Origin of the sequence: Bradyrhizobium sp. AUGA SZCCT0177 (genome assembly GCF_018130125.1) — a bacterium.
Classification (GTDB): domain Bacteria; phylum Pseudomonadota; class Alphaproteobacteria; order Rhizobiales; family Xanthobacteraceae; genus Bradyrhizobium.
The window spans coordinates 171,481-227,381 of sequence record NZ_JAFCMA010000006.1 but is presented as its reverse complement, the minus strand read 5'-3'; the positions used below and the strand labels follow the sequence as shown (position 1 = coordinate 227,381).

The window sequence follows — 55,901 nt, the reverse complement described above, 5'->3', positions numbered from 1 at the left end:
AAGTCAACCTGCTGGCAGGGGTTACCCGCAAGCTGACGCCGAATTTCCTGATCGGCGTGCTCGGCGGCTACGAGACCTTCGATTATCGATCCGACGCGCTGCAGGGACGGTTGAAAGGCGATGGTTGGACGGTTGGTTCGTACCTGGGATGGATGCTTGCGCCGAACATTCGCTTCGATGCAGCGTTCGCCTATTCCGGCATCGGCTATGACGGCAGCGCGGGCACTGCCTCCGGTCAATTTGGCGGACAACGTTGGCTGCTCTCCAGTGGACTAACTGGCACTTACCAAAGTTGGGGCCTGCAGATCGAGCCCTCCGCGCGGATCTATGCGTTGTGGGAGCACGAGAATGCCTACAGAGATACGCTTGGTATCCTGCTGAGTGATCGCAACTTCGCAGTCGGCCGCGCCAGTGGAGGCGTGAAGCTGTCCTATCCCGTGGCCTGGATATCGACAGCCACGCTGGTCCCTTATGTAGGGGTCTACAGCGATTACTATTTCAATTCGGACAATGTGACACTGGTTGCGGCTGTCCCCGCAATTCCTGTCATCAATGTGTTCGATGGCTGGTCGGCCCGCGCAATCGGCGGGTTAGCTGCAAAGTTCAACAACGGAGCACAGGTTGCGATCGGCGGTGAGCGTAGCGGCATCGGAGGCAGTTTCGGCCTCTGGACCTATCGCGCACGCGCCTCCGTATCGTTCGGAGCGCAATAACGCTGACCGATACACACTGCACGATCAGCGGTCGTGCAGATAACCGAGAAGCTCACCGCCCCGGCCATGACGGTTTGCGCTTCTCGCCAAACGCCTTGAGGCCTTCCTTGGCGTCTTCCGTCATGGCCAGCAAGGCAATCTGGCTTTCGGTGTAGGCGATGCTTTCGTCGAACGACATCGAGGCGATGGCGCGCATGGCATATTTGCCGCGCCGGATCGCTGTCGGCGATTTGTCGACGATACGGCTGATCAGCCATTCGACCTTGGTGTCGAGCTCGGCTGGCGGCACCACGTAATTCAGCAGCCCGGCGGCCTGAGCCGCCTTCGCATCGAACGGCTCGCCCGTCAGCGCCCATTCATTGACGAGGCGCGGTGGCGCCATCGATTGCAACAGGCTCATCACCTGCATCGGAAATACGCCGACCTTTACTTCGGGCAGCCCGAAAATCACGTGATCGGCGGCCACCGCCATATCCGTCATGCACAACAAGCCCATGCCGCCGGCCATGCAGACGCCTCCTACCCGTGCGATCGCAGGCTTGGTGGCATTCTGCGACAGCCGCAACAGATCGGCGTAGTCGACATTCGGCTTGGAAAAATCCATCGAGAAGGCAGCGCCGCTGTTCTGCAGGTCGGCGCCGGCGCAAAACGCCTTGTCACCCGCCCCCGTCAGCACGATGACGCGCACTTCCTTGTCGTCATGGGCGTCGCGATAACCCTTCGCAATACCGGCGACCGCGTCGGCATTGATGGCGTTGCGCTTGTCCGGCCGGTTGATGGTAATCCAGAATGCCTGTCCGCGCTTCTCGCGTATTACGCTGCTGTTGTCGGTCATTGTTCCGCTCGCCCTGTTTGCCATGGATTGGCGAACATTTGCGGCAGGATGACGCCGGACTGCAAGCAGGATTTAAGCCGAGGGCATGGCCTTCTTCACCCAGACCTTGTTGTCATGGAACGCCGCACCGCCCACGGGGGCGACCGCCTCGGCTCCGGTCAGCATGTTGATACCGCGACCGCCGATATGGGCCTTGTTCGGCTGGATGGATTCCGCGATCAATACGCCGCGTCGCAGCCCGTCGAACAGCTTTACCGTCAAATTCGTCTCACCTCTCACGTTGCCGAGTGAGACGACATCCCCATCGGCGAGCCCGAGCGTCGCGGCATCATCGGGGTGCATCATCACCGAGGGCTCGCCCTCGCGCGCAATCGAAGATGGCGTTTCGTTGAAGCTGGTGTTGAGGAAGCTGCGCGCGGGACTGGTGGCGAGCCGGAACGGATGGGTCTCATCCGCTTCCTCGATAATCGTCCAATGGTCCGGCAGCGACGGCATCTGCGCCCAAGGTCCCAAAGCGTTGCCGAAGGGCGGGTTCGCCCAATCAGCCTTGAAGTGAAACTTCTTGTCCGCATGCGCAAAACCGTCGAGGTAATGCGAGGTGCGGAAATCCGGCTGGAGGTCGCGCCACAGATCCGCCTCCAGAGCCGCAATATCGCCATGGCCGCTCTTCTGCAGCGTCGCGTCGATCAGTTCGCGCGGCGACATCGTAAAACCGGGATGCACGGCGTTAAGCCGGCGACCGAGGCCCTGCAACACCTCGTGGTTCGAGCGGCACTCGCCGGGCGGGTCGATCAGCTTGGCGCCCACCGAAATATGCTGATGTCCGCCACCGTAATAGAGGTCGTCGTGCTCCATGAACATGGTCGCCGGCAGCACGATGTCAGCCATGACAGCCGTCTCGGTCATGAACTGCTCATGCACCACCATGAACAGGTCTTCGCGCGCAAAACCCTTGCGCACCAGCGCCTGCTCCGGCGCCACCGTCATCGGGTTGGTGTTCTGGATCAGCATTGCCTTGACCGGCGGTCCGCCCTTCAAGGCTTCCGCGTCACCGGTCAGGATACGTCCAATCTGGGACTGGTCGAGCCAGCGGGTGGTGCGATCGAGTGCATCGTGGCCTTCGATGATGGATTCATCGAACTTCCAGATCGCAAAATTGTTGAAGAACGCGCCACCGCCCTCGTGTTGCCAGGCGCCGGTCACCGCCGGGATACACAGCGCCGCATGCATCTGCGCCGCGCCGTTACGGCTCCGGGTGAAGCCATAGCCGAGGCGAAAGAACGAACGCTTGGTCTGACCGACCAGGCGGGCGAACGCCTCGATCTCCTCGACCGGCACGCCCGAGATGGACGATGCCCATTCCGGGGTACGGGTCGCAAGGTGCGCTTCCAGTTCATTCGGGCAATCGGTGTAGCGATCCATGTATTCGCGGTCGGCGTAACCTTCCCGGAACAACACGTGCATGACGCCGCAGGCGAACGCACCGTCAGTGCCGGGCTTAAGCAGGATCTTGATATCGGCCTGCTTCATGGTGTCGTTGTTGTAGACATCGATCGCTGCGATCTTGGCGCCGCGCTCCTTGCGGGCGCGCATCGCATGCGTCATCACGTTGACCTGCGTGTTCACGGGATTGGTGCCCCAGATCACGACGAGGTCGGACACGCCCATCTCGCGCGGATCGACGCCGGCGATCTTGCCGGTGCCGATGGCAAATCCGATGCGCGCGACGTTCGCGCAAATCGTCGAGTAGAAACGGGAATATTTCTTCACATTGGCAAGACGGTTGATGCCGTCGCGCATCACCAGACCCATGGTGCCGGCGTAATAATACGGCCATACCGATTGTGCACCGAACTCCTTCTCGGCCTGATCGAAACGCGCGGCCATTTCGTCGAGCGCCTCATCCCACGATATCCGCGCAAACTGACCGGAGCCCTTGGGTCCGGTGCGGCGCATCGGATGCAACAACCGGTCGGGGTGATGAATGCGCTCGGCATAGCGGGCGACCTTGGCGCAGACGACGCCGGCGGTGTAGGTCTGCTGCTTGGAACCGCGCACCCGGCCGATGCTGCGGCCGTCGATCACTTCGATATCGAGTGCGCAGGCCGACGGGCAATCATGCGGACAGGTGGAGTGGCGGATATCGACCTTGGCATGCTGGTTCATGCCCCGATAGGTAACATCAAAATCCGCCGCCGCCGAGTGACTTTCTCGACGGGTACACCGGCGAAAACGGCAGCCAAGCCATGCATTAAGCGTACGATCGGCTGCCCATTGGCGTAGATCGCCTGCCCATCAATCTAGCGCGCGCCACAGTGCACGGTCTTTCGCGCAGGTGTTACTGTGCGGGACAGGCCGCGCCTGACTTCACCCAGGCCTCGACCAGCGCGCCGGCCTGCTTTTGCGTACCGGGCGCGGGGCTGCGGCCAACGCCCGGGGCCCAGGCCCAGCCGACGAGCGTATCTTCGCCGATGTGATGGATCAGATCCTCGGGCTTGCGACCGCCGTTGCGCGCGGGATCCTTGAGCTGCGTGCAAATTTCGGCAACCGTCTTGCCCTCCCATGCCATTTCGCGCGGCGCGAGATGCCATTCCGGGTGACCCGGCATGCGGCCGGGCTCAAAGTTCGCATTCTGATGGCAGATCGAGCAGCGCATCGCCGGAAGGCCGTGGCCATCGATGCCGCGCGCGACTGGTGGCTGATGCAGCCGGCTCTTATCACCTTGCCGCGGACGGTCAGTCGCCGGGTGGCAATTGGTGCAACGCGGATGGGTGAGCACCTTGCCGAGTTCAGTGAACATCGCCGCCGATCGTGCGTCCGTATCGGCGATTGATGCAAAGCTCTCAGGGCTGGCAAGGTTCTGGGGTGTAGTTTCGGAAACCGCGTAGCCCGCAAGCATGCTCGTCGCCACGGTGGCGATCGAGACGAGAAGCTGAAACCGCAGTTTCGATTTCATGTCGCCTGGTCCTCGCGCCCGGTCATTGGTTCGCCACAAGATAGCGCTTGGAATCCGCGAGGATCACGTCACGTACCGCTTCGTGATATTTGATATAGCCGGTGCAGCGGCAGATGTGTCCGTCGAGCGCTTCCGCGATGGTTTTTTCGAGTTCCGCGCGTGCGACCGGCGCCTTCGCCAGACGCTCCAGCAGCACCTGTCCCTCGTTCAGGAAACCGGCGGTGCAATAGCCGCACTGGAACGAGAAATGCTCAATGAATGCCTTCTGCAGCGTCGTAAGCTCACCGTTCTTCGCATGTCCCTCGACCGTGCGGATGACCTTGCCGTCGAAACTCACCGCAGAGACGACGCAGGTCGGGCTGGTGAAACTCGTTCCATCGGGATTGTCGATGATGACGGCGCAGCTCAGGCACTGCGCGGCACCGCAGCCGAATTTAGTACCGGTCATGCCGAGGTATTCGCGCAGGAAATCGTTCATCGAGAGATCATCGCGAACATCCGTCGGCCCGTGTGCACGGCCATTGATCGTGATGCTCAATCTGGTCACGCTAATACTCCCTTGAGCAGGCTGGCGGTCACCGGCAGGGATTGGAAGCGGCGGCCGGTGGCGTCGAAGATAGCGTTCAGGATCGCCGGTACGACCGGAACCATCACGACTTCCGCCATGCCTTTCGGCGGCTCGTCCGGCGTTAGCGGCGGCAGCACCTCGATTTCGAGATCGCGAAGCGGCAGGTCCGATCCGCGCGCGACAAGATACTGCCCGAGATTCCATTGGCCGTTGCCGGGACCGCCCTCGTAAGGCGGCAGGTTCTCCAGCAGGGCATAGCCGACGCCCATCGCAAACCCGCCTTGCGCCTGGCCCAGCACCACTTCGGGCACCAATGCCCGGCCGCACTCAAGCACGCTATACGCTTTGGCGATCCGCAGCGCACCGGTCGCGCGCTCAATTTCGACGCGGACCAGCGTTCCGCACATCGAGGTATAGGTGTTGCCGCTCTGGTTGTTGACGGCAGGCGGGAATCTGACGCTGACCCGATCAATCCGGGCGAACTTGCCGTTACCCTTCCGCACCGCCAGCGCATCGATCTCGGCGCGATATTGTTCGCCGTTAAACGGAAAACGCGCACGCGACCACTCCCAGCGGGAGAAGCTGTGCGCCACGGCGCCGGTCACCAGATTGCGTGCATGCGCCTTCGCGGCCAGTGCCGGCAAGGGCAGCGCGGCAAGGCCGGGAAGCACCAGTTGACCGTCTTTCCATTGCGCCTTCGCCCAATCCTTTCCGCGTGGGTCGTTCGGGGCGATGTTCCACAATTCAAGCGCCGCCGGCCACAGGCCGAAGCGGAAGATTGCACGCGCCGCCTCGGCCGCCGAATGGGTTCCAACATGCGCACCGACCGAGGCGCTGGTCGCCGTACTGATCGCGGGCACCCAGCGCGGGTCTTTCTCTGCCCGGTCCTGCGTCTTCTGATCCATCGTGTAGGGATCGCCCGACGTGACCAGCCCGAGGACGTCATAGCTATCGACGCGTGCCACCGAAACTTCGTCGGCGACGCCGCCGAGATAGATCGCCACCCGGTTGGCCAGCGCGGTGCCAATGCCGTTACCCATCTCGACATGGTCGCAATAGATCGTGATCTTGCCCTCGGCCGAGAGTTCGACACGCCCCAGCGAACAATCGGCGCCGGCGCCGTAGTCCTTGGTCACGCAGGCGAGCCCGGTGCCAACGAGAGTGCCAGGCCGCGCGGCTGATTTTTGCTGCGCGCGCTGCTGCCAGATCGGATGCTTCTCGAGCTTGTCGAGCATTTCCGTGGTGCGGACCGAGACGCTGTAGCGATTGCCGCACATGGTCCGGCCGTCGGGCTTGAGCGCGTTGCGGCGCCGGAATTCAATCGGATCGAGCGGTAAGGCAGCTGCGACTTCGTCGATCAGCACTTCCAGCGCGGTCATACTCTGCAGCGTGCCGTAACCGCGCATCGACCCGGCCGTGACGCCGCGGGAATGCACCACAACCGTGGTCACATCGACTTTGGGAATGTCGTAGATGCCGATCGCTGCAGTCGCGGCAACGGTTGCCACGTTGACAGAAAAGTTCGCAAGGCCACCGCCATCGAGCACATGGTCGGCGGCGAAGGCCGTGATCTTGCCCGTGCTCCGGTCGACCCCGATCCGGGACCGCATCTTGAATGGATGGCGCTTGATGCCGGCCTGAAACTGCTGATAGCGGTCATGCGCCAGCCGGACCGGACGGCCGGGAAAGAACATCGCCGCCAGCGCCACATAGAGGACGAACGGGGTGTGGTCGCGGCCGCCGAACCCGCCGCCGACATAGGTGAACTGGGCATTGATGCGTGCCGGCTTGAATGGAGCGCTCGCCTTGCCGAGCATATGCTCAATCGATTCAGCCGCCTCGTAGGGAGACTGCACGCCAAGGACGAGTTCCAGGCTTTCGCTTTTGTTGTTGTACCAGGCGATGCCGGCTTCCGGCTCGAGAAACATCGGATCGACGGATTGGGTTTCGAACTCGCGATCCAGCATCAGCAGATTGGAATTCTTCGCTGCGAGCTCGCTTCGAATTTGTTCGCCATAGACCGCGGCCTTGGAGTAAGGCGCCGGCGTGTCCTTTGCGAGCGGCGACCACACCGGGAGTGGCGAGATCTGGGAGCGTCCCGGGCTGACCCAGCCCGCCTGGACCGGGGAATAGACATCGGGCGCATCGGGCGTTGGGCCGGCCACCCGCGTGAAGCGATAGGCACCGTAGCTCGGTATCGTGACCGGGCCGGTCTCTTCGCCGAACTTGACGAAGGTCCCGTCTCGCAACGTCAGCCGCGCCCGGTCGAAGGCGTCAAACGTCTCGAAGATCAACAGCGCGACCGGCTGCCCCATATAGATCGGCGTCTTGCCGACCGGACAGAACAGGTCGCCGGTGTAGAATGCTGGAACGCGCGTGCCGATCTTGTCGAGGTCATCAGCGGTCACGACCATCGACGGCTTGAGCGCGCCGCTCAGCCGCGCGAGATCCATTCCGACATAGACATGCGTGGCGTCTGGCGCGCGAACCAGGATCGCGTGCGAGGTGCTTTGCGGCCAGCCCGGCAGGTCGGACGCGCGGAAATCGGACGCGTAGAGTTTCGCGCCGGTGACTTTGGCGACGCCGTCGATGCGGCCAGCACCATTGGCCGCTGGATTCCAGCCCTCGCGTCCCGGGAGAGAGGCACGTGGGGGCAACCCGGCCGCTTCCGCCGATCCCAGGCGTGACAGGCTGAGCGCGATGCCGCTCGCCGACACCCACTTCACAAACTCGCGCCGCGAAGGCCGCATGTTCCTACCTGTTGGTCAACGCTGTCATCCGCATATCGAAGCAGCGATAGTCGGCGCAATCGAAGGGCCTGACGACGGATGCGAGATCGATTCGTCGCAAAACAATAGAGGATGGCAGTCGGTTCTCAAACCGGCTGCGCGCGTCCTCCGAAGCTACTTCAGATCGGCGATCGATGCCGGGCCCGGCCCTGTTGTCACCAATGTCGGCCATTGCTTCGAGCCGAACGGAACGACAGGCGGCAGGAACGGCGTCATGCCGCGCTTGCCGGTTTCCGCAACGATCGCGACACGCGCGTCGCCCCCCATCAGCTCGTAGTCCATCAGATGATAGTTGCCAAAGAACAGCGAGCCGACCGAGCGATCCGCAATGATGCGGGTCAACGATTCCAACATATCCGCCGGTGTCGTCGTGAACGAAACCGTCTCGATCAGCAGCAAGCGGCTGTTGATCGCGTCAGGGCCGAAGAATTGCGCGAGAACGCTGAACAGCACGTTGTTCTGGCGCGCCACATAAATCGTGTTGCTCGCGGCATAGGTCTTGTCCCAGTCGGCGCCGAGTTGCTTCTTCCAGTCCGCCAGCACGGTCATCCAGTGCCCGACTTGTGTCTGCGCCGCCCAAGCCACGTTCTTCGCCAGATACGGCGCCTGCTTCTTGCCGAAGGCTTCGAGCGTGGCGAACGGCACGACGCCCTTGGCGACGCACTCGTCCATGAACGCGAGGTTGTTCTGCAGGATGGTCCGATTGTTGTCGCGCCAACCGGGCTCCATCGGCGTGGCGTCGAGGCCATCGAGCGCCGATTGCATGCGGCTGCGATAGGCCAGCATCGCCCCGCGCCAGGATTTGTCATCGGGATTGTCGACATAGGGGCCGACGACCTGGGCCAGCGCCATCGTGCTGTGGCCGACCGACTTGAGGAGTTGATAGACGATCGGCACCTGCGGCGCATCCATTGGCGGCATTCCCGGCCGGTACAGGATCATCCGACCACCGGCACCCGAGAACAGGGCGAGAATCACCGGATGCTTGTCCAGGATGTTCTTTTGGAAGATCTTTGCTGCGTTGCCATAAAGCTCGAACATGCCGGTGTTGAGCGCCAGCATATCCCTGGTCGCGATATCCGAGGCGTTTGCAGCTGATTTACCCGAGATCGGCGCCATATAGGCCGGAAGGGTCTGGGCATGGGTGACGGCGCTACTGCCGGCGAGCAGGAGGGCAGCAACACCCATGCAGGGTAAGAATTTCATGTCACACTCCTCGCGACGGGGTGTCCCGGCTCGGTAATCAGCTTCCCACTCTCAATGATTCTATTTGCGTTGGCCACGGCCAGCGTTGCGTCGATGATGCAGATGGTTGCGGCTTGATTGATGCAATACGTCAAATAGGACGAGGCACTTCCGGAAGGGGCTGAGGATCAATGGGTCAAACAAGCCAGCAGCGCGACGAATGTCGCATCTGAAGGTACTGGCGATCACCGCGCGGATCGTTAGACTTCCCTGAAGCCAAATTGGGCCGGCAACAGGCCAAGCAGCACAAGACTGGGTTCGGGAGGTTGAAATGATCCGCTTGAGATTGGCGCTTGCCCTGGCGGCAACGCTTTTCGCGGCACAGACCGTTCTTGGGACAACAGGCCTGGCGCAGGACTATCCCTCGAGGCCGGTCCGGGTGATCGTCCCGTTCGGCGCCGGTGGCCCTGCCGACGTCACCGCCCGCCAGATCGGCAGCATCCTGCAGGAAAGCTTCGGCCAGCCCTTCGTGATCGAGAACCGCACCGGCGCCGGCGGCGTCATCGGCACGCTCGAGGCTGCCAAGTCACCGCCTGATGGTTACACGTTGCTGATGATGTCGAACACCCAGACCGCCAATGAGTCCCTGGTGCCGCAGCGCAAATATGAGCTGATGCGAGATCTCGCGCCGATCGCTCCGGTCAACTATTCCGACCTCGTGATCGTGATCCACCCAAGCGTTCAGGCAAGGACGCTGCAGGAATTCATCGCGCTGGCCAAATCGCAGCCCGGCAAACTGAATTATGCGTCGTCCGGCCAGGGCACGCCGTATCACATGGCCGGCGAACTGTTCAAGACCATGGCCGGCGTTGATCTTGTGCATGTGCCCTACCGCAACAGCGGCGAGGCGCGTAGCGGCGTGATTGGCGGCCAGGTGCAGATGATGATCGACGCGGTTCCGACGATGGCGCCCAATGTCGCGGAGAACCAAGTGCGCGCGCTGGCGACCACCGGCAAGACGCGCTCCACCGTGCTGCCCAACGCGCCGACGACGATCGAGGCCGGCGTTGTCGGCTATGAGGCGACCATCTGGCTGGGATTGATGGCGCCGGCGGGAACGCCAAAGGCGGTCATCGACAAAATCAATGCCGCCGTGAACGCCGCGGTGAAACGGCCGGATGTCGTCAAGCTCTGGACCCAGCAGGGCGCGGTTCCCATGGCGATGACCCCGGAAGAGTTCGACAAATTCCTGCGCGGCGATATTGTGAAATGGGCCGAGGTCGTCAAGAAGTTCGACAAGCCCCAGTAAAGTAGCGCCAGCCAAGGCCCACCCGCGATGCCGAGCGTTCGATTTCGCCTTAATGGCGTGGAGACCGACGTCGACGCCGATCCCGATCGGCCTCTGCTGGATATTTTGCGCGGGCGGTTCGGCATGACCGGTCCGCATTTCGGCTGCGGCGCGGGTGAATGCGGCGCCTGCAACGTCATGATCGACGATCGCGCCGTGGCGGCCTGCGATACACCGCTGTGGTCGATAGCGGACAAGGACATCACGACCATCGAGGGCTTGGGGACTGCTGAGCGACCGCATCCATTGCAACGCGCCTTCATCGCCGAGCAGGCGCTGCAATGCGGTTATTGCGTCTCCGGAATTCTCATGAGCGCGGCCGCGCTGCTGAAACGAAATCCCAAGCCCGGCAGCCGAGAAGTGAAAGAAGCGCTCGACGGTAACCTTTGCCGTTGCGGCTCACATAACCGCATGGTGCGGGCAGTGCTGCGCGCAGCGGGCGAGATGGCGGCGGAATGAACCAGCCAGCGCCGTCCCCGTCCCCGCCCAAATTGCCGGTGAATCTCGCGGCAAACCCGAAACTGTCATCCTGGTTGAAATTTTCGCCGCAGGGACAGGTGACGGTCTCGCCGGGCAAGGTCGAGATCGGGCAAGGTATTGTAACGGCTCTGGCCCAGATCGCCGCCGACGAACTCGACATCGATATTGCGCGCGTGCAGATGATCCGCGCGTCGACGGCTGTCAGCCCCAACGAGGGCGTGACTTCAGGCAGCCTCTCCGTGCAACAATCGGGACGCGCGATGCGGCATGCCTGCGCCGAGGTACGCCAGATCTTTCTTCAACTGGCATCGGAACGGCTGGGTGTCGACATCGCTTCGCTCGGTGTCGAGGACGGCACCATTTCAGGGCCGGGCAATGTCACGACGAGCTATTGGGAGCTTGCGGAAGAAGTCTCGCTCGATCGCGACGCGACGCCTGATGTGAAGCCGAAACCGGCCACACGCCGCGCGCTCGCCGGAAACTCGGTGCAGCGGATCGACATCCCCGACAAGGTCTTCGCGCGGGCGCGCTTCATTCACGATTGGACATTGCCGGAAATGCTGCACGGCCGCGTGTTGCGGCCGCAGAACGCGCGCGCGAACCTCGCCGGGCTGAAAGACGGCAATGTCCGGACGATAGCAGGCTTCGTCGCGGTGGTGCGCGATGGCAGTTTCGCGGGCGTCGTTTGCGAAACCGAGCATGGCGCGGAAGCAGCGCTGCAAGCCCTGCGCAAGGGGGCGGTCTGGGCCGACGGCGCCCCCCTTCCCGACGAACGCGATTTAGCTGCATTCCTGAAGGCCGAACCCTCGGAAACAACGGTCGTCGACAAGCGCATAGCATCGTCGCCCGGTGCCAAGAAGCGGACCCTTCAACGGCAATATACCCGCCCCTATATCGCCCACGCCTCGATCGCGCCTTCCTGCGCCATGGCACAGTGGAATGGCGACCGCGTCCACGTCTGGACCCACAGTCAGGGCGTCTATCTCCTGCGCACCGATCTGGCGCTGGTTCTCAAACTGCCGGCCGAAAACATCATAGTGGAACATATGGAGGGCGCCGGCTGCTATGGACATAACGCGGCTGACGACGTTGCGCTCGACGCGGTATTGCTCGCCAAGGCCGCCGGCGGCCGGCCGGTGCGGGTGCAATGGTCGCGCGAAGGCGAGATGTCGGATGCCCCGTTTGGCGCCGCCATGACGATCGAGATTGAGGCCGATCTCGACGCAGAGGGCGAAATCACCGACTGGCGCCATTCCATATGGAGCAACGGCCATGTGGCACGGCCGGGGCGCGCGGCGCAACCGGCGCTGCTGGCGGGATTCGAACTGGAAAATCCGTTTCCGCGGATGATCTCGACCAATCCACCGCAGGCCAATGGCGGCGGCGGCGATCGCAACGCCGTACCTCTCTATGACTTCCCATCCTGGCAGATCGAAAGCCATCGCCTGACGACGATGCCGATCCGCACCTCCGCGCTGCGGACACTCGGCGCTCAAGGCAATGTATTCGCGATCGAATCCTTCCTTGATGAGATCGCCGCCGAGCGCGGCGAAGACCCGGTCGCATTCCGGCTGCGTCACTTGACCGATGAGCGGGCAAAGGACGTGATCCGCGCTGCTGCAAAGCGCGCCCGGTGGAAGCCGGAGAAGCAGCCCGGCATTGGCTACGGCATCGCTTTTGCCCGCTACAAGAACACCGGCGCCTATTGTGCCGTAGTCGCCGAGATTGAGGGCGCCGACGATATCCGCGTCCGAAAATTGACCCTGGTGGTCGACGTCGGTGAGGCCATCAATCCTGATGGCGTCATCAACCAGATCGAAGGCGGCGCGATCCAGGCCACGAGTTGGGTGTTGAAGGAACGCGTCCGCTTCGACCGGCAACGCATCACCAGCACCAATTGGACGGAATATCCGATCCTTCGCTTCAGCGAGGTGCCGGAGGTCGAAGTCGAACTGATCCAGCGGTCGGAGATGGACCCCGTCGGTGCCGGCGAAGCTGCCCATGGCCCGGTTTCGGCGGCCATTGCCAACGCCGTGTTCGACGCGCTCGGCGTGCGCGTGCGCCATCTTCCAATCACGCGCGAAAGTATCATCGCTGCCATGGAGCAGGCCCCGTGAGCAACCTGAACATCCTGAGCGGCGGCGCAGCACAGGGACTGGTCGGCAGCCTGGCTTCGAAATTCAAGGCGCAGACCGGTTTCGATATCGCGGGAGAGTTTGGCGCGGTTGGCGCCATGGCCGACAAATTGCGCAAGGGCATACCGGCCGACATCGTCATTTTGACCGCAGCGATCGTGGCCAAGCTTGCCGAGGAGAAGCTGGTGGTCGCCTCGTCGATCGCAAATGTCGGCTTGGTCGAGACCGCCCTGGCTGTTCGCGCCGGCGATCCCCGGGTTACGGTCAAGGATACCGTCGGCTTGCGCGAATGCTTGCTTGCATCGGACGCGATCTACGTGCCGGACACGGTAGCCTCGACCGCCGGCATTCACGTTGCGAAGGTTCTGGCGCAACTCGGCATCACCGATAAAGTCGCCGCACGACTCAACATCTTCCCGAACGGCGCGACTGCTATGCGCGAAATGGCGGCATCCGATGCGCGACGTCCGATCGGCTGCACGCAATCGACCGAGATCATCAACACCAAGGGCGTCAGCCTGTCCGGGACGCTGCCACCCGGTTGCGAACTCGCGACTATGTACACAGCTGGCGTCGCCACCAGGGCTGCCCACGCTCCCCAGGCGCAGGAATTGATCGGCTTGTTGATCGGCGCAGGGCAACAAGAACAGCGCGAACGCTCAGGGTTTATCAGCATTCCGAAATAGCCGCATCTTCCAAAGGGTTCTATCGTGAAAATCATCGACCTGAGCCGAGAGCTCTATCATCGTACCCCGAGCTATCCGGGTCACCCACCTGTCATCCATGGCGTCTGGAAGACCCACGAAGAATCCCTTGCCGAGTCCGGTAACGTGCACGGACTTGCATCGATGTTCATCTCAATGGTCGATCACGCCGGCACCCACATCGATGCGCCCCGGCATTTCGGCAAGAGCGGTATATCGATCGACCAGTATCCGCTGGAGAAATGCATTGTGCCGGGTATCTGCCTCGACCTGCGCCACATTCTGCCGCGCGCCGAGATTACGCCCTCCGATCTCGATGTGGCGGTGAAGAAGGGCGACCTGCCGATCCCGAGAGGCGGCACCGTACTGCTCTGCACCGGCCACCACGAACGCACGTTCCCACGCAAGGAATATTCGAACGACAATCCCGGCGTGAATGTCGCCGCGACTGAATGGCTCGCACAACAGGGCGTCGTGCATTTTGGCATCGACTCGATGCGGCCTGGTCCCGAAGGCGACGTGAACGCGCTCGTTCACAAGGCCTGTCTCGACCTCGACATCACCCACATCGAGAGCCTGTGCAATCTGGAAGCGCTGCTCGGTAAAGGCCGGTTCACCTTCATCGGCCTGCCGATGAAGTGGCGCGGGGGCACCGCCTCCCCGATCCGCGCTGTGGCCGTGTTCGACCTGTGAGAATAATATCGCGAAATGCGCCGGAGAATTAGCCGGCCGCACGCCGCTATTCGCCTTCGTCGCCAGATCCGGCTTCGGCCAAAGCCTGCAGCGGCTCGGCCTTCAGTACAACGATCGCGCCGTGCTCGAGCCGCACCCAGTCGCGCGCCGCCCACGCCCGCAACTGCTTATTGATGCTTTCTCGCGTCATACCGACCATCTCGCTGATTTCCTGCTGGGTAATCGCAATAGTTCGGCCCTGCGGTTCAAGCTTGTGTTTCTCGGTTAAGCGAAGCAACGCGCTGGCCAACCGTCCCGGCAAATTTTGAAGGATAACCTGTTCGACCTGATCGCTAGTCCAGCGAATCCGCGTGCACAACAGTTCGATGAACTTCATCGCAAGGCCCGGCTGGCTGCGCACGAAAGGAATGAACTCGCGCCGGTCGATCGTGAAGAGCTCGCAAGCGGTGTTCGCAGTCGCGTCTGCCGAGCGAACAGAACCGTCAAGCAGCGCGATTTCGCCAAAAATCTCCTCCGCCCCGATCAGGTTCAGGATTGCGTTGCGGCCATCGGGCGACGAAATACTGATCTTCACCGTGCCGGAGATCACGGCAAACAGGCTGTTGCCGGGATCTCCCTTGGCGAAGATCGTCGCTCCCCGCTTCAGCGTGACGTGTTTGGCGTAACGGCAGAGTTGATCGAAGGCTTCGGGCTCAAGGTCGACAAAATAGGGATGCTTGCGCAAAACCGACAGTTTGCTGCTCGAAAATCCCTGAGCTTCACCCGTCCTTTGTTGAGGCACGCCAGTCAAACTCCAGAAACTGTTCGGGATGTAGCTCTTCCGTAATCAACGCCGGTTGGCTTTTCAACCGGAAAGCATCCTACTGCGTCGATTTAGCGGCCAAAACTCAAAGGCGGCCCAGGCATTAACGCTCCGATAACCCTGGAACCCGCGATCGGATGGTACGGGCATCGAGCTATCCCGTCACGCGGAAATAGCCAGACGCCATTGAGGCACCAATTTCGGCCTGTAACGGACTTCGCCGGCGCAACGCAGCGCCGACCGCTTCGCTCCGGCGGCTTATTCGTTCGCGATACCCATTTCCTTGATCACGCGCGCGTATTTGGCAAGCTGATCACGCGTCATGACACGCAATTCTTCCGACGAACTGCCGCGCACCGCAAATCCCAGTTCCTCCAGCTTGCGGCGTACTTCGGGATCACCGACCGCCTTCAGCGCCTCGGCGTTCAACCGAGCGATGATCGCCTTCGGCGTGCCGGCAGGAGCAAGAATCGCAAACCATGAGTTGAAGAAGAATCCTGGCAAGCCGGATTCAGAGACGGTCGGCACGTCGGGGAATTGCGCCAATCTTTTCTCGGTAGTCACTCCGATCAGTTTGAGTTGGCCGCCGCGCACCAGGGCAGCAACCGTACCGAGCCCCTGGAAGCCGACTGGAATCTGGCCTGCGGCGACATCGGTTGCAGCTTGCGTTGCGCCCTTATAGGGCACGTGGGTCAGCGATATGCCGGCCGCGGAAGCAAACATCGCCATGGCCAAATGCTGCGGGCTGCCCGGGCCACCCGAGCCATAATCGATCTTGCCAGGTGCTGCTTTCGCAGCTGCGATCAGATCCGCCGCGCTCTTGAAGCTGGCCCGATTGCTGGCGACCAGCCCCCACTCCACGGTTGCAACCAGCGATACCGGTTCGAAGTCCTTCAATATGTCCCAGCGCATCTTGGACTGCAGGTTGGGCACCATGGTCATGATGCTGTCGTTGAAGCCCCCGATCGTGTAGCCGTCCGGTTCAGCCCGCGCGACCTGCTCCGCCCCGATCATCCCTGAGGCGCCAGGCTGGTTCAGGATCACGAATTGCTGGCCCATATTGTCGGCCATTTTCTGCGTCACGATCCGCGCCGCAACATCGACGGCACTCGCTGCAGCCAGCGGCACAATCATCTTGATAGGCCGGTCCGGATAGGACGTCTGTGCGATCGCATTAGAGCTCAGGAGCAGCGCGAGCGCCGGAATCAACGAATGGAGAAGGCGCATTTCATGATTCTCCTCAAGCGGTCAGCATTTGGGATATGGGCCACATCTTCCGGAGAATGATTGCTCCTCCACATCCGCCTTGGCAATCTGGTCGGCAACGAAATGAAGCATGAGCCAGTGCGTCAATCGACATGCGGGGCAAGAAGGATGGCCGGGCAACGAGGGAAGCTATCGATGGCGGAGCGACAATTTTGGGAAACGCCGCCGAAGGGTAGACTTAAGAGCCTCCTAAAGCAATTTCCCATCTGGCCCGAAAAACGGATGCGGACCGTCAAACGTTCCAATCGGCACCTGATGGGTGACGATGCTGCCGAAGTCCTCGCCCGGAAACCAGGTGTGGAGGTGGAAGGCCGGCGGCTCCACCTTGAACGAGGGCTCGCGGAGTTCAGCAAGGTCAAGATCGACCGCGTGGTTCGGCGCCGGGCAGATCGTAGTCGGCACGCCCGCGAACATCGTCAGAGCCGCACGGTGAACATGACCGGCCGAGATGAGTTGCACGCGCGGATGACGCCGAACGATGGGGGCGAGTTCGCTGGCGTTGAGGAGATTCTGGCGATCCATGTGCCAGATTCCGGCTTTGAACGGCGGATGATGCAGGAACAGCAGCGCTGGCCGATCCGGCGAAGCAGCCAGTGTCGTGTCAAGCCAGCGCAGCGTGGGCTCTTCGAGTTCGCCATGGGGCTTTTGGTGTACGCTTGAGTCCAGCAGCAGCAGATCCAGCCCGCCGATCTCAATCTTCTGATTGAGCGGCCCAGACGCCAAGGCATATGAAGCAGAGGGAAACGCATCGCGCATCAGCTGACGCGAATCGTGATTGCCGGGAATGCCGGCGAACGGGAGTTTCAATGGCGTCAGTAGCCGCTTGAGGTACTGATATTCCTCAGCCGTCGGCGTATCTGCCAGATCACCTGATATCACTACAAAATCAGGCACCGGCTGAAATTCGTTCAACGCCGCGACGCAACGTTCAAGCGCCCGGGCAGTATCGACCCGGCCATAGGCGAGCGTGCCCGGCGGCTTGATATGCAGGTCGGAAATCTGGGCGATACGAACCGGTTTTGGCGACACTGGCGTTCTCAACTTTCGGACGGCAGCAAACGAACGGCTTCCGGCGAAATCAACAGCCCGACCCGTTCGCCGGCCTTGGCTTGTACCGTATTCGGCGCATCAACAGTAAATAGCCTATTGGATACACCACTTATGACCAGGCGTTGCCGATCGCCAATAAAGCTGATGCTGTCGATGACGCCGGAAAGCGGGGCACTCCCCGTCTCCACTACGCGGATCGTTTCGGGACGAATCATGGCGACCACGGTCGGAAAATTCGCGTCGATCCCGATCGCCTGCCGCCCGCCCGGTAAAACGAGATAACCGTTCTCGATCGGGGACTCGATAATATTAGCGGCACCTATGAATTCCGCCACGAAGCGACTTTGCGGCGTGAAGTAGATCTCCCGCGGCGTACCGATCTGGGCAATCGTTCCCTTCTGCATGACAACAACACGATCGCCGAGTTCCATCGCTTCGGCTTGGTCGTGCGTTACATAAATTGTGGTGATGCCAAGCGCGCGCAGCAGGCGGTTGAGTTCACCGCGTAGCCGATCGCGCAGCGCCGCGTCGAGCGCCGTCAAGGGTTCATCAAGCAGCAGGATCCCCGGCCGGATCGCGACTGCTCGCGCCAGCGCCACGCGTTGGCGCTGCCCTCCGGAAAGCTGGTCGATGCGGCGATTCTCCAGCCCGGCAATATTGGTCAGCGCGACCAGTTCGGCGACGCGCGCCGCACGCTCCTTGGCCGGCACACCGCGGATCTTCAAGCCGTAGCCGATGTTGTCAGATACGCTCATGTTGGGAAACAACGCATAGGACTGGAACACCATACCGACGTTGCGCCGTTCGATTGGCACCGACGTCATATCGTTGCCGTCGAACAATACCTTGCCACCGGCATCAGGCAATTCGAGGCCCGCGATGATGCGGAGCATCGTGGTCTTGCCGCAGCCGGACGGACCTAGCAACACCAGCGTCTCACCGCGCGCAATATCGAGCGTCGCGGGCTCCAGCGCGCGCGTTCCATCGATAAACGTCTTGCCGCAGGCCTCAATACGCACCGAGGCGCCATGTCCTGCTGACGCGTTCATCTCTTCTGTTCCTTCTCGGCAAAGAATTGCATGGCCACCAGCAGCGGGATGATCATTACGAAGAATATCAACGTATAGGCCGAAGCCACCTCGAGCCGCATCGAGGCGTAGCTGTCCGCAAGTCCGATGGGCAGCGTCTTGGTCAGGGGCGTATGAAGCATCCAGGTCAGGTTGAATTCGCCAAGCGAAAGCGTCACCACCATCAGGCTGCCGGCAAGTATCCCGGGCACGGCATTCGGCACGATCACGTCGCGGAAGCGCCGCCATGGTGATGCGCCGAGCGACGCCGCACCTTCGTCGAGCGTCTTGATATCGACCGTTGCAAACACCGCCATCACCGATCGCACCATAAAGGGCATGGTGAAAATAACATGCCCCACCAGGATGAAGAGCCAAGAACGGCGGAAGTCGCTGAAGCCTTGGTAGGTGAGCAGCAATGCCAGGGCAATTGCCAGACCTGGTATCGCCAGCGGCAGCGTGATGATCTCCTCGACGATGCGCGACAGCCTCCCTCCCCGCACGTGCAAGGCGTAGGCTGCGGGAACACCAATGGCCAGCGTCACGGCGAGGGTAGCAAAGGCGATCACGAATGACAGCAGGATAGTGCCGGCATAGAGCTGCCAGACCTGGACGACCCATTGCAGGGTTACGCCGGACTGGATACCGCGAAAATAGTTCACGGTAACGCCGGCGGAAATCGACAGGATTGCGGGCACCACCAGGAATGCGGCGACGATCAATGTAAAAATGAGCTGGCCGGTGAAGATCAGACGATCACGCATGGCTCATCCAGCCGCCGCAACTGCGCTGCCGCTGAAGGAGCGGGCGAGCGCCAGGATGAACCAGGTAATGATGCCGAGCCCGACCGACAGCGCGGCCGAAGTCGAAAAATTCGCAGCCAGCGTGAACTCGGTATAGATCAGCATCGGCAACACATCGATGTTGGTCGCCAGCGTAAACGCCGTACCAAACGCCCCCATCGCCGTCGCAAAGGCAATCGCACCGGAGGCGACGAAGGCCGGCGCCAACGCCGGCAACACCACATCGCGCTGCACCGCCCATGGACTGGCCCCCAGCGAACGGGCTGCCTCTTCCAAACCAACATCGAGCTTCTGCACCGCAGCCATGATGGTGAGAATGACGCGCGGGATCGAGAAATAGAGATAACCGAGGAACAGCCCGTAGATCGAGTAGGCAAAGACCAGCTTCTCGCCCAACACGCGGTTGGAAAGATCACCGATCAGCCCCTGGCGGCCGGCGAGCAGGATGATCAGGAAGCCGATAACCACGCCGGGAAACGCCAGCGGAAAGGTCAGCATCGCAATCAGTACGGCGCGGCCGGGGAAGCGATGCCGCTGCAGGAACATTCCAGCAATCGTCGCCACTATCAGCGTCACAATGGTGGTCGCGGCTGCCAGCGCCACCGTATTGATCAAGGTTGCGCGGTAACGCGGCTCGGTCAGGATCGCCAGATAGCCCGCGGCGCCCTGTGGGCCTTCCGCCCCGGTCACGACCAGCCGCGCCATCGGGAGCAGAAAAAACGCTGCCGTCACCACCGCAAGCGGCAGCAGGCACAACCAGACAAAGGATCTATGCGACATCAGCAGAAGGCGCCCCGGAGCTTCAGTTCTGACGAATCAGAACCGCAGCTCTACTTCGTCGACGCGTTTTCTTCACGCGAACCGGTACCACTTCGCTCGAAAACGCTCTAACCGGACGCCATATTGCCTCAGCGAACCTCGGCGAGATAGCGGTCGACGAAGCCTTTTTGCATGTTTTCCATCTGACCCCAGTCGACATTTTTCGCGCGCGTGTAGTCGCTGTCGGGCAGGAACTTCTTCTTCACGGCCTCAGGCAGCTCGATCGGCCGCGCGGGACGCAGATAGGCGTTGGTCCAGATCGCCTGCCCCTTGTCGGACAGAAGATAGTCGAGAACCTTCTTGGCCTTGTCCTTGTGCGCCGCATTCTTGACGAGGCCAACGACGTAAGGAAACACCACAGAACCTTCGCAAGGGATCACAAACTCGAAATTACCTTTCTCCGAGTATTTTGCGCGATAGGCGTTGAAATCGTAATCCAGCAGGATCGGCATCTCGCCCGAAACCACACGGGCATAGGAAGTCTGCTTGGGGACGATCGGGTCGTTCTTCTTCAAGTCCTTGAAGAAGCTGATTGCGGGATCAAAATTGGCCGCCGAGCCGCCAAGCGCCAGGTTGATCGCGACTGCACCGACGTACCCGACCGCGGCTGAAGACGGGTCGAGATAGCCGACCATACCCTTATAGTCGGGCTTGAGGAGATCTTTCCAGCAGGCCGGCACCGGCTTGCCGCCAAGCGCATCCTTGTTCACGAACAGGCCAAGCGTGCCCGAGTGAATCGTGGTCCAGTAACCGTCGGCGTCCTTCAAGCCGGCAGGGACTTGCTCCCAGTTGGCGGGCTTGTAGGGCTCAAGGGCATCCTGCGCCTTGGCCTTCATACCGAAGGTGACGCCGAAATAGCCGATATCGCCGACGGGATTGCTTTTCTCGGCCAATATCTGCGCCAGAGCCTGACCGGAGTTCTTGTTGTCGTGCGGAATATCGTAATTGAGATCGGCCTTGATCGCCTTGAGCATCGAGGCCCAGTCCGCCCATTCCGGGGGGCAATTATAGCAAATGACGTCGGCCGCTTTGGCAGATTGCCCGGGCGCGATCAGCGCTAGCGCCAGCAAGACAAGAACAAAACGGACGGTCTTCATGGATAACTCCGGTTTCGAGCGGCCGAAAAGGATATCAGCACCAACCGGCGACCAAGTATAGGCTGCGCATGAAGGTTTTGCGACAGTCTATTGCTATGCAGCAAACGGCTGCAGCCGCGCTGTAGCCGTCCGGGAATTTCGTCAGCCGACGATTTCAGCTAGGCTTCGACATGAGAGGAGACGCTTCATGTACCAGCCCGCCGGCGTCAAGACTTCCCCCGACCTACCCATCCCTAACCAAATGAGGGCCTGGGTACTGGACGACCCGGACCACCTCTCCTTGCGCGAGAAACCGGTCCCCGTTCCCACGCGCGCGGAAGTGCTGGTCCGGATCGATGCGGTTGCGATCTGCGCAACCGACCTTGAGATCATTCATACAGGCTCGCCGGCGAGCATTCAGGGTGGCCTGCCCTTCAACAAGAATTTCACGCCGGGCCACGAATACATGGGCACTGTCGCAGCGCTCGGACCTGACGTCGACGAATTCACGATTGGAGAAAGGATCAGCGTGGAGATCCACGCTGGTTGCGGCCAGTGCAAGCGCTGCCGCCAGGGCATGTACACCTCGTGCCTGAATTACGGAAAGCCCGAGAAGGGACATCGCGCCAACGGTTTCACCACCGATGGCGGTTTTGCCGAATACGCCGTCAACCACATCAACACGCTGGCACGCGTACCAGATACGATGAGTGACGCGGAGGCGACGCTGGTCGTCACCGCCGGCACCTCAATGTATGGCTTGACCGAATTGGGAGGGTTGGTCGCGGGCGAGAGCGTCGTGGTGATCGGCCCGGGGCCGATCGGACTGCTCGCGGTCGCCGTTGCCAAAGCGCTCGGCGCGAGCCCGGTGATCTTGACTGGAACGCGCAACAAACGGCTCGCAATCGGTCAGGAACTAGGCGCCGATCGCGTCATCAATATCAACGACGAGGACCCAGTCGAAGTCGTTAAGCAACTTACCGGTATCGGCGCCGACTACGTCGTTGAATGCGCCGGAAGCGAAACTACAATCAATCAAGCCATTCACATGACCAATCGCGGTGGAAAAATTTGCCTTGCCGCGTTCCCACATGATCCCGTCACGATGGATCTCGCACATCTCGTAAAGAACAACATCTATGCCTACGGCATTCGCGGCGAGGGCCGCAGCGCGACCCGCCGTGCCATGGCACTCATGGCGGAAAAGCGCTTCGATGCGACGAAAATCCATACACATACGTTTCCACTCGGCGATCTGCCAACCGCGCTAAGATACGCGCGTGAGCGTGTTGACGATGCCATCAAGGTGGTCGTCACCAATCGGCAGGCGAGTTCGATCGCGAACGTTGCAGCCGAGTGAACACTGGCTTTCGCTGGCACCGTCGTTCAGATTCTCCCCAGCGCAGTCAGGATCATCTGAGGCGTCAGCGGAATCTCCGTGATTATTGCCCCAAACGGCCTGAGCGCGTCATTGACCGCATTGGTCACGGCGGCGGCCGCCCCGGCCGTACCGGCCTCGCCCGCGCCCTTGGCGCCCAATTCCGATTCCATCGTGGGCGACACCACATGGCCGATATCAATATCCGGCATTTCGCCGGACATCGGGACCAGATAGTCGGCCATGTTAGCGTTGGTGAGCTGGCCTCGTTCGTCATAAACGCATTTTTCGAACAGCGCGGCGCCAAGGCCCTGCACCACCCCGCCCCTGATCTGCTCGTCAACCAGCTGCGGATTGATGATCGTGCCACAGTCCTCGACCACCCAGTGCTTCAACAATTTAACGAAGCCGGTGTCGGTATCGACCTCCAGCCATGAGGCCTGGACACCGTTAGTAAAGGCGAAGGGATATTCTCGCGGGACAAAATGCCGTGTCGCCATCAGCTCCGCCTGAATACCCGGTGGCAGCGTATCGGGACGGAAATAAACGATCCTCGCCAATTCACTCAATTCAATGCGCGGCGCGCCATCGCTGACGTTCACAACGCTATTGCTGACGATGTCGAGATCGCCGGGTGACGATTGCAGGATGGCAGCGGCGACATCGAGGATGTTCTTGCGCAGGACCTTGGTGGCCTGAAGTGCGGCCTCACCGCCGATGCCGGCCCCGCGCGAAGCCCACGTGCCGCCGCCATAGGGCGTGTTGTCGGTGTCCCCCAGAATGACGCGAACGCGATCCATCGAGACGCCGAGGACGCTGCCGACGATCTGGGCGGTGAGCGATTCCGATCCCTGCCCCTGCTCGGTGATGCTGGTTTGGCAGACTACGGCTCCCTGGGCATCAAGCCGCACCGCAACGCCATCCTGCGACGATATCTTGGCGCCGCCGACGCCATAGAATGCCGCGCTGGGATTGGTGACTTCGATAAAGCTGGCGATGCCGATACCGCGATGAATGTTTCTGGCTCGCAACATTGCCTGTTCCGCGCGCAGCGCGTCATAGTCCATCATCTTGATAAGTTTCGCCAACGCGGCATGATGCGACAATTGCTCGAAACGCAAACCCGAAGGCGAAGCACAGGGGTAAGCGTCGTCGGCAATCAGATTGCGACGGCGAATTTCGACGGGATCCATGCCGATCTTCATCGCCGCCAGATCGACCAGACCCTCAGTTACTGAACAGGCGATCGGATGCCCGACCGCACGATACTGACACATGACGTTCTTGTTCTGGAACACGACGCGGGCGCGGGCGCGGTAGTTCTTGGTCACATAGGGCCCACCGACCAGGTTGACGACCTGATTGGCCTCGATGGCGCTGGTTCGCGGATACATTGAATACGGCCCGATACCCGTGAGATCGTCAATCTCGAACGCGGTGATGATACCATCGCGTTTGACTCCGATCTTTCCCTTGCAGCGATGGTCGCGCGCATGGATATCGGTGTTAAAACTCTCGACCCGGTCGGCGACGAATTTGACCGGCCGCCGCAGCAGTTTCGACAGTGCGTAAGTCGCCATTTCGTCGGCGTAGACGTGGACCTTGATACCGAAGGAGCCGCCGACGTCCTTGCAGACCACGCGGACCTGGGACTCCTGAAGACCGAGATGCAGCGCCGCAATATTCTGCACCATATGCGGCGCCTGCGTGCCCTGATAGATCGTGAGTCGCCCTTCGGCAGAGTTCCAGTCGGCAACTACCGAACGAGGCTCCAGCGTCACGCCGGTGTGCCGCCCAAAAATGAATTCTGCTTCCACCACCTCGTCGGAGGCAGCAAAGGCCGCGTCGACGGCGCCTGCGTCATGATTACGCTCGAAGGCCAGATTGTCGCCGAGCGCGGGATGGATCACGGACGTTGTGGGATCGAGCGCAGTTTGCATGTCCGTCACGGCGTCGAGTTCCTCATACGCGACGGAGATATGTTCTGCCGCGTCCTCGGCAGCGGCGCGGCTAGTTGCGATGATTGCCGCGACGGCTTCGCCCTGCCAGCACACCCGATCAACCGCGATCGCGCTTTGCGGCGCAGATTTGAGACCCTTCAAGTGCGAGAGCACCCCAACCCACGGCGTGATAACCACAGCAATTTCCTGGCCGGTGACGACGGCAATTACACCCGGCATGCGTTCTGCCGCCGCTGCGTCGATACCTGTGATTTTTGCATGCGCGTGCGGCGAGCGCAGGAACACAACATGCGCCATGTGCGGCAGTTCGATGTCGCTGACATATAACCCGCGTCCCTGCATCAGCCGGTCGAGGTTCGGCCGCGGCACGGTCTTGCCGATATAGGAGTTCGGCCGGTCGAGCACCGAAAACGCGTCACGATTCGCAGGTTTGCGTGTCATGTCGCGCGTCCTGCGCGCAACCGCGCTGTCGTCTCAATCGCATCAATAATCGCTTGATAGCCGGTACAACGGCAATAGTTGCCGGAAAGATGCTCACGAATCTTTTTCCGATCCGGCTCCGGAGTCTGCTGCAGCAAATCCTGCGCCGCCATCAACATTCCCGGTGTGCAGAAGCCGCATTGCAAGGCGTTACGATCGCGGAACGCGGCCTGCAGATCCGCGATTTCACCTCTGTCGGACAAACCCTCTATCGTTTCGACCGAGCCTTCTTGGGCTTGTACCGCCAGTATCAGGCAGGAGCGCACGATCTCGCCATTGAAGCGCACCGTGCAGGCACCGCAAACCCCGTGCTCACACCCGACATGCGTACCGGTCAACTTCATATGCTCACGCAGGAAGTCGGCCAGGTTCAGCCGCGGCAACACATGGGTGTCGATACGCTCGCCATTGACTTCGAGGAAAATGGGCACAGGGGTCATCGCGCGGGTACCCCCGACTGCAAGTCGGCACGGGAAAGCAGCGTGGACACGCAACGCTGAAGTAATACTTTCGCGAGGTGCCGCCGCATGGCCGGAGTAGCCTGCTGATCCTCCTGCGGATCCAGCTCTTCGCCCAGTACCGCGGAGGCGTTGGCCAGGACTTCCGGCGTGACGGCGACGTTAACAAGTTTTCCGGCAGCCCCGGCGAGCAAAGGCCGGTCGCCCACGGCAAAGAAACCGAGGCGGAGATCAGTGAACTGCCCGTCTACGATGGTCGACTGCGCCGCCAAGCCGACAATGGCATAGTCGCCATGACGGCGGGCAAATTCATGGAAGAAGTGCGCAGAATCTTTCCGCGCGACAGGCAGTTCGACGGCAACCAGCAGTTCCTGTGGCGAAAGTGCCGTCTCGTAAATGCCGGTGAAGAATTCTTGAGCAGGGATTCGCCGCTCGCCGCGTGGCCCGCAAACGATGACGGTTGCGCCCAGCGCCACCATGCAAGCCGGCAATTCGGAAGCCGGATCCGCGTGCGCAAGGCTGCCGCCGAGCGTGCCGCGGTTGCGGATCGCCGGATGCGCGACATGGGAGGTAGCGTCCCTCAACAGAGGAGCATGGGTCGCGATTTCGGGAGATCTCAGGACGTCCACGTGACGCGTCAGCGCACGAACGGTTAAGACGTCGCCTTTCACAACTATCCCGCGAAGCTCAGCCAATTCACCGATATCGACAATGAATTCGGGGGAGATCAGGCGCAGATTCATTGCCGGCATCAGGCTTTGGCCGCCGGATAACACCTTGGCCTTGTCCCCGTACGCGACCAACAGTTCCAGCGCACTTGGGACGCTGGTCGGGCGGGCATAAGCGAAAGCCGAGGCTTTCATTTCGGCGTAACCTCCCCCTGCCGGATATCGGCATTTTCTTTGGATTAGACGGCGACAATTTTTAAAGGTCAAGTTTGTTTATCGAGTGATTATTTCGGTGCCCGCGACTTTGGGACTTGTTATCATTTTGCGACCGACGCACGTTTCCTACCAAACAAAAAGCCTGCCCTTGGGGGATCAGACCATGAAGCTCGGCTTCTTCACGATGCCCATCCATCCTGTCGGCAAGGATTGGCGGCTGTCCCTCAAAGAGGATCGCGAAGCCTTCCTGCTGGCCGACGAGCTCGGGTACAGCGAAGCTTATGTCGGCGAGCACGTCACCGACAAAGCCGAGAACATCACATCCTGCATCGCATTCATCGCCTGGCTTGCCGCGGCGACCAAGCAAATCAAGCTTGGAACCGGCACCATCAACATGCCGAACACTCATCCGGCGGCGCTTGCAGCCTCGATCGCGATGCTCGATCACATGCTCGACGGCCGCCTGATCTTCGGTATCAGCCCCGGTGGGTTGCTGTCCGACGCTGAAGTTTTCGGTAATCTCGACGCAGATCGCAACGCGATGTTCCTGGAGGCGATCAATCAGGTCCTTGATATCTGGGCAAGCGGGCCTCCGTATAACCTCCAAGGCAAGTACTGGAATGTATCGGTACAGAAGACCCTGATTGAGGACATTGGTCAGGGGTTCATCGCGCGCCCGCTACAACGGCCGCATCCACCGATCGTAGTGACGGCAGTGGCGCCGTTCTCGAAAGGCGTGACCGAAGCCGCTGCGCGCGGCTGGGATCCGATTTCGGCGAACTTCCTGATGCCGGCTTGGGTCAAAAGCCATTGGCCTAAATACGTTGAAGGCTGCGAACGTGTCGGCCGCCCCGCAGAGTCGGCGAACTGGCGGGTCGCCAAAAGCGTGTTTGTAGCCAAGGACGCTGCAACGGCAAAAGCCTATGCCACCGATCCGAACGGTCCATATGTCTATTATTATCGCTCGCTATTCACCAAGTTGAAGCGTGGCGGCCGCATCGAGTTGTTCAAAACGCGCCGCGATCAGCCCGACGAGGAAGTGACGCTCGAGTCGATCTGCGACAAACTCATCATTCACGGCACGCCAGATAGCGTGGCCGACCAACTGCTGGCTTTTCAGGAGGAGACCGGGCCCTTTGGCACGCTCCTTTATGCCGGCAAGGACTGGAAGGATCGTGAGCTTGGACGCCAGTCGATGATCCTGATGGCCGAAAAAGTCATGCCGCGCGTTAGCGCAGACATGTCCGGCAAGGCGTCCGGATAGATCAATTCATCCAAGGAATCTGCCGTGGCTCTTAGTGATCGTATTCCCTATCAGGCCCAAATCGATCGACCAAAGTTGACGCTTCCCGGCGGCAAGAAGCTCGCAGTGTGGGTGATCCTCAACGTAGAGGAATGGCGGATCGAGAACGCGATGCCGCGGACGGTGCTCAGCCCGCCGATGGGCCAGCCGCAGCTGCCTGACGTGCCGAACTGGTCCTGGCATGAATACGGCATGCGGGCCGGCTTCTGGCGGCAGTTCAAGGCGCTGACCGACCGCAAGATGCCGGTAACGCTGGCCCTGAATGCCAATGTCTGCAATTCCTATCCGCGCGTTGCGTCCGCCGCGCTCGAGGCCGGCTTCGAGTTTATGGGCCACGGATTCCTGCAGGGGCCGATGCACAAGCTCGACAATCAAGCCGATGCGATCAAGCGCTCCGTCGAAACAATCGCAAAATTTACCGGCAAAGCACCGCGATCATGGGAGAGCCCGGGCCTCACCGAGACCGGGGAAACTCTCGATCTGCTGCGCCTCAACGGCATCGAATATCTGGCGGATTGGGTAATCGACGACCTGCCGCAGGATATCGCCACGCCCCACGGCACCATCACGACGATCCCCTATTCGGTCGAAACCAACGATATCGTCGTCCATGCGCTGCAACATCAGCCCTCCGAGCAATTCCTGAAGCGTGGCATGGATCAGTTCGACCGGCTCTATCTCGAAGGCGAATCGAACGCGCGGATCATGGCGATCTCGATACATCCCTATATTACGGGGGTCCCGCATCGCATCAAATATCTGGAGGCGCTGCTGGACTACGTCATCAGCCATGACGGCGTGGCACTGATGACCGCAAGCGAAATCGGCGACTGGTATCGCGCGGAAACAGCCGGAAAATAACAGCTACCTATCCCACCACCTTGATTGGCGCACGACGAATATCCGCCGAGGTTTCGTTAACCCGCTCGAAGCCGGCCAGGAAGACATCCAGCGCATCGCTAATCATCCGGTCCTTGTCTTCGAGCACCGGCGAATCGTAAATGTATTTGCGAACTCCGTAGTAAAAAATTCCGCCGTGAAGGAACCAGGCGAGCTCAAGTTCTGTCGCACTCGGCTTGTTTTGCACCGCAAGTCCCGCTTCATGACGGCACTCCCGGATGATCCGGGTCAGCATCTTTTCCTTGACCATGCCGACATACCAGCGATTGATGTCGAGGCCCTTCAAGCCCGAATAGAGATAGATGCGAAGCCACTTCCGGGTGAAGATCGCGTCGGTATAGGTACGGTAGAACTCCAGCAGCCGGTCACGAAGCGGCCGCGAGCGATCGGTCAGCAGTTTCTCCCAGCCGGTCTCGAGCGGATCGAGATAGACCGTGCGATAAACTTCCTTGATCAAGTCGCCCTTGCTTGGAAAGTAGCGATAGAGCAGCGGCTGCGTTACGCCAAGCCGCCGCGCCAATGCTCGCGTTCCACCGCCAAATCCCTCTTCCGAGAAAAATTCTGTCGCCTTCGCAACAAATTCCCGGCGACGATCGTCGGGCGAGAGGCGCCTTTGCTTGGCGCCAGCACGTTTGGCCTCTTCTTTCCTGCTCATCAGGATTTGCCGTCATCGCCGGCAAGGAATCGGCCGAATCCGCCGCGTGCAAACAACAGTGGCTGCTGCCCATTATAAGTATAGGCCTCGACGGCTCCCAGGAAAATGATGTGGTCACCGCCGTAGTATCGATTGGCGGCACGGCACTGAAAATTTGCGACGCTGTCAGCAAGCACCGGGGCGTTGCCGAGCCCCGGCGTCCAGCTCACGCCGGCGAATTTGTCGCCGGAGGATTTTGCGAATTGCGAGGCCAGCGTCTGCTGAGAAGCACCGAGAACATTGACTGCGAAATGGCTGGCGTTCTGGAAGATGGTCAAGCCCTGCGAGAACATGCCGAGGCTCCACAGGACCAGCGGCGGATTCAGCGAGACTGAGGCAAAGGAGTTGCAGGTCACGCCATACGGCTTTCCGTCAGCCGCCATCGCTGTAACGATAGTGACGCCGGTAGCGAACGTACCGAGCGCATTACGAAAATCCCGGGGATCGATCGCCGAGTTGTCGCTGGCGAACTCGTTCGCGGGATCGGCCGGATGTTTGGGTGCGTCGGACATCCTCGCCTCAGAGCGTCAGGTTTTCGGACGGCAGGCCAAGCGCTACACGTCCATAATTGGTTCCCGCCGCATCGAAATTGAACGCGAGGTGCGAATTCACCGCGTGGGCATCGCGAAACTGCCGCTGCAACGCACCCGACGTAAACAGACTGCGCGCGCCGCTTGCAGCAAACAGCAGCGACACGGCCTCAGTGCAGAGGTTGACAGAGAACGCGCCGTCACGCCGCAATCGCGTCTTGTCTGCTATATCCGGAACGTGACCACGTCGAGCGTCCACCATCGCTTCGATGCAGTTTGTGCGCATGACCAGCCGCGCCGCGTCGATCTTGGCGGAGGCCTCCGCGATCTTGATCTGGGTCGTCTGCATATCGCTGAGCTTGGCCCGATTGTAGGTCGAGGCGCGATGACGTGCGAATTCGACATAATCATTCAAACAGGCCTGTGCATTACCCAGACCGACGCCTGATAATACATAGGGGAACAACGAGAATACCGGCAGCGCATAGAGGGCGTTTGGATTGACGGCACTCCCCGGGGTTGGCCCGCCGGTAAGATCGCTGACGGCGATCGTCATCTGCTCGGCGATGAAGGCGTCCGTGACCCTGACATCGTTCGATCCGGTACCGCACAGGCCGGTCGCGTTCCAGGTATCGTTGATCTTGTAGTCGCTCTTGTTGAGCAGGAAGAGCCGGTATTCGATACCGTCGGCGTCATCGTCGGACGAAACCACGCTGGCGAGCATGTTCCAATCGCAGGATTCGACGCCTGAGGAAAACGGCCAGTGGCCATTGAGCACATATCCGCCATCGACTTTTCTGGCTCGGCCAGCTGGAAAGATGAATGACGAGGCGATCAACGCATTGGCGTCCTTGTCCCAGACGGCGTCCTGCGCATGCCGGTCAAACATGCCTAGCATCCAGTGATGGCTTGCAAGATTGGCAAAATTCCACGCTACGGAAGCATCCGCCTGCCCCAGCGCATCGGCGCAATCGACCAGCGCAACATAGTCGAGTTCGGCGCCGCCGACGCGTTTGGGCTGTATGATCCGGAACAGGCCGGCATCGTGTAAATCTCGCTCGGTCTCCGGTGGCAGGCGCCGCAGTTCTTCGGTCCTGGCAGCACGCTCCCGCAATTTCGGGATCAGCGCTCTGGCGCGGGCAACCATAGCGGCATAGCTGTCCGTACCCGGTCCCGCGAGCGAACTTGCATCTGGCCTGCGGCCGTCCCCTGGCATTGGCGTTTCCTTGCCCAATCCGTCGTTGCGAACTTGAAGCGGTTGGGCCTGGCCAGTCTACCGCCTCACCGCCAATGATCAAGGCGCGCGGAACATGCCTCTTCCGCCAAATTGGGCTGGTGCCATGTGATCTTTTGCGTCGCGCCAGACGGATTCGTTGGCTATGCACCCATGCTAAAACGAAAAAGAGCCCGGCGGCCGTCAGGCCACCGGGCGAGGAGTACTTCGAAAGAATGCTGGACGCTGGCTATCCAATGAGCTTGCGCCAATAAAGCGTATTTGGCCAAGCCCATGGGACTGGCGGCTGAAACAGCCGGTAACCCTTGCTGCGCAGCCAGTTGACGTGAAACGCCAGCACTTGCCCCACGGATTCGTAATAATCCAGGATCGTGAAGGCATCCGCCGTCGCGCCGGAGCCACCGATATCGATGAAGGCGCGGAGCGGCAACAGCGGATCGGCCGAGACCTTGCCGATGCGCCCGTCGCTTCGCGCCTGCGACAGCATCCCGGCGAAGTACGCGCCTTCGAACGCGCCGATGTAGTCGCCCTCCCAGATGTGGTCATAGCGATCCGGATAGAGCGACAAATCGAGTTGCCGCTCCTCCTCCAGCACGGAGGGAAACCAGGGATTGTCACGCCAACTCGCCTTGATCACGCACGCACCCGGCGGCTGGCGCGTCCGCAGGAAATCGTCGATCGCGTCGGACTTCCGGCGCGGATTCCAGCTCGCCCACAGCTCCGAGCGTTCGGCGCGGATCGTCGGACGCAGCAGCGACAGGCTGCGCGCGCTCAGATTCTGCGCCTCGTCGATCCAGGCAATACGAAACCCTTCCAGTGATTTTATCGAGTCGGCAGTGTGATCCTGCATACCCCGGAAGATGATGATTCCATCTCCGGGCGTTTCGATCTTGTCGCTGTAGAGCTTGAAGCCGCTGCCGACGCCGAGCGCGGCGATCTTGCTCTCGATCAACCGCTTGCTCGACTGCGCCAATGTCCGTTGCGCCTCGCGAATGCAGACCGCAAGCGTGCCGCGTTCGGCCTGGCAGGTCTCGACCAGCAGCTCGCCAAAAAAATGCGACTTTCCGGATCCCCGGCCGCCGAAAGCTCCGCGGTACCTGCTGGGCCGAAGCAACGGTTCAAATACTTTCGCTGTCGGGATTTTCAGGATTGACGATGTGCCGTTCGATGCGTTGGGGAGGCCCGCCCGGGACTTCATTGCCGCTCTCCTGTGGTTGCGCGGCCTTGCCCCAGCCGCGATCGAGGACGGCGTTGGCCGCCGAGACGCGCGCCGCAGGCGTCGCATCCTTGCTTTGCATGATTTTGACGAGGACGTTGATGGCCGTCTTGGTCTGGCTCCGTGCCAGTGAGCGGATGTCTGCCAAGGGTTTCCTCACTGCGCCTCGTCATGATCCGCCGTGACGTATTCGCACGGCGTAAGGTCGGTCGGGTCCGCCGCAGGCTCGTGCACCGCGGAGCGGAACGCGATCGTCGGGAAATCGGTCTGTTCATGATCATGCCCGGGGCGCGGGATGAACTGGATGATTTCGGCACTCATGAGGGATCCTCCCATACCGCGATTGCAATCAGGCCGATCAGCGCGAGCGATATCAGATACGCCGTCATCGGCCTCTCTCTGGAAATAAATGCGCGGCATGATCGCTGGCGTGCAATCATTTCGGGCGCGAACCGTATCCCTGATGCAGGGGCCGCTTGCGGTCGTGACCTTGGCCACGCCGCACGCCGGCACGTTCGCGCGTGCCGGCTAAGGATGATCTCAAAGGTTCGGACGACGGCGCGCCCGCGACGCCTCAGGCGACGGGCGTTGGGAGTTGGGGCGTCGTGACAAGCGGCCGCCGTCCGATTGGAATTTTTTAAACAAAAAGCCCGCGGCAGATTTCTCCGCCCGGGCTCTGCATGATTTTCGCGATGATGATATTCAGCCGGTGATTTGCCCGACGTGTCAAATTCTTTTTCAGGTCGTCAATCAATCGCAGAAAATCGGGGAACATCGATGCGACAGGACTCGCCTGACAATAAGGCGCGAGCCGACGGGAATTTTGATCTTCAAGACTACCGCTGCTGGGCGGCGAGCAAGAGCTTGAGCAGCCCGCCGGGCGGCGGCGCATCCGGATTGTCGGGATCGAAGCCCGTAAGTGCCGCGATCCGGCCCGCAAGACCGCCCATCGGAATTGGACTGTCCGAGGGAGCGAGCGATGCTCCCGGTGCGCCACGCTCGAATATGGGAGCCTGCGGTTCGTTGGCGCTCAGCTGGTTCAGATGTTGAATGTACTCCAACAACGTGGAGGCCGTTGGACCCTGGGATTGCCCCGGCCTGGACGAAGAGTTGCCGCCACCGGCTGCGCGGGACAAGGCATCGTTTCCGCTGACGAAGGCGTTTCGGCGTTGCGGCGCCGCCGCCTGCATCGGATGCAGCGGATCGAGGCCCGCCAGAGCCGCGGCCCAGTCGACGCGGCCGCTAGAGGCGTTCAGTTGATCGGGAAGAACGAACTGCGCGGCCGGAGCGCCGGTGTCGAAAACGGACGCTAGCGGTGGATTGCCATCCCGCCGGCTGACATACCGCATCGGCTTGGTGCCGATGCCAGGCGCTTCGGAAAAGTCTGTCGATCCCCGGGACGGCGGTGGTGTCATCCACAACGGCATCGGCTTGTCGTTGAATATTCCGGGTGGCTTGCCGGGTTCAGCCGGCGGCAGGGGTAAGTTCGGATTGCGCGGCGTGACGCCGGCAGGAGAAGAGGTCCAGTTTCCGAAGCGGTTATCGAGTGAATTCTGAAGGTGGGGAGAAAGACCCTCGTTGGACGGAACGAACGGAACGGGTGGTGCACCGACATCGAACGTAGATACCTCCGGCTTACCCGCGACGCGTCGACCCAAATACGGTACAGGCTTGCGGTCAGCGTCCCTCGGTATTTCCCCGACGCCCCTCACCCACGCGGGCAGATTTGGATTGGTGCTTTCCGCAGTAGAGCTTCCGAACCGGCGATCGAACGACTCTTGGCGATCGCCCGCAGGGCTAGCATTCGCCGGGACGAACGGCGTAACCGGACCGCGCAAAGGTGCTGCCGCCTTGTCGAGGGGATTTTCCAAGCGCCGATCGAAACCTGGAACCTTCACCGGGTGCGTTTGGCCGCTTACGGGATCGACGGCAAAAAAACGATCGAAAATCTCAGGAAACACCGTTCCCGGACCTAAAAATCCCGCCCTCTTCAAGGCTCCCGCCGCAAACGAGTTGCTGTTCTGCGATAAGGGACGATACTCGTACCCTATCGAATTCACCTCATCGCCAAGCTCGTCATCCGCTCCCACTGCGAACGCAGATTGTCAGCCTCAGCGATAAGCGTAGATGGCAGGTTTGACGCAAAGCGGATAGCATCTCGCTTCTCCGCTCTGAGACGCTTAAACGGCGAATCTGTATTGTTTGCACCATTGGACCGGCCTTCCTCTTGAACGAATGCTAAAAACTTAGCGACGTTACGATCGAACTTCTGCTCCGGCACCCCCTCAAGCGTGTGATGTTTTCCTTCGGAATCGATGTAGTTCAACACGATATGATGCCCGAGCACCGCCCCTTGATAAGGCAACGCGCTCGCATTGGTGAAGGTCATAAAAATTCGTTCAGCCAATCTTTGACTCCTTTACTTCTTCACCCAGCCAACAAACGGAGGGTCCGATTTCTTCTTCAGGGGGTAATACGAAAATCCAACAGTTACATCGTCGCTTGAGAACAGAACAATAAATTGCTTCGCTTGCGGATTGTAATTGATCGACTGGAGAAATCGCGATCGCCAAGTTACAAGCAACAAGGCATCCGTGTCGCAATCCACAAACGACGGATGTCGATTATTGAGATCCACGAACGGCATGATCCAATTCTTTTCCTTTGCAAGAAGTTGATCCACCTCTGCGACATAGGAAGATACTTTTTCGATGCAGGAGGCGGGATCGGCGCGCGCAATCGGTGCTTGCACGACGCACAGCAACATTGCCGCCCAGACTGCAAAACTGCTGTTCGGCCGCATCACAGTGCTCACCGCCCGCTGCATAAACGTACCAAACTCTTTCGTCATATCAGGCCTCCACGCCCCAGATGCACGGCCAATTAGAAATCGCGTAGGCAGACTATGGATTATCCTGTTCTTTTCGTGCGCCTTCTCATTAGTTCACGTTGATGATTTCAGGATATTTTGTGCAGGCCGGTTGCTTGACACGTCCGACCTTACCCCTGGTGGTCGGAAATCTCGCTTCACCATGATCGTTTCGGGGCGCGGGACGAACCGGGCGACGCCGGTCGGCACTCATGAGGCTACCTCCCATACCGTGATTGCAATCAGGCCGATCAGCGCGAGCGAGATCAGATACGCGATCATCGGCTTCTCTCTGGAAATAGAATGCGCGGCATGATCGCCGGTGTGTGATCATTTCGGGCGCGAACCGTATCCCTGGTGCAGGGGCCGCTTGCGCCGTGACCTTGGCCACGCCGCACACCGGCGCGTTCGCGCGTGCCGGCTAATGATGATCTCAAAGGTTCGGACGACGGCGCGCCTGCGACGCCTCAGGCGACGGGCGTTGGGAGTTGTGGCGTCGTGACAAGCGGCCGCCGTCCGATTGGAAAATTTCAAACAAAAAGCCCGCGGCGGATTGCTCCGCCCGGGCTCTGCATGATTGTCGCGATGGTGAAAATCTGCCGGTGATTTGCCCGACGTGTCGAATGTTTTTCGGACCGTCGACAAATTACCGAAAATGCGATGCAACAGGTTGGATAATTTGAAACTTCCCCGCGGATAGCATCGCTGCAAATGAAAAAGCCCGCGGCCGATTTACCGGCGCGAGCTTTACGATATCGGCGATGATGAAGATGTGCCGCTGATTTGCCCGACGCGTCAAGCGCAAAAAATTGGTTCGGTGCATCGACATTCAAATGGAAATATTGGGCGCAGGGCACCAGCCAACGCTCAATCAGATCGCAAGGAGGCCGTTGATGTATTTCGTCGCTACCGTGCTCGCGATCCTGTCGGGCCTGTTCTATGCGGCAAGCCATAACGAGATCGGCTCGCTCGGCGTCACGATGTGCCAGTACGGCAGTTCGTTTTGTGCCAACCCGCTTCTCGTCCTGGTGGGAGCGGGGCTTGCTGCGGTATGGGGCGCTTTCGTCAGCGTACGCTGACGCGCCGGTCACGAGCCTGATTTCGCGATGATGATTTTCTGCCCCTGATTTGCCCGACGTGTCAAACGCGAAATCAGGATCGTCGCATCAAGCTCTCGCCGCTACTTGCAAGCTGCCCGAACGACTGTTCATCAACGGGATCGGCTATCGGTACCTCTTGAGCGAAGCGGCCGCAGCCCCTGCAACTCAGCATCGAGCCATTCGTGTTTCACGCCATTCTGCACGGGAAGCATGCAGATCACGGGCCATTTTCCGTAATCTCCCGGATTGATCGCAGCGGCAAAGAATTGTCCCTCATGATATTGACCCAGCATGGGGCAGATCGTGATTTACAAGGGCGTGGAATACAGCGTCGCGGCCACCGGCGAACCGGATGTCTGGCAATGGCGATTTCAGATCGGCGAGCAGACCGTGGCCGGCAAGACCAGGACGCGGCTGATTCACATGGCGGAGCGTCGCGTTCACATGAGAATTGACGCTGCTCTCAGGGTTTCGCACGGCGAGGACCAACCTGCCGACTAGTTATACCCGGACCGCACGGGGTTTGCCGGCTGCACGGGCTTCGGCCCCGGCGCATCGGGTTCAAGTTGCGGTTTCGGTTCGGTCGGCATCACCTTTGCGCCGGCCGCCCGGGCGGCATCGCCCGTGGTGCTGTAATGTGCCTCCGCGGCCGTTTGCACCTTGGGCTTATTCCTTGGGCCGTAATCAGCGATTAACATGCTGAACCCGCCAACACACGCGACTGCAATCGCGACCGCCAAAGGTGCTCCGCCACGGCGTGTCGCATGGCTTTCCTTCGAATGATTGTTCGTCATTTTAGAAACCCGGATTGGTTGCTGTGTTGGAATCAAATCCCGGGGCCGACGATTGTTCCGCCTTCAGACCGCCCTGTCGCGGAACCGTGGCGGAACAAATCGCCTACTCGCGCATTTCCAGCATGCTGAACAGATTTCAAAGTTTAAAAATCTTAAAGTGAGTGTCGACAGTGAGCATCGAGACACCTCCACCGCTACAGCCCAACATGGCCGAACGCGCGATCGACACCGCGACCGATGTATCGCGCACGATCACGGATATGTCTGCAGCGCTTCAGTCCGCGGTCGATCGTCTAGCCGAGGCGATCGCAACGGCACGGCAACCCGGCAAGCCGCTATCCACCGTCAGCGCAATTACCCGGGAAGCGCCCCTCGCGAGTCTGTTCGTTGCGTTCCTGTTCGGAGTCGCACTAGCGCGCCGGCGGTAGCGGCTGCCGTTCAGAACTTGCCTTTGGTCGCGTCCTTGGCGGCCGACATGACACCACCGCTGATCTGTCTCATATGCTCGCCGGCATTGGTGAACTGGCTTCGCAGGAATTCGGACTGAATCCGCATCGCTTCCTGGAGGTCGGTCGCATGAACCAGCTTTCGGGCGTGCTCGAATGCTGCCTTCATGTTCTGCTCGGTGAACGATAGCGCCTGCTTCGAAATCTCCGTCCCTGGCCCCGGCATCGACGTCATCGACTTGCCGGCGGCATCGAAGAACATGCCGAACGCCTTTTCTGCCTGATCGATGGTTTTTTCGGCCAGATCGCGCAGCTCGGCCGGAACTTCGAGTTTCGGTTCAATCATGATCGCCTCTCCAATGTCGTCTCTGGGAGGTTAGCATAGTTCAGGGCCGCGTCTGCGCCGTATTGGCCGGCGCCGCACTTCCTGGGATGTCGTCCAGGCGCCTCCGCAAAGGAATTAATTCCTTCGCCGGCCCGTAGCGATACGGGCTAGCGTACCCGATTCCAATCATGTCAACAGTGTGGCATAGTGATTCGGGGGCTCGAGTTCGACGGTTCGTGGCGTTTGCGTCGCTCTCGGGAACATGGGGAACAAATGCTGCAAACATTCCGGCCAACGCCAACCTGCACGCGCTTTCAAACCAGCATAGAAATGCCCTGCATCAAATGCGGCGCGCAAATGAGGCTGGCCATGATCGAGCCACGCGATCAAAGTTACGATGTGCTGACCTATCGATGCGCCCCATGCGACTCGGGCGAGAGCTTTTTGAAGGCCCGCTAAAGCGTTTTCGAGCGAAGTGGCTACCGGTTCGCGTGAAGAAAACGCGACAAAATAAGAATCTAGAGCTTCGGTTCTGATTCAATCAGAACCGAAGCTCTAGATCGGGTCACAGCACGGCTGCCCCTGCCTCCGTCAGCACCGGTCCCTCGTCTCGGATCTCAATCAGACCGAGTTCGGTCAGCACGTGCAGATCCTCGTCGCTGACAGGCGACATTTTCAGCCGGCGGGCCTGAATGTCCCGCAGCGTCCAACGAAGGGCAATAGCCTTTTCGAGGCTGAGTTCAGCGAAAGGATTGTCCACCATTCCCTTCGACTATTGGTAGATTTCGATCAGATTTTGTCTGCATCGCGGCAGCTTCTTGCGCGCACCGACTCAGCTCATGCCGACAATCAGCGCCGACCTCTTTGAAAATGGCGTTCAAGACCTGACGAGAGGTAACGCCGTGTGCTCAGTACCGGTAGGGTTCAATATCCAGCAGCGGGAATGCACTGAACACGCTCGGCAGGTTGGTCGGCATCGCCGCTTGTAGATATGATTTGTTGAGCTCCGCAAGACTGGTGACGCCGAGCAACCCGAGGCACCGGATCACTTCATCCTCCAGCAATTCCAGCATCCGGGTGATGCCGGCCTCGCCCGCGGCGGCGAGCGCCCAGCATTGCAGGCGGCCGATGCCGACGAGATCGGCACCCGAGGCGATCGCCTTCACAATGTCTGTGCCGCGGCAGAACGAGCCGTCGACCATGATCTTGGCGCGGCCGGCAACGGCGTCTACGATTTCGGGCAGCACATGCATCGAGCCGCGCCCGTGGTCGAGTTGGCGTCCGCCGTGGTTCGACACATAGATCCAGTCCACCCCATGATCGAGCGCAATGACTGCATCTTCCGCGGTCGCGATACCCTTGAGCACCAGGGGAATCTTATACTTGTCCTTGATCAGCTTCACGGTCCGCCATTCCAGCCCCTTCTGGAAGTCGCCGCCGGTAGCGCGAATCCGGCTTTCGCGGACATAGCGTTTGGCGATATCGCGTTCGCGCCGGCTGTAATGGGCGGTGTCGACCGTCAGGCAAAACGCGGCATAGCCGTTTTCGATCGTGCGGCTGACGGTATCTTCGACAAAGGCATCGTCGCCGCGAACGTAAAGCTGAAAGATGCGCAGCGCATCGGGCGCTGCTTTTGCCGTAGCCTCAAGCCCGGGCTCGGAGACCGAACTGAGCATATGGGCCGCGCCGAACGTCCCGGCTCCCCGTGCTACCGCAGCACCTGAATCGGGATCGAAAATCTCCAGCGCGCCGACGGGCGCGATCATCACCGGCAGGCGCAATTTACGGCCGAAGACCTCGGTCGACGCGTCGACCCGGGCTACATTCCGCAGGACCCGCGGCCGGAATGCGATCTCGTCCAGCGCCATGCGGTTGCGGCGCATGGTCGTCTCGGTCTCTGAGGCCCCGACGATATAGTCCCAGGCGTTCTGGTTCAGCCGGGCCCGCGCCTTGCGCACGAATTCATGGAGATTCTGGAATTCTTCGCCGCTGGCGCCGAGTTCGACATTCCTCGCCGGTCGGATGGGGGTCCCATCATTCATGCTGTTTCTCTCCCGTTTTGGCGGCACATTAGCCGCAGACAAATGGGAAAAGCTACCGCTTTGAACGGGTTAATCCGGTGCTGGAACGAAGGGCTGCTATTCGCTGGCGAGGTACATCGGCTTGGAATGGAAAATTCCCGCGCCCGAGACCTGGGAGGCAATCAGGAATGCCGCCATCACGGCCGGTACACTGATGAATCGCAAGAATTGATCAATTGAAAGCATGCTCGTCGTCCCCAAGGTGCTTGTGAGGCGCGTTCAATCCGCCCCTCGCGTCGTCTGCTGATCGCCCGTGAAAAGCTGGTCGGTATAGGCCGCCCCGGAAACCGTGAGCAGCGCAAGAATCGAAATGACGACCAGCATTTTCATGTCGTCACGGTCGATTTGGATTGTGGCCAAAAACGTCAGAGCTTGGCGCATTTTGGGGACTAACACAGGGGAACTTCGTGGCCGCTGGGCCCCCGGCGGCGGCGCTCAACCGCCCGAAAAACGGTTCCTGTATTCGGTGGGCGATACGCCGAGGTGCCGCAGGAACGCGCGGCGCATGCGTTCGTCATCGCCGAACCCGGCGCGTTTGGCGACCTCGATCACGCCGCCGACCTGCCTGCTTTCCAGCAACAGACGTGCGGTTTCCACCCGCAGCGCTTCGACACCGCTCGCCGGCGTCATTCCGGTGCGGTTGGCATAGGTGCGAGCAAAAGTCCGAGGCGTCATCCCGGCCTTCGCGGCGAGTGTTTCGACCCTGAGATCGCTTGCGATATTCTCGATGATCCAGGCGTGCAACGCGCTGAACCGCCCTTCGACGTCGGAGGCTTGCGCCGCGAGCACGGTAGAGAATTGGCTCTGGCCGCCGGGCCGCTTGAGAAACACCACCAGCCTTCGCGCAACGTCGAGCGCGGTGGTGTGGCCGAAATCCTCTTCGATCATGGCGAGCGCCAGATCGATGCCGGCGCTGACGCCAGCCGATGACCAGACCCGCCCGTCCTTGACGAAGATAGCGTTCGGCTCGACGCGGATGTTGGGGAAGCTGTCCTGCAGCCTCGGGCAATAGCGCCAATGGGTCGCGGCGCGCTTTCCGTCCAGCGCGCCGGTCCAGGCCAGCGCAAAAGCCCCGAGACACACCGATGCCACCCGACGTGCCTTGGGTAGCGTCTGCGAAATCCATTGCATCAGCCGGGTGTCTTTGCGGATATCCCAAATACCGGGCCCGCCCGGGATCACCAGCGTATCGACTTGATGCGGCCGGACGCTATCGATCGCGGCGGTATCCACCATCATCCCGACGTCTGTCGGCACCAACCCGCCCGAGGCTGACAGATAGGACAAGGAATAGCCCGGACCAGACAACTCGATCGCCGCCAACTCCGCGAACACCTGCGCCGGACCGGAGATATCCAGCAGGGTCACGCCCGGAAAGGCGACGATCGCGATACGCCGCGTCGACGGCGTTTCACGCGGTCCGGAGCGTCGGGGTTTGGCAGATTTCGAGGGCATATTGTCCTTTAAGCCATTCGAGGCTCGCCTGTATAGCTCAGGGCGTAACTGGAGTTCGGCGATGACGCGAAATCTGGGCAGCCGGTATCAGGCGATCAAATCGCCCTGGACAGACTACGCAGTCTACAGCTTTCCGGATGCATCAAGCGTTGCAGCCCCCGACCGCCAACCGCTGATGGACGCGATGAACGGCATCATCGCCGTCAACTGGAAAGCCAGCGAGCCGCATTGGACGGCGGACGCCTCCCCGTTCGACAGCAAGTTCAGCCTCATTCTGGTTTTTAGCAGCTCAGGACTGGTCGCGTTTTCGGTCTATCGCGTGCTGAGGATCTCCAGTGGACTTGCAATCTATCGCAGTGGAACCGAAGTGCTCCCCGCCCATCAGGGCCGCGGGCTCTACGGATTTTTCACCTCGGAAGTTCTGAGGCGCTCAGGTGCCGCCGAGAAGGGTGACAGCGTGCTCTATGGATGGCGGACGCGAAATCCCATCGTATGGGCCGCCAATGCCAAGATCTGCGAGAAGGTTGCCCCCTCGCTGCTTGGGGACACGCAGGATCCCGCATTGCAAGCGGCCTGCATTGAGATGTGCTCCTCGCTGTACCCCGGCAAACTGCTGGAACTACCCGGCATGATCATGCGGGGCGCCTACGGCCACATTAAGCACCACCGGCAGGACTATCATGGCGCGGCGTCGCTGGTCGACGCCGCGATGTCCCGTGTGATTCCCGATACGGCCGATGCCCTGTTCTCGGTTGGATACGCGAGGGTATGATGTCGATGCCCGGACAACAGGCCATGATCGCACCGGTCTCGCGGTTCACCGATCGCGCCTATCTGGCCTGGGCAGCGGTGGCCATCGCCTACGCCATCGCGTTCCTGCAGCGCGTGTCGCCGCAATCGGTCAGCCTGAACCTCATGCACGACTTCAGCACCGACGCCGCCGGCGTCGCGATGCTCGCCTCCAGCTACTTCTGGGGCTACACGCTGATGCAGATTCCGGCGGGTCTTCTGGTCGACCGTTACGGCGTCAAGCGCGTGGTGCTGTTCAGTATGGTGGCATCCTCGCTCGGGAGTGCTGCGTTTGCGCTGGCGCCGAATATGCTCGACGTTTTTGCGGCGCGCCTTGTCATCGCTTGCGGCGACGCGCTGGTATTCACGGCGCTGTTGAAGCTCGTGGCGCAGAGCTTCAGCGACGAGCGGTTCGGCGTGATGTCAGGCATCTCGCAAGTATCCGGCTACGTCGGCGGGGTCATCGCGACGACGCCGCTCGCGGCCGCGGTAACCGGCTTCGGCTGGCGCGCGTGTTTCCTGTTCATCGCCGCCGTCGGATTGGCCAACCTTGCCTTCGCCAAGGTCGTGCTGAAGCCTGATCCGGTATCGCGCAGCAACAAGACGTTGAAGAGCGTCGTTGTGGCCGCCGGACAATCGCTGACCCAGCTCGCCAACTGGGGCTGCGCCATGACTTTTGCCTCTCACTTCGCCGTCGTGACGACACTGTCAGGCGTCTGGGGTATTCCGATGGTGGCTCATTTCTTCAATATCTCGCCGACGGCGGCCGCCACCCCCCTGCTCGCCTTCATGATCGGTAACGCGGTCGGCTCGATCTTTCTGGGTCACATGGCTGACCGCGCAGCAGCCGCGCTCGACACCGCGCTGATCCGCATCTGCGTGCTGCGGATGGTGCTGATTGCAATGCTGCTGCCGCCGATCGCACAGGCGTTCGGCCTGATCTACGTTACCATCGTGTTTACGGCGCTCGGACTTGTCGCCGGCGGGACGGTACCCCTGGTGCTGAAATGCACCAAGAAACTATACACCTCCGACCTTATCGGCGTCGGCGCGTCCGTGAACACGACGGCCGCGGGAATTTTCGCCGGCGCGGCACAGCCCGTCATCGGGTTCGCCATGATTGCCGCCAGTCCGCTTGCTGCCAGCGGCGGCATGCAAGGCGCTGCCGCGATCGGCGACGCCGGGTACAGCATGCTTATCGGAATTCTGCTGCTCATGTCGCTGCCGGGTATCGCCGGGCCGTTATTGATGAGGACCAAATTGATAGTTCGCTAGACGCATTGAACGTAGAGGGGCCGTTATGGAGCGTTTGTTTTTGAGAAAAGAGGAAGTCGCATCGAAGTATGCGGTGAGCAGTTGGCAAAGTGTCATGTTCTCCGAATTCGAAGCCCAGATGAGCAGCGAAGCGAGACCTTTTCCCTGTGTTTTCGGCGTGACCGGCCATCGGCAGGACCAGTTGCGCTATCTGTTCCTCGATCCCTACGACGTCGAGATTCTAGGCGTCCAACTCGCACGATACGTCTCCGAGTCCAGATCCTACGGTCCCAACACTTCGTTGATCGTATTCACCCGGCCTCGTCCGGTGCAGACGCTTGACGCCTATTACCGCAAGATGTGGCTGACGCTCGACCAGTTGGCACGGCTCGACAAGAGTCCATGGCCGGCAGAGATCCCCGAACAGATCGATCATCCAATGTGGGAGTTCTCATTCGCCGGAGAGCCAATTTTTGTGGTGTGCACGACGCCGGCACACGTGATGCGGCAAAGCCGCCGGTCGAGCGCCTTCATGCTCACCTTCCAGCCACGATGGGTGTTCGAGAAGATCCTCGGTAGCGAAAAGGCCGCCAACGCCGCGTTCGCCGAAGTACGCAAGCGGCTCATTCCCTACGACAATGCAAGCCCCTCACCGCATCTCGGCCGTTACGGTGCGGCCGACGGGCGCGAGTACCAGCAGTACTTCCTGCATGACGATAACGAATCCGGAGGAGGCTGTCCCTTCGCCAAGCTCGCGCAGAGCAAACCGCCTCAAATCGAAGACAAGGAGCAAGCGGCATGACCCAAATCATTGCAAGTCAGAAAACCGAGTTCGCTATCGATCCCGTCATCCTGAACCTGCTCCCCGAGCAAGGCAGCATCGAATTGCAGCATGACGCCGCGGGCAAGGTGCATCGCTTTCACACCCATCCGGTAGATGAAATCCTCGTGATCATTAGCGGCCGGCTGAATTTCATGTGGGATGGCGGCCAGCGCATCGTCGGCGCCGGCGATACCATCCACCTGCCCGCCGGCACGCTCCACCAATCCGAAGCGCTGGAGGGCGGCGCAGTCTACGCGATCGCGACCCGTCCACCCGCCCATCAAGCGAACAATTGAAGCAAGGCGCGCGTGCAATGGGGGTCAAGACAATGAGGGATCGTTAGACGAAGAGTCCGTCGCCACTCGTTCGACCAGCTCGATGATTTCGGAACGCTGACCGGACGGAAGTTTCACGAAAGCCTTCAACAGTCGCAGGCTTTCGATCGTTTCGCTCGATGGAGCTCCGAGTTTCTTCTGCAGCTCTGCAACATAAGTGGGATTTTTCATCTCGCACCTTAGAAGAGGAACAGGAATGGCATATCCAGGTAAACGTGAGGGCTTGGCCCAGAAAGTAGATACTGCTGCGCAAGAAGCCGAACGGCTCGGCCTGACGACGGCGACCCTGATACTTCGCATGGCTCGCCTGGAAATCGATCGCGCGGAGCCCGAACAGGTTGCAACTATGCCAAAAAACAACCTACGCAGCAAGCCGAACTGAACGGCCGAAACGGCCCGATTCGGTGCGGCGAGAGGGTCGGCGGGAAATGTGCGGGGCCGGGACCGGTCCGAATGGATCAGACCCGGCGCCGGTGACACGATTGGAAACGAAAGACAGCCGATCAGCCGGTATTGCTCGTCTTTCCGAAAGCCCCCGCCTCGGCCAAACCAGCGATACGGCGGTCATCGTATCCAAGCGTCTTGCGCAGCACTTCCTTGGTGTGCTCGCCGAGCAGCGGCGCAGCGACGGGATCGATCGTCGGCGTGAGGCTCATATTGAGCGGCGTTTCGATGTTGGGCACTGAACCAGCGGTCGGATGCGGGATGTGGCTGAGGCGATCGCGGTCGCGCACTTCCGGCGCGTTGAAGCCCTCCTCGACGGTGCGCAGATAGCCGACCGGTATGTTCGCCTTTTTCATCTTCGCCATCCAGTTCTCGAGCCGGTCGCTGGCAAAGACGCCGGCAATGATGGCGCGCAGCTTTTCCTTGTTGGCCGTTCGGTTTTTCCGGTGAGCGAACTCAGGGTCGGTCACGAGGTCGGGCCGTTCCAGCACCTCCGTCACAAGGCGGCGGTACAGCCGGTCGTTGGCACAGGCCATATAGAGCGGCCCGTCGGCGGCCTGATACACGCCGACCGTCGGCGAGCCGTTAGGTGAATTACCGAAACGACCGGGGTTCTCGCCGCTGATCAGGTAGGCCATGCCATAAAAGCCGGTCATCGCTACCGCGGTGTCGATCAACGCCACCTCAACCTGCTGGCCACGGCCGAGCCGGTCGCGCGCAATCAGAGCCAGCAAGATCGCGTTGCACGCCGACATTCCCGTCGCCATGTCCACGATCGGCGGGCCGGTTCGTACCGGCTGAGCATCCGGAAAGCCGTTCAGCGACATGAAGCCGCTTTCGGCCTGTGTGATCGGGTCGAACCCGGGGCGCAAGGCGAGCTCTCCCTTGCGGCCATAGGCCGAGATTGAGCAATAGACCAGTCGCGGATTGGTTGGAACGACCGACGCATAGTCGAGGCCGAATTTCTTCATCACGCCGCCAGAGAAATTTTCCACCACGACGTCCGCTTTCGCGATCAGTTCGCGCGCGACTACCAGCGCCGCCGGGTTGGTGAAATCCAGCGCAATACCGCGCTTGTTGCGGTTGAGACTGAGGAAGGCCGCACTCTCGCCGCCGATTTCCGCATGTTCATAATGACGCGTATCGTCGCCGCCATCCGGATTTTCGATCTTGATCACCTCGGCGCCAAAGTCGGCCAGCGTTTGCGTACAGGCGGGCCCTGCAACAACACGGGTGAAATCGACGACCAGCAGACCATCGAGGGCGGTCGGTTCGCCCTTGGCGCGCGGCGTGCGCTCCGGCAATTGCGGTCTGGCAGTCATGTCGGGCATTTCCTCGTGTTATTTTGCCTGGCGGAACGGATCGCGGCCGCCGCGAACGGTGCTTCATGGCCTTTTACCGGAAGCCCGCAGCCAACGCCAAACCCCGAATTTGCAGGGCGGGACCTGCCTCTGACATAGCTCTCTCCCAAACGAACGGCCCCCCGATCGGGTTTACCCCGACCGGGCAGCGCAATACTTCGCTTAGTCGCGTCGAAAGCAGTGTCGCAGCGGGTATCGCGAATACTTTTCCCCGGGAAGCGCTTCGCCCGATCCATCCGGCAACCCGCTAACCTGCACTTCGACTGGTGAGGCAGTGTCCGCATGCTTCATCACTTATGTCTCCGTACAAACAACAGAGAGTCTGGATCAGATCAGTTTGCTCCACGGAAACAACATCGATACCCGCTGCTCGTAACGACGATATTCGTCGCCAAACATGCCTATGAGGTCGCCCTCTTCGAGCAATATCCCGACGAAGATGTAGGCGGTGGTCACCGCCGCGAACAACAGATGTCCGACGCTCATGGTCGGCGCCGCCCAAAACGCGATGATGAAGCCGAGATAGATCGGATGCCGCACGAAATTGTAGAGCAGCGGCGGCGGGAAGATCGATGGCGGCATCTGCCGACCGGTCAGGTGGTTGGTGACCTGGTGCAATCCGAACAAATGATTGGTGAGGAATGTGCTGGTGAACACGATCACCCAGCCGACAAATGACAATATGGCGATCGTTGCGGCCATTTCGGGCTCTTCGATATGCCAGACGACGGTCGGAATCGGCCGCCATTGCCAGAACAGCAGCAGCAACGTCAGGCTGGCAAACAGCACATAGGTGCTGCGCTCGAACGGTTTCGGAATAAACTGCGTCCACCATTGTTTAAGGCCCCTACGCGCCATCACGCCGTGTTGAATGGCAAACAGCGACAGCAACGCGAGATTGACGGCGATCGCTTCAAAACGGGCGAATTCGCGCCGGTATCGATGGCCTTCGGCACGACCAGGTCCGATACGAACCCGATCGCATACAAAATCGTGAAGAGAAATGTGAAATAGGCCACAGCGTCGAACAGAAATGCAGTGAATTTGAGCATTCGATTTGTCGGCATGACTGAGCCAATGGCTCGGGCTTCGGACATGAAATTAACTCCGTGGAGGGCAATGGGATCGCGACTTCGGTTTTTGCAGGATGACTGAAACGCGCCGACAAGACTTTGCCTGACGCTTGATCTCTCCATGAGACGGACTTGATTGTTTGTTGAGAAAGGATGCGACAACGCACGTGAAATTTGACTTCGACAAGTACGCTCTGGACACCAATCTTCGCGAGTTGCGCCGCGACGGCGAACTGGTTGCGATGCAGCCGCAAGTATTCGACTTGCTGGTTCATCTGTTGAAGCGTCGCGATCACGTCGTCAGCCGGAACGACCTCATCGCGCTGGTTTGGGGCGGTCGGACCGTGTCGGACTCAACGCTCGACAGCCGCATCAACGCCGCCCGAAACGCCATCGGCGACTGTGGCAAGGAGCAACGGCTGATCCGGACAATTCCGCGAAAGGGTCTTCGTTTCGTTGGAACCGTGAACGAGCAGGTGAATGGCGTTCATCCGCCCCCCGAGCCAGCCGAGGCCGCTGCTGAACCCCGGCCATTGCCATTACCGGATCGACCGGCGATTGCCGTATTGCCGTTCGACAACATGAGCGGCGACCAGGAACAGGAATACTTCTCTGACGGGATCAGCGAAGACATCATCACCGCGTTGTCGAAATTGCGCTGGTTCTTCGTCATCGCCCGCAATTCGTCGTTTTCCTACAAGGGCAAGGCGGTGCATCTGAAGCAGGTCGCCGCCGAACTGGGGGTGCGCTACGTCCTCGAAGGCAGCGTGCGCAAGAGCGGCGATCGCGTGCGCATCACCGCGCAACTCAACGACACTGCGACCGGCAGCCACGTCTGGGCAGAGCATTACGACCGCGATCTGGTCGACGTATTCGCCGTGCAGGATGAGATCACCGATGCCATCGTCTCGGCGATCGAGCCGCAGATCTATGCCGCCGAGAACTTCCGCAGCCGGCGCAAACCACCGAACAGCGTGGACGCGTGGGACCTTGTTATGCGGGCGCTGTCGCATCATTGGCGCGTGACGCGGACGGACAGCGCCGCCGCTCAGACGCTCCTGGAACAGGCGATTGCGATCGATCCGAATTACGGCCAGGCGCTGGCCCTGATCGCCACCAACCACATGTTCGGCGTGCATCTGGGCTGGGCGGACATTACGACCGTAGCCCCCATCGCCGAGCGCGCGGCGCTTGCTGCCATTGCTGCCGACAGCGAGGATGCGTGGGCGCACACCGCGCTCGCCAGCGTCTATTTCTCCACCCGCCGCCTCGACCAAGCGCTGGCCGAATTCGAGCTGGCGTTACAGCTCAACCCGAACTTCTCGCTGGCTCAAGGATACTACGCGCTGGCGCTGTCCTATTGCGGGCGATGGCAGGACTCCTATGCGGCCGCGCAACGCGCCATCCGCCAGAGCCCGCGCGATCCCTCGTCCGCGATCTATTACGGCGTCGCCGCCTATGCCCAGTTCGTCGGCAGGAACTATTGCGAGGCGATTTCGCTCGCGCGCGAAGCGACCCGCCAGCGCGGCGATCTTAGCGGCGCCTACCGCGTGCTGACGGTAGCCGCCGGCATGGCCGGGAAGATCGACGTCGCCAAAGCTGCGCTCGAGGAGCTGCGGCGGACCCAGCCCAATATCTCGCTGGCCTGGATCGCGACGCAGTTACCCTGGAAACTCGACGCCGATCGGGAGCATTATCTAGAGGGGTTCCGCCGCGCTGGGCTGGAATAATGCTTCATCGCGGGGGCGTTTTGACGGGATTGGCGTTCGCGAACCCATAGATCAGTGCTAGTCGGTCGAGGCATTCGCAGAACCGACGTGCGAAATAGTCCTTCCAGCGCTGGGTGAGCAATCCCCGCCGTTGCCCGACCTGCGCCATAGTCAAGCCGTGGACAAGGACGTCATGCACCAGCGCCGAACCGTCGGCACCGAGTTCGCGCTCGGCGCGATTGAGCCTCAGCACGGCCTTGCGCTGCCCCTCGGTGATCGGCTCGCGCATCTGACCGCCATCCACGTACTCCCTGGTCGGATCGACAGCGCGCGGGCCGCGCTCGGCTCTCTCCCAATCGCTCTGAAAGGCCCGCCCGCCCTGGTACTGCGCCTCGTCGATCTGGCGATGCGAATGCAGACGGGCAAGCGGATCGTTGCGGATGGAGCGCAGGGCAACGATCTTCTCACCCGGCTCCAGCGCCAGGGGATTGTCAACCTCGACGGTCGCGACCTCGGCGTTGCGTGGCAAATCCCGGGATTTCCGGTCATGGGCCCTTGCAGGGTTATACGGCTTGTTCCGCTTGGCTCTCGGCATGTCGGATGATCTCCTTTCAAGAACGATGGGATTTGGATTGCGCGCGGAAGAACCCGGCGTTGCTGTTCATGCCGTCTCAACCAGCTTGAGCAAGACAGTGCACGCCGTGCGTTCCGATGGCGTGCCGGGGCCGCGGCTCAAATGAAAATGCGGTGTGCAGTAACTCGAGCCAGGCCGGCGTGGATGACCGCAGAAGGTGATGGCTTCCCCCTCTTCGTCCCCACCGTAAGGGTAGCGGCAATTGCCGCGTTCCAGTTCGATCAGGGAAAGATGGAGCGGATCGATCTCGACACAACGCAGCTCGACCGGCTTCGTCCCTCTAAGCGGCGGCACCGGCCATGGAAACCTGGGCGATGTTGCCTCTACCAGGTGAATTTGGCCCGGCCGGGTCAACTGCGGCTCCACGCCTGGGGACGATCCGGACCGATCGTCCCCGGCGAGCCCCATCCGCCTGGCACGGCCCAGCACGGCGTTGCGCGAGTAAGCTGTGTTGAATTTCCTGTTGATAGTTGCCGCGATCCGGGCAAAGGACAAATGCAGGGCAAAAAGCTCCCGCAGCGCGCCCGAGTGCTCGGGCGCCCAGTCTGTTGGTTCCATTACCGAATTTCCTGTTTCTTTCAGCGCCGCCCGGCGCCCCCTCGTTTATTTCCGATATTCCGAACAAAAAGTCAAGCTTGTTTCTGGTAATCGTAACTGCTAGTGTTTCCGAAATTCGGGAAAGGATGAACCATGCTGGACGTCAAAATGATCGAACGGGCACTTGAGAGGACGGGTAAGAGCAAGGGTGGCCTGGCGGACGCCATGGGGGTCCGTGCGGGCGCAGTCTCGGAAATCCTGTCCGGGATACGGCTGATCAAGGCGTCCGAGATCGCGCCGATCACGGAATATCTCGGGTTGAATTCGGTGCCGATCATGGGGCGCGTCGGCGCCGGCGCAACGATCGAGCCGGAGCATGAACAGGTGCCGCCGGAGGGCCTCGGCGAGGTCGAACTGCCCTTCCCGATGGCCGAAGAGACCATCGCCTTTGAAGTTGCAGGCGATTCCATGCTGCCAAAGTACGAAAATGGCGACGTTATCGTGGTTTTCCGCGATCAGCGCCATCCGCTGTCGAGCTTCTACGGCGAAGAGGCTGTCGTGCGCCTGAAGACCGGCGAGCGCTATTTGAAGACGATCGAGCGAGGAAAGTCCTCACCTCTGGTCAATCTCAAGAGCTTCAACGCCAAGCCGATCACGGGCGTGAAACTCGAATGGATCGGCGAGATCTGCGTCACCCTGCCGCGGGGTCAGATCGAACGCCTGCGCAATAAGGCGGCTGCGAAGACACGCAAGGCGGCCAAGGCAAAATAGCGGACGGGATGCCGGAGAAAGGGAAGCGATTCGGCAGGTAAAGCCATCAAGTGATTCGGCCGCCGGCCGTCGGGAGCAGGCCACACGCCGCCTTGATTGCTGTTTTACCGAATTCTCGCTTGACTTTTTCTGGTTTTCAGCAATACTGGTGTCATCCGTTCCAGGGTGACTGACAGATTGCCAAATATGCAGTATTTCGTCGTGATGATCGATTACGGCCGGCGTGGCCGCGAGGCCATTGTCGATCCTGAAATCACCCGGCGCGAGGTCATCTCGCGGATTGCGTCGGGTGAATACAGGAACATCAGTTTTATCCATGAAATCGTCGATTCCTCCGTCGAGGACATAACCGCCGACATTCTGAACGAAGCCGCGCTTCCCGACATTGGCGCGGCAAGCGTCGATCTGCAGGCCGACCAGTTCGACCACCGACGCGACCTGCGAAAACATGAAACCGTCTGAACTCGGGCAACCCTGTTCCGTCGTCAAAATAATGTGATCATTAACGGGCTTTGATCGCCGGCGGCTTCCTTAATTATTCGTCACGCAAAGTCTACTCGGACGGCGCAGACAATTGCGCTACATAAGCGATTCGATTTTCTCCGGCTTGCAAAGTTCATACACTCCATGTTTCCGTCAATGAAGGCCGAGATTGCCGCACGCGACGGCGATCCCCGGCTCAGTCTGCTGCTTGGTATCGCTGCCTGGTTCTTATTTCTGGATCACATTCCGCATAACGCAGTCAGCCTGTTGACCCTGCGGAATTTCGGATTCAGCGGCGCAACCGACCTGTTCGTGTTCGTCGGCGGCTATACCGCCGCAATCCTCTATGGAAAAATGATGCTGGAGCGCGGTTTCCTGGTCACCGCTACCCGCATTTTCAGGCGCGTATGGCAGCTATACGCCGCCTATGTCGTCCTGTTCGTGATCTATATCGACTTGATCGGATACGTCGCCAGGAAATCGGCGGCGCCCGAAATCATCCACGAATTCAATGTCGCCGGAATCCTCGGCCACACGATCCGGACATTGATTTACGGCCTGCTGCTCCAGGCCAAGCCGCTCAACCTCGATGTGTTGCAGCTCTTCATCGTCCTGATGGCATTTTTTCCGGTCGTATTGTTCGGAATGTTGCGCCGGCCGAACCTGACGGCAGCCGGGTCGATTGTCCTTTACCTCGCCGCCCGCAAATTCGACTGGAATCTATCCTCATTTCCAGACGGGCACTGGTATTTCAATCCATTCGCCTGGCAGTTGCTGTTCGTGCTCGGCGCCTGGTTCGCGTTGGGTAGCGCGAGGCAAATGCGGACGATTCGTTCGCTCCAGGATCTTTCGATCCTGCGCATACTGGCTTTGCTCTATCTCTTGTTCGCGTTGATCGTGACCGTAACGGGAAACGTGCCGCAGCTGGCTGGAATCGTTCCTGACGCCGTGCTCGATTTCTTCCTTCCAAATGAAAAGGAAAATCTGGCCCCTTACAGGGTACTTCATTTCCTCACTCTTGCCTTCCTCTTCTCGTTCGCGGTCCCGAGAGACTGGCATGGGTTTCAACGGCCAGCCCTGCGGCCGATCGTGAAGTGCGGGGAAGAATGGTTGCCTGTCTTCTGCGCCGGTGTCTTCCTTTCCTTTGCAGGGCATTTCTTCCTGATCACGGGACCGAATTCGCTCGCGATGCATTTCCTGGTCAGCATCGCCGGAATCGCGATCATGGCGGGCGTTGCCTATTACACGTCGTGGTCCAGGCGGCAGGACTACAAACCTGCGCTCAGCACTCGTTACTGAGCGAGGCTGCGGTCCACCAAACCGCTACGGCGCGTATTCGATGTGGGCGCGGATCGAATGGTTGACCTGATCGATCCAGCCGAATTTCTGCACCGCTGCGATCATGTTCGACAGGCCATCCTGCCACCACGCCTCGTATGTGAGCGAAGGCCAATCGCGCAAGACCTTCTCCGAAATCCAGGCGTGCTCGCGGTCGCTGCGCACGGCCACGCTGCCAAGCAGTTTTGCCTGCACGGTGGAATCCATCGCCCCTTCGATGCGGACCGAGAATGCCTTGAAATTTTCGGGGTCATCGATTTCGACGGATCGGCTCGATGCGATAACGCGAATGATCATCCTTGGTGTTCCTGGACGGTCTGCGCCACGCGCTCCCGCGCCACGGGCAGCATCTCGCGCGCAAAGATGCCAGCGGAGTGCAGTACCTCCGGTTGGCTGAGGTTGCCGAACGAAAACTGGCTGATGAAGTAGTTGGCGCCCGCCTCCTCGGTCATCCTTCTGACCTGCTCCCGGATCGTGCCCCGTGATCCCGCAATCGCTCCGCCGTTTTGTACCATCGTATCGAAATCCTCGGGCAGCCGGGCGAAACGCGGCTGCGTACCGTGCTTCTTCCAGAGCTTCATGAAGCTGCTGTAGAAGTTCGGCCAGGCACGGCGACCAAGCGCCATCGCCTCCCGGTCGCTGTCGGCCGCCACCACAAAACGGTTGATCCCGAGCAGCGGCAGCTGTTCCGGCGAATTGCCCGCCGCAGCCCATTCGGCGCGAAAGCGGTCGGTAATCTCACGTACCCGCGGCAGCGGCCCGCCGCACACGATGTTGATCCTGTTCTGCGCCGGCCAGACCGCGCCCTCGGGCACCGGGACCGCGTACCATAGCGGCGGGTGCGGAAGCTGCGCCGGTTTCATGTCGATCGGCACGTTCGTGAACTGATAGTGCTTGCCTTGAAAATTCACCTCGGCCTGCGTCAGCGCCTGCATGATGACGGTGTAGGCCTCGACATACATCGCCTGTGCCTGGTCCGGATCGACGCCAAAATAATGCAGCTCATGCGGCGACGCGCCTCGGCCGATCCCGACCTCGATCCGGCCCCGGCTCAGATGATCCAGCATGCAGATTTCTTCGGCCAACCGCAGCGGATGGTGCGCCGGCAATACGTAGACCAGCGCACCGAGGCGCAGACGCTTGGTGCGCTGCGCCGCCGCTGCAAGGAACACACTTGGCGATGGCGTCAAATTGAGCGGCGTCGAATGGTGCTCGCTCATATGGTATGTACGGAATCCGGCTTGATCGTAGAATTGGATCAATTGCAGCCGATTTTCATATTGTTCGCTGAGCGGATAGGGCCCGTGATCGTTTTGATCGAAGACTCCGAACTGCATTGCAACACCCCGAGGACGTCTTTTCCGGCCCGCCACGATGGTACCTGCGGCGACGACCGGCGCGTCGTAAGAGGATGTTACATGGCAAACGCCAGACCTTCCAGCACCGAGACCGCGAAGGGCGTCTCTCTCAATCCGGCGGCAATGCCCGCTTTAGCCGTGCCTCGCTGTCGCGCAGCGTTACCGAATCGAGTTTCCCTTGAGAAGATGCCTCCTTGGCGCACGCGAAGATCCGGTAAAATTGCGTACCGTCGAAGGCGACCAGCAGCAGATCGACGCCGGCATTGAGCGCCTCCACCACCGCTGTGCAGACATTGTTCTGATAGATCGCGCCCATCACCAGATCGTCAGTCATGATGACGCCCTGATAATTCCACTTCTTGCGAACGATGCCGTCAACCACAAGCCGGGAATGCGACGCCGCGCGGTCGGGATCGACAGCGGTCAGCGTCACGTGCCCGATCATTAACTGCGCCCTGGAGCCCGCCAGCACATCCCGAAACGGCCGCCAGTCGGACGCTTCGAGCTCCGCCAGAGGCGTGTCGAGACCGGCACTGAAGTGATGGGTATCGGCACGAACCCGCCCCAGCCCCGGAAAGTGCTTCACGGTCGCACCGACACCAACGTCCTCAAGCCCATGGACATAGGACCTGGCGATGTCGGCCACGATGGCCGGATCGTCGGAAATCGCGCGGTGGCCGATCAGCGTGTTGAAATCGAACCGGTTACGCTTCGCGTCGGGTCGCAAATCCAGCACCGGCGCCAAATTGAGGTTGACGCCAAGCGCCGCCAGTTCCTGACCATGAGTTCGCCCGAACGCCTCCGCTTTCTCCGTGCGAACATCCGGCGGAAGGCTCGCCAACGTCGAGAGCGCAGGCAATTTGGTCAGGGGCGGCGACAGATGCGAGACGATGCCGCCCTCCTGGTCGGCGGCGACAATCAATGGCGGCAGGCCGGCGGCACGTCGTTTTTCCTGAAGCGCCGAGAGTTCAGATTTCAGCGTCGCCGGTGCTCTTCGTACATTGTGTTTGGTGATGTAGATGCCGGCGATCAGGCCTTTCTCAGCCAAAGCAGCCACTTCAGGGAATGATGAATACCCCACCATGAAATGCTGGCCGAGGCTACGCGCCTGCGCGACGTCGGTCTGCAGAACGTTTCGTCTGCGCAACTCGAACGAGGCTTGCGCGCACAGCATTGACAGCGGCGGCAGGCACCACAGCAGGACCAGCAGTTTTCCCGCGATCCCTCGCCTGCGCCAGTAACCGCTGCGAATCAGGCAGGCGAGAACGCCAATGCTCACCACGACAAGAACGATGTTACCCGTACCACGCAACGCAATCAGATAAGGATCGTTCTTGTTCGCCGCGATGAAAATGAAAGCCAACCCCGCGAACCAGGCCAGGCCGACGCCGATACGTTTGATGATTTGCATGAAGGACGATGCTGTGTGCGTGTGTGACAGGCGAGACCATCGCCGTATCAAACTTGTTATTGCCGCGCGAGCGCATAAGCGTGGCTGCACAGAAACTGCATAAGAATCCTGAAGTCTTGCAGACCGCCTTCCCGGCATTTGCACAACGGCCGCGCATAGCTCGTCTTGCAAACCGGTGACGGCC

At 60.5% G+C, this 55,901-nt stretch carries 58 protein-coding genes and 1 pseudogene (1 of these 59 running past the window's edge); 21 read left to right on the top strand and 38 right to left on the bottom strand.

The genetic code is table 11. The features are described 5' to 3' along the window. Positions 1-713, top strand: the 3' portion of a protein-coding gene (locus tag JQ597_RS09655) for an autotransporter outer membrane beta-barrel domain-containing protein (protein ID WP_212263953.1). 421 nt of this gene lie to the left of the window's left edge; the window shows 713 of its 1,134 coding nt (coding positions 422-1,134); its start codon lies beyond the left edge, outside the window; its stop codon occupies positions 711-713. A 52-nt stretch (positions 714-765) separates the two neighbouring features. Here JQ597_RS09655 and JQ597_RS09650 read toward each other — a convergent pair whose 3' ends face one another. The 6 genes from JQ597_RS09650 to JQ597_RS09625 form a co-directional block, all read right to left on the bottom strand. Further along, positions 766-1,548: an enoyl-CoA hydratase/isomerase family protein gene (locus JQ597_RS09650; protein ID WP_212263952.1), complete on the bottom strand. Its 783-nt coding sequence runs from the start codon at positions 1,546-1,548 to the stop codon at positions 766-768. A 72-nt stretch (positions 1,549-1,620) separates the two neighbouring features. After that, positions 1,621-3,714 carry a molybdopterin oxidoreductase family protein gene (locus JQ597_RS09645; protein WP_212263951.1) on the bottom strand — a complete coding sequence of 698 codons (2,094 nt, stop codon included), beginning with the start codon at positions 3,712-3,714 and terminating at the stop codon, positions 1,621-1,623. Between the two features lie 172 nt (positions 3,715-3,886). Then, the gene (locus tag JQ597_RS09640) at positions 3,887-4,504 is read right to left on the bottom strand and encodes an Isoquinoline 1-oxidoreductase subunit (RefSeq protein ID WP_212263950.1); all 618 of its coding nucleotides are present in this window, start codon (positions 4,502-4,504) and stop codon (positions 3,887-3,889) included. A gap of 22 nt (positions 4,505-4,526) precedes the next feature. Further along, on the bottom strand, positions 4,527-5,051 hold the full coding sequence (locus JQ597_RS09635; protein WP_212263949.1) for a (2Fe-2S)-binding protein: 525 nt from the start codon (positions 5,049-5,051) through the stop codon (positions 4,527-4,529). Beyond that, a complete protein-coding gene (locus JQ597_RS09630; protein WP_212263948.1) occupies positions 5,048-7,822 on the bottom strand; it encodes a xanthine dehydrogenase family protein molybdopterin-binding subunit in 2,775 nt (924 codons plus the stop codon). The genes JQ597_RS09635 and JQ597_RS09630 overlap by 4 nt, the downstream gene beginning before the upstream one ends. A 153-nt stretch (positions 7,823-7,975) precedes the next feature. Further along, entirely contained in the window at positions 7,976-9,067 is a 1,092-nt protein-coding gene (locus JQ597_RS09625; RefSeq protein ID WP_212263947.1) for a hypothetical protein, read from the bottom strand. 310 nt (positions 9,068-9,377) lie between these two features. On the opposite strand from JQ597_RS09625, the gene JQ597_RS09620 reads away from it, so the two are divergent. The 5 genes from JQ597_RS09620 to JQ597_RS09600 are packed head-to-tail and all read left to right on the top strand — an operon-like array spanning position 9,378 to position 14,406. Next, positions 9,378-10,355 (top strand): tripartite tricarboxylate transporter substrate binding protein, encoded by a 978-nt coding sequence (locus JQ597_RS09620; RefSeq protein WP_212263946.1) that lies wholly within the window; start codon positions 9,378-9,380, stop codon positions 10,353-10,355. A gap of 27 nt (positions 10,356-10,382) precedes the next feature. Then, on the top strand, positions 10,383-10,853 hold the full coding sequence (locus tag JQ597_RS09615; protein WP_212263945.1) for a (2Fe-2S)-binding protein: 471 nt from the start codon (positions 10,383-10,385) through the stop codon (positions 10,851-10,853). Then, positions 10,850-12,991 carry a xanthine dehydrogenase family protein molybdopterin-binding subunit gene (locus JQ597_RS09610; RefSeq protein ID WP_212263944.1) on the top strand — a complete coding sequence of 714 codons (2,142 nt, stop codon included), beginning with the start codon at positions 10,850-10,852 and terminating at the stop codon, positions 12,989-12,991. The genes JQ597_RS09615 and JQ597_RS09610 overlap by 4 nt, the downstream gene beginning before the upstream one ends. Further along, the gene (locus JQ597_RS09605) at positions 12,988-13,695 is read left to right on the top strand and encodes a molybdate ABC transporter substrate-binding protein (protein ID WP_212263943.1); all 708 of its coding nucleotides are present in this window, start codon (positions 12,988-12,990) and stop codon (positions 13,693-13,695) included. Before JQ597_RS09610 ends, JQ597_RS09605 begins: the two co-directional genes overlap by 4 nt. A gap of 24 nt (positions 13,696-13,719) precedes the next feature. Further along, positions 13,720-14,406 (top strand): cyclase family protein, encoded by a 687-nt coding sequence (locus JQ597_RS09600; protein ID WP_212263942.1) that lies wholly within the window; start codon positions 13,720-13,722, stop codon positions 14,404-14,406. A gap of 46 nt (positions 14,407-14,452) precedes the next feature. Here the strand turns inward: JQ597_RS09600 and JQ597_RS09595 are convergent, their stop codons facing one another. From JQ597_RS09595 to JQ597_RS09565, 7 genes are all read right to left on the bottom strand, one after another. Further along, positions 14,453-15,187 carry a Crp/Fnr family transcriptional regulator gene (locus tag JQ597_RS09595; RefSeq protein ID WP_212263941.1) on the bottom strand — a complete coding sequence of 245 codons (735 nt, stop codon included), beginning with the start codon at positions 15,185-15,187 and terminating at the stop codon, positions 14,453-14,455. A gap of 279 nt (positions 15,188-15,466) precedes the next feature. Next, positions 15,467-16,435, bottom strand: coding sequence for a Bug family tripartite tricarboxylate transporter substrate binding protein (locus tag JQ597_RS09590; protein ID WP_212263940.1), 969 nt, complete (start codon positions 16,433-16,435; stop codon positions 15,467-15,469). Between the two features lie 228 nt (positions 16,436-16,663). Further along, positions 16,664-17,503 carry a phosphodiesterase gene (locus JQ597_RS09585; protein WP_212263939.1) on the bottom strand — a complete coding sequence of 280 codons (840 nt, stop codon included), beginning with the start codon at positions 17,501-17,503 and terminating at the stop codon, positions 16,664-16,666. Positions 17,504-17,511: 8 nt separating this feature from the next. Beyond that, complete coding sequence (locus tag JQ597_RS09580) at positions 17,512-18,573, bottom strand: ABC transporter ATP-binding protein (protein WP_212263938.1); 1,062 nt, start codon at positions 18,571-18,573, stop codon at positions 17,512-17,514. Further along, positions 18,570-19,355, bottom strand: coding sequence for an ABC transporter permease (locus JQ597_RS09575; protein WP_212263937.1), 786 nt, complete (start codon positions 19,353-19,355; stop codon positions 18,570-18,572). The genes JQ597_RS09580 and JQ597_RS09575 overlap by 4 nt, the downstream gene beginning before the upstream one ends. A 3-nt stretch (positions 19,356-19,358) precedes the next feature. Further along, entirely contained in the window at positions 19,359-20,174 is an 816-nt protein-coding gene (locus JQ597_RS09570; protein ID WP_212263936.1) for an ABC transporter permease, read from the bottom strand. 128 nt (positions 20,175-20,302) lie between these two features. Beyond that, positions 20,303-21,310, bottom strand: a complete 1,008-nt coding sequence (locus JQ597_RS09565; RefSeq protein ID WP_212263935.1) for an ABC transporter substrate-binding protein — start codon at positions 21,308-21,310, stop codon at positions 20,303-20,305. 187 nt (positions 21,311-21,497) lie between these two features. Between JQ597_RS09565 and JQ597_RS09560 the strand changes: the two genes are divergently transcribed. Continuing rightward, positions 21,498-22,649, top strand: a complete 1,152-nt coding sequence (locus tag JQ597_RS09560; protein ID WP_212263934.1) for a zinc-dependent alcohol dehydrogenase — start codon at positions 21,498-21,500, stop codon at positions 22,647-22,649. Between the two features lie 26 nt (positions 22,650-22,675). Here the strand turns inward: JQ597_RS09560 and JQ597_RS09555 are convergent, their stop codons facing one another. Genes JQ597_RS09555 through JQ597_RS09545 form a run of 3 tightly spaced genes read right to left on the bottom strand, consistent with a single transcriptional unit; the run spans position 22,676 to position 26,429 of the window. Further along, on the bottom strand, positions 22,676-25,069 hold the full coding sequence (locus JQ597_RS09555; protein WP_212263933.1) for a xanthine dehydrogenase family protein molybdopterin-binding subunit: 2,394 nt from the start codon (positions 25,067-25,069) through the stop codon (positions 22,676-22,678). After that, complete coding sequence (locus JQ597_RS09550) at positions 25,066-25,548, bottom strand: (2Fe-2S)-binding protein (RefSeq protein WP_212263932.1); 483 nt, start codon at positions 25,546-25,548, stop codon at positions 25,066-25,068. The genes JQ597_RS09555 and JQ597_RS09550 overlap by 4 nt, the downstream gene beginning before the upstream one ends. Beyond that, positions 25,545-26,429 (bottom strand): FAD binding domain-containing protein, encoded by an 885-nt coding sequence (locus tag JQ597_RS09545; RefSeq protein WP_212263931.1) that lies wholly within the window; start codon positions 26,427-26,429, stop codon positions 25,545-25,547. Before JQ597_RS09545 ends, JQ597_RS09550 begins: the two co-directional genes overlap by 4 nt. A gap of 184 nt (positions 26,430-26,613) precedes the next feature. Here JQ597_RS09545 and JQ597_RS09540 point away from each other — a divergent pair, with 184 nt between their 5' ends. Both JQ597_RS09540 and JQ597_RS09535 read left to right on the top strand, forming a co-directional pair. Continuing rightward, positions 26,614-27,714 carry an LLM class flavin-dependent oxidoreductase gene (locus JQ597_RS09540; RefSeq protein ID WP_212263930.1) on the top strand — a complete coding sequence of 367 codons (1,101 nt, stop codon included), beginning with the start codon at positions 26,614-26,616 and terminating at the stop codon, positions 27,712-27,714. Between the two features lie 24 nt (positions 27,715-27,738). After that, positions 27,739-28,614: a polysaccharide deacetylase family protein gene (locus JQ597_RS09535; protein ID WP_212263929.1), complete on the top strand. Its 876-nt coding sequence runs from the start codon at positions 27,739-27,741 to the stop codon at positions 28,612-28,614. Between the two features lie 7 nt (positions 28,615-28,621). Here JQ597_RS09535 and JQ597_RS09530 read toward each other — a convergent pair whose 3' ends face one another. From JQ597_RS09530 to JQ597_RS09490, 9 genes are all read right to left on the bottom strand, one after another. Beyond that, positions 28,622-29,308, bottom strand: a complete 687-nt coding sequence (locus JQ597_RS09530; RefSeq protein ID WP_212263928.1) for a TetR/AcrR family transcriptional regulator — start codon at positions 29,306-29,308, stop codon at positions 28,622-28,624. Next, positions 29,308-29,859, bottom strand: a complete 552-nt coding sequence (locus JQ597_RS09525) for a flavin reductase family protein (RefSeq protein ID WP_212263927.1) — start codon at positions 29,857-29,859, stop codon at positions 29,308-29,310. Before JQ597_RS09525 ends, JQ597_RS09530 begins: the two co-directional genes overlap by 1 nt. Before the next feature lie 7 nt (positions 29,860-29,866). Beyond that, entirely contained in the window at positions 29,867-31,093 is a 1,227-nt protein-coding gene (locus JQ597_RS09520; protein WP_249133251.1) for an acyl-CoA dehydrogenase family protein, read from the bottom strand. Between the two features lie 247 nt (positions 31,094-31,340). Next, positions 31,341-32,225, bottom strand: coding sequence for a PBSX family phage terminase large subunit (locus JQ597_RS09515; RefSeq protein ID WP_249147654.1), 885 nt, complete (start codon positions 32,223-32,225; stop codon positions 31,341-31,343). Positions 32,226-32,229: 4 nt separating this feature from the next. Continuing rightward, positions 32,230-32,475 carry a hypothetical protein gene (locus tag JQ597_RS09510; protein WP_249133249.1) on the bottom strand — a complete coding sequence of 82 codons (246 nt, stop codon included), beginning with the start codon at positions 32,473-32,475 and terminating at the stop codon, positions 32,230-32,232. Between the two features lie 8 nt (positions 32,476-32,483). Further along, positions 32,484-32,648: a hypothetical protein gene (locus JQ597_RS09505; protein WP_212263924.1), complete on the bottom strand. Its 165-nt coding sequence runs from the start codon at positions 32,646-32,648 to the stop codon at positions 32,484-32,486. A gap of 515 nt (positions 32,649-33,163) precedes the next feature. Then, the gene (locus JQ597_RS09500) at positions 33,164-34,321 is read right to left on the bottom strand and encodes a hypothetical protein (RefSeq protein WP_212263923.1); all 1,158 of its coding nucleotides are present in this window, start codon (positions 34,319-34,321) and stop codon (positions 33,164-33,166) included. Positions 34,322-34,383: 62 nt separating this feature from the next. Further along, positions 34,384-34,734, bottom strand: a complete 351-nt coding sequence (locus tag JQ597_RS09495) for a hypothetical protein (RefSeq protein WP_212263922.1) — start codon at positions 34,732-34,734, stop codon at positions 34,384-34,386. Between the two features lie 12 nt (positions 34,735-34,746). Next, positions 34,747-35,178 carry a hypothetical protein gene (locus tag JQ597_RS09490; protein WP_212263921.1) on the bottom strand — a complete coding sequence of 144 codons (432 nt, stop codon included), beginning with the start codon at positions 35,176-35,178 and terminating at the stop codon, positions 34,747-34,749. A gap of 911 nt (positions 35,179-36,089) precedes the next feature. Here JQ597_RS09490 and JQ597_RS09485 point away from each other — a divergent pair. From JQ597_RS09485 to JQ597_RS09475, 3 genes are all read left to right on the top strand, one after another. After that, on the top strand, positions 36,090-36,275 hold the full coding sequence (locus JQ597_RS09485; protein ID WP_192738654.1) for a hypothetical protein: 186 nt from the start codon (positions 36,090-36,092) through the stop codon (positions 36,273-36,275). Between the two features lie 312 nt (positions 36,276-36,587). Continuing rightward, positions 36,588-36,797 carry a hypothetical protein gene (locus JQ597_RS09480; RefSeq protein WP_249133248.1) on the top strand — a complete coding sequence of 70 codons (210 nt, stop codon included), beginning with the start codon at positions 36,588-36,590 and terminating at the stop codon, positions 36,795-36,797. A gap of 463 nt (positions 36,798-37,260) precedes the next feature. Next, positions 37,261-37,518 (top strand): hypothetical protein, encoded by a 258-nt coding sequence (locus tag JQ597_RS09475; protein ID WP_502754356.1) that lies wholly within the window; start codon positions 37,261-37,263, stop codon positions 37,516-37,518. A gap of 10 nt (positions 37,519-37,528) precedes the next feature. On the opposite strand, the gene JQ597_RS09470 is transcribed toward JQ597_RS09475, so the two are convergent. The 5 genes from JQ597_RS09470 to JQ597_RS09455 form a co-directional block, all read right to left on the bottom strand. Continuing rightward, the gene (locus JQ597_RS09470; RefSeq protein WP_192738658.1) at positions 37,529-37,882 is read right to left on the bottom strand and encodes a phasin; all 354 of its coding nucleotides are present in this window, start codon (positions 37,880-37,882) and stop codon (positions 37,529-37,531) included. A 544-nt stretch (positions 37,883-38,426) separates the two neighbouring features. Next, on the bottom strand, positions 38,427-38,624 hold the full coding sequence (locus JQ597_RS09465) for a hypothetical protein (RefSeq protein ID WP_212263919.1): 198 nt from the start codon (positions 38,622-38,624) through the stop codon (positions 38,427-38,429). A 145-nt stretch (positions 38,625-38,769) separates the two neighbouring features. Beyond that, complete coding sequence (locus tag JQ597_RS09460; RefSeq protein ID WP_212263918.1) at positions 38,770-39,903, bottom strand: alpha-hydroxy acid oxidase; 1,134 nt, start codon at positions 39,901-39,903, stop codon at positions 38,770-38,772. A gap of 96 nt (positions 39,904-39,999) precedes the next feature. Then, positions 40,000-40,128 carry a hypothetical protein gene (locus JQ597_RS38070; RefSeq protein WP_283813406.1) on the bottom strand — a complete coding sequence of 43 codons (129 nt, stop codon included), beginning with the start codon at positions 40,126-40,128 and terminating at the stop codon, positions 40,000-40,002. 249 nt (positions 40,129-40,377) lie between these two features. After that, the gene (locus JQ597_RS09455; protein WP_212263917.1) at positions 40,378-41,397 is read right to left on the bottom strand and encodes a GlxA family transcriptional regulator; all 1,020 of its coding nucleotides are present in this window, start codon (positions 41,395-41,397) and stop codon (positions 40,378-40,380) included. Positions 41,398-41,458: 61 nt separating this feature from the next. On the opposite strand from JQ597_RS09455, the gene JQ597_RS09450 reads away from it, so the two are divergent. From JQ597_RS09450 to JQ597_RS09435, 4 genes are read left to right on the top strand one after another with little or no spacing between them, the layout of a single operon-like run. Then, positions 41,459-42,169: a hypothetical protein gene (locus JQ597_RS09450; protein WP_212263916.1), complete on the top strand. Its 711-nt coding sequence runs from the start codon at positions 41,459-41,461 to the stop codon at positions 42,167-42,169. Beyond that, positions 42,169-43,461, top strand: a complete 1,293-nt coding sequence (locus JQ597_RS09445) for an MFS transporter (protein WP_212263915.1) — start codon at positions 42,169-42,171, stop codon at positions 43,459-43,461. The genes JQ597_RS09450 and JQ597_RS09445 overlap by 1 nt, the downstream gene beginning before the upstream one ends. 25 nt (positions 43,462-43,486) lie before the next feature. Next, positions 43,487-44,242: a YqcI/YcgG family protein gene (locus JQ597_RS09440; RefSeq protein ID WP_212263914.1), complete on the top strand. Its 756-nt coding sequence runs from the start codon at positions 43,487-43,489 to the stop codon at positions 44,240-44,242. Beyond that, the gene (locus tag JQ597_RS09435) at positions 44,239-44,559 is read left to right on the top strand and encodes a cupin domain-containing protein (protein WP_212263913.1); all 321 of its coding nucleotides are present in this window, start codon (positions 44,239-44,241) and stop codon (positions 44,557-44,559) included. Before JQ597_RS09440 ends, JQ597_RS09435 begins: the two co-directional genes overlap by 4 nt. Positions 44,560-44,583: 24 nt before the next feature. Here JQ597_RS09435 and JQ597_RS37580 read toward each other — a convergent pair whose 3' ends face one another. Then, a complete protein-coding gene (locus JQ597_RS37580; protein WP_249133246.1) occupies positions 44,584-44,769 on the bottom strand; it encodes a hypothetical protein in 186 nt (61 codons plus the stop codon). Between the two features lie 25 nt (positions 44,770-44,794). On the opposite strand from JQ597_RS37580, the gene JQ597_RS09430 reads away from it, so the two are divergent. Then, positions 44,795-44,980 carry a hypothetical protein gene (locus JQ597_RS09430; protein WP_212210050.1) on the top strand — a complete coding sequence of 62 codons (186 nt, stop codon included), beginning with the start codon at positions 44,795-44,797 and terminating at the stop codon, positions 44,978-44,980. Between the two features lie 121 nt (positions 44,981-45,101). Here JQ597_RS09430 and JQ597_RS09425 read toward each other — a convergent pair whose 3' ends face one another. Both JQ597_RS09425 and mddA read right to left on the bottom strand, forming a co-directional pair. Then, on the bottom strand, positions 45,102-46,364 hold the full coding sequence (locus tag JQ597_RS09425) for a CaiB/BaiF CoA transferase family protein (RefSeq protein WP_212263912.1): 1,263 nt from the start codon (positions 46,362-46,364) through the stop codon (positions 45,102-45,104). A 366-nt stretch (positions 46,365-46,730) separates the two neighbouring features. Next, positions 46,731-47,500: pseudogene (mddA, locus tag JQ597_RS09420) on the bottom strand (methanethiol S-methyltransferase). 143 nt (positions 47,501-47,643) lie between these two features. On the opposite strand from mddA, the gene JQ597_RS09415 reads away from it, so the two are divergent. After that, positions 47,644-49,206 carry a winged helix-turn-helix domain-containing tetratricopeptide repeat protein gene (locus JQ597_RS09415; protein ID WP_212263911.1) on the top strand — a complete coding sequence of 521 codons (1,563 nt, stop codon included), beginning with the start codon at positions 47,644-47,646 and terminating at the stop codon, positions 49,204-49,206. A gap of 4 nt (positions 49,207-49,210) precedes the next feature. Here the strand turns inward: JQ597_RS09415 and JQ597_RS09410 are convergent, their stop codons facing one another. Beyond that, positions 49,211-49,780 (bottom strand): DUF6456 domain-containing protein, encoded by a 570-nt coding sequence (locus tag JQ597_RS09410; protein WP_212263910.1) that lies wholly within the window; start codon positions 49,778-49,780, stop codon positions 49,211-49,213. Between the two features lie 66 nt (positions 49,781-49,846). Continuing rightward, on the bottom strand, positions 49,847-50,377 hold the full coding sequence (locus JQ597_RS09405; RefSeq protein WP_212263909.1) for a GcrA family cell cycle regulator: 531 nt from the start codon (positions 50,375-50,377) through the stop codon (positions 49,847-49,849). A gap of 132 nt (positions 50,378-50,509) precedes the next feature. On the opposite strand from JQ597_RS09405, the gene JQ597_RS09400 reads away from it, so the two are divergent. From JQ597_RS09400 to JQ597_RS09390, 3 genes are all read left to right on the top strand, one after another. Then, positions 50,510-51,127: a LexA family transcriptional regulator gene (locus tag JQ597_RS09400; RefSeq protein ID WP_212263908.1), complete on the top strand. Its 618-nt coding sequence runs from the start codon at positions 50,510-50,512 to the stop codon at positions 51,125-51,127. Between the two features lie 186 nt (positions 51,128-51,313). Further along, complete coding sequence (locus JQ597_RS09395) at positions 51,314-51,589, top strand: hypothetical protein (protein WP_212263907.1); 276 nt, start codon at positions 51,314-51,316, stop codon at positions 51,587-51,589. Between the two features lie 165 nt (positions 51,590-51,754). Further along, positions 51,755-52,909, top strand: coding sequence for an OpgC domain-containing protein (locus JQ597_RS09390; RefSeq protein WP_212263906.1), 1,155 nt, complete (start codon positions 51,755-51,757; stop codon positions 52,907-52,909). A gap of 24 nt (positions 52,910-52,933) precedes the next feature. On the opposite strand, the gene JQ597_RS09385 is transcribed toward JQ597_RS09390, so the two are convergent. The 3 genes from JQ597_RS09385 to JQ597_RS09375 form a co-directional block, all read right to left on the bottom strand. Beyond that, positions 52,934-53,245, bottom strand: a complete 312-nt coding sequence (locus tag JQ597_RS09385; protein ID WP_212263905.1) for a hypothetical protein — start codon at positions 53,243-53,245, stop codon at positions 52,934-52,936. Beyond that, a complete protein-coding gene (locus tag JQ597_RS09380; RefSeq protein WP_212263904.1) occupies positions 53,242-54,285 on the bottom strand; it encodes an LLM class flavin-dependent oxidoreductase in 1,044 nt (347 codons plus the stop codon). Before JQ597_RS09380 ends, JQ597_RS09385 begins: the two co-directional genes overlap by 4 nt. A 130-nt stretch (positions 54,286-54,415) precedes the next feature. Beyond that, a complete protein-coding gene (locus JQ597_RS09375) occupies positions 54,416-55,717 on the bottom strand; it encodes a glycoside hydrolase family 3 N-terminal domain-containing protein (RefSeq protein WP_212264005.1) in 1,302 nt (433 codons plus the stop codon). Positions 55,718-55,901 lie beyond the last annotated feature (184 nt).

Coding starts and splice junctions, on each gene's coding strand:
- JQ597_RS09520 (WP_249133251.1), bottom strand. CDS start 31,093: ATGCCAGGGGACGGCCGCAGGCCAGATGCAAGTTCGCTCGCGGGACCG.
- JQ597_RS09480 (WP_249133248.1), top strand. CDS start 36,588: ATGGGGCAGATCGTGATTTACAAGGGCGTGGAATACAGCGTCGCGGCC.
- JQ597_RS09505 (WP_212263924.1), bottom strand. CDS start 32,648: ATGAGTGCCGAAATCATCCAGTTCATCCCGCGCCCCGGGCATGATCAT.
- JQ597_RS09620 (WP_212263946.1), top strand. CDS start 9,378: ATGATCCGCTTGAGATTGGCGCTTGCCCTGGCGGCAACGCTTTTCGCG.
- JQ597_RS09450 (WP_212263916.1), top strand. CDS start 41,459: ATGACGCGAAATCTGGGCAGCCGGTATCAGGCGATCAAATCGCCCTGG.
- JQ597_RS09650 (WP_212263952.1), bottom strand. CDS start 1,548: ATGACCGACAACAGCAGCGTAATACGCGAGAAGCGCGGACAGGCATTC.
- JQ597_RS09645 (WP_212263951.1), bottom strand. CDS start 3,714: ATGAACCAGCATGCCAAGGTCGATATCCGCCACTCCACCTGTCCGCAT.
- JQ597_RS09590 (WP_212263940.1), bottom strand. CDS start 16,435: ATGCGCCTTCTCCATTCGTTGATTCCGGCGCTCGCGCTGCTCCTGAGC.
- JQ597_RS09560 (WP_212263934.1), top strand. CDS start 21,498: ATGTACCAGCCCGCCGGCGTCAAGACTTCCCCCGACCTACCCATCCCT.
- JQ597_RS09380 (WP_212263904.1), bottom strand. CDS start 54,285: ATGCAGTTCGGAGTCTTCGATCAAAACGATCACGGGCCCTATCCGCTC.
- JQ597_RS09385 (WP_212263905.1), bottom strand. CDS start 53,245: ATGATCATTCGCGTTATCGCATCGAGCCGATCCGTCGAAATCGATGAC.
- JQ597_RS09375 (WP_212264005.1), bottom strand. CDS start 55,717: ATGCAAATCATCAAACGTATCGGCGTCGGCCTGGCCTGGTTCGCGGGG.
- JQ597_RS09555 (WP_212263933.1), bottom strand. CDS start 25,069: ATGACACGCAAACCTGCGAATCGTGACGCGTTTTCGGTGCTCGACCGG.
- JQ597_RS09485 (WP_192738654.1), top strand. CDS start 36,090: ATGTATTTCGTCGCTACCGTGCTCGCGATCCTGTCGGGCCTGTTCTAT.
- JQ597_RS09405 (WP_212263909.1), bottom strand. CDS start 50,377: ATGGAACCAACAGACTGGGCGCCCGAGCACTCGGGCGCGCTGCGGGAG.
- JQ597_RS09410 (WP_212263910.1), bottom strand. CDS start 49,780: ATGCCGAGAGCCAAGCGGAACAAGCCGTATAACCCTGCAAGGGCCCAT.
- JQ597_RS09425 (WP_212263912.1), bottom strand. CDS start 46,364: ATGACTGCCAGACCGCAATTGCCGGAGCGCACGCCGCGCGCCAAGGGC.
- JQ597_RS09445 (WP_212263915.1), top strand. CDS start 42,169: ATGTCGATGCCCGGACAACAGGCCATGATCGCACCGGTCTCGCGGTTC.
- JQ597_RS09530 (WP_212263928.1), bottom strand. CDS start 29,308: ATGAGCAGGAAAGAAGAGGCCAAACGTGCTGGCGCCAAGCAAAGGCGC.
- JQ597_RS09460 (WP_212263918.1), bottom strand. CDS start 39,903: ATGAATGATGGGACCCCCATCCGACCGGCGAGGAATGTCGAACTCGGC.
- JQ597_RS09640 (WP_212263950.1), bottom strand. CDS start 4,504: ATGAAATCGAAACTGCGGTTTCAGCTTCTCGTCTCGATCGCCACCGTG.
- JQ597_RS09430 (WP_212210050.1), top strand. CDS start 44,795: ATGGCATATCCAGGTAAACGTGAGGGCTTGGCCCAGAAAGTAGATACT.
- JQ597_RS38070 (WP_283813406.1), bottom strand. CDS start 40,128: ATGCTTTCAATTGATCAATTCTTGCGATTCATCAGTGTACCGGCCGTG.
- JQ597_RS09455 (WP_212263917.1), bottom strand. CDS start 41,397: ATGCCCTCGAAATCTGCCAAACCCCGACGCTCCGGACCGCGTGAAACG.
- JQ597_RS09575 (WP_212263937.1), bottom strand. CDS start 19,355: ATGCGTGATCGTCTGATCTTCACCGGCCAGCTCATTTTTACATTGATC.
- JQ597_RS09540 (WP_212263930.1), top strand. CDS start 26,614: ATGAAGCTCGGCTTCTTCACGATGCCCATCCATCCTGTCGGCAAGGAT.
- JQ597_RS09435 (WP_212263913.1), top strand. CDS start 44,239: ATGACCCAAATCATTGCAAGTCAGAAAACCGAGTTCGCTATCGATCCC.
- JQ597_RS09465 (WP_212263919.1), bottom strand. CDS start 38,624: ATGGTGGACAATCCTTTCGCTGAACTCAGCCTCGAAAAGGCTATTGCC.
- JQ597_RS09625 (WP_212263947.1), bottom strand. CDS start 9,067: ATGAAATTCTTACCCTGCATGGGTGTTGCTGCCCTCCTGCTCGCCGGC.
- JQ597_RS09610 (WP_212263944.1), top strand. CDS start 10,850: ATGAACCAGCCAGCGCCGTCCCCGTCCCCGCCCAAATTGCCGGTGAAT.
- JQ597_RS09570 (WP_212263936.1), bottom strand. CDS start 20,174: ATGTCGCATAGATCCTTTGTCTGGTTGTGCCTGCTGCCGCTTGCGGTG.
- JQ597_RS09580 (WP_212263938.1), bottom strand. CDS start 18,573: ATGAACGCGTCAGCAGGACATGGCGCCTCGGTGCGTATTGAGGCCTGC.
- JQ597_RS09440 (WP_212263914.1), top strand. CDS start 43,487: ATGGAGCGTTTGTTTTTGAGAAAAGAGGAAGTCGCATCGAAGTATGCG.
- JQ597_RS09615 (WP_212263945.1), top strand. CDS start 10,383: ATGCCGAGCGTTCGATTTCGCCTTAATGGCGTGGAGACCGACGTCGAC.
- JQ597_RS09630 (WP_212263948.1), bottom strand. CDS start 7,822: ATGCGGCCTTCGCGGCGCGAGTTTGTGAAGTGGGTGTCGGCGAGCGGC.
- JQ597_RS09545 (WP_212263931.1), bottom strand. CDS start 26,429: ATGAAAGCCTCGGCTTTCGCTTATGCCCGCCCGACCAGCGTCCCAAGT.
- JQ597_RS37580 (WP_249133246.1), bottom strand. CDS start 44,769: ATGAAAAATCCCACTTATGTTGCAGAGCTGCAGAAGAAACTCGGAGCT.
- JQ597_RS09525 (WP_212263927.1), bottom strand. CDS start 29,859: ATGTCCGACGCACCCAAACATCCGGCCGATCCCGCGAACGAGTTCGCC.
- JQ597_RS09400 (WP_212263908.1), top strand. CDS start 50,510: ATGCTGGACGTCAAAATGATCGAACGGGCACTTGAGAGGACGGGTAAG.
- JQ597_RS09565 (WP_212263935.1), bottom strand. CDS start 21,310: ATGAAGACCGTCCGTTTTGTTCTTGTCTTGCTGGCGCTAGCGCTGATC.
- JQ597_RS09490 (WP_212263921.1), bottom strand. CDS start 35,178: ATGACGAAAGAGTTTGGTACGTTTATGCAGCGGGCGGTGAGCACTGTG.
- JQ597_RS09390 (WP_212263906.1), top strand. CDS start 51,755: ATGTTTCCGTCAATGAAGGCCGAGATTGCCGCACGCGACGGCGATCCC.
- JQ597_RS09470 (WP_192738658.1), bottom strand. CDS start 37,882: ATGATTGAACCGAAACTCGAAGTTCCGGCCGAGCTGCGCGATCTGGCC.
- JQ597_RS09550 (WP_212263932.1), bottom strand. CDS start 25,548: ATGACCCCTGTGCCCATTTTCCTCGAAGTCAATGGCGAGCGTATCGAC.
- JQ597_RS09395 (WP_212263907.1), top strand. CDS start 51,314: ATGCAGTATTTCGTCGTGATGATCGATTACGGCCGGCGTGGCCGCGAG.